General features: G+C 71.8%; 56 protein-coding genes (2 of these 56 only partly in view). 33 read left to right on the plus strand and 23 right to left on the minus strand.

The window, feature by feature from the left end; all coding sequences use genetic code 11:
- The 5 genes from T9R20_RS15240 to T9R20_RS15260 form a co-directional block, all read left to right on the plus strand.
- A protein-coding gene (locus tag T9R20_RS15240; protein WP_322410163.1) for an ABC transporter ATP-binding protein crosses the window boundary here: on the plus strand, positions 1-725 show its 3' portion. 115 nt of this gene lie to the left of the window's left edge; only the last 725 of its 840 coding nucleotides appear in the window; the start codon falls outside the window, past its left edge; its stop codon occupies positions 723-725.
- Positions 722-1,501, plus strand: a complete 780-nt coding sequence (locus T9R20_RS15245) for an ABC transporter permease (protein WP_322410164.1) — start codon at positions 722-724, stop codon at positions 1,499-1,501. Before T9R20_RS15240 ends, T9R20_RS15245 begins: the two co-directional genes overlap by 4 nt.
- A 96-nt stretch (positions 1,502-1,597) precedes the next feature.
- Positions 1,598-2,761: an ABC transporter substrate-binding protein gene (locus T9R20_RS15250; RefSeq protein WP_322410165.1), complete on the plus strand. Its 1,164-nt coding sequence runs from the start codon at positions 1,598-1,600 to the stop codon at positions 2,759-2,761.
- 81 nt (positions 2,762-2,842) lie between these two features.
- Complete coding sequence (locus tag T9R20_RS15255) at positions 2,843-4,180, plus strand: aspartate aminotransferase family protein (protein ID WP_322410166.1); 1,338 nt, start codon at positions 2,843-2,845, stop codon at positions 4,178-4,180.
- 52 nt (positions 4,181-4,232) lie between these two features.
- Entirely contained in the window at positions 4,233-5,765 is a 1,533-nt protein-coding gene (locus T9R20_RS15260; RefSeq protein WP_322410167.1) for a CoA-acylating methylmalonate-semialdehyde dehydrogenase, read from the plus strand.
- 122 nt (positions 5,766-5,887) lie between these two features.
- On the opposite strand, the gene T9R20_RS15265 is transcribed toward T9R20_RS15260, so the two are convergent.
- Positions 5,888-6,832 carry a diacylglycerol/lipid kinase family protein gene (locus tag T9R20_RS15265; RefSeq protein ID WP_322410169.1) on the minus strand — a complete coding sequence of 315 codons (945 nt, stop codon included), beginning with the start codon at positions 6,830-6,832 and terminating at the stop codon, positions 5,888-5,890.
- Positions 6,829-7,329: an Lrp/AsnC family transcriptional regulator gene (locus T9R20_RS15270; protein ID WP_322410171.1), complete on the minus strand. Its 501-nt coding sequence runs from the start codon at positions 7,327-7,329 to the stop codon at positions 6,829-6,831. Before T9R20_RS15270 ends, T9R20_RS15265 begins: the two co-directional genes overlap by 4 nt.
- Before the next feature lie 88 nt (positions 7,330-7,417).
- Between T9R20_RS15270 and T9R20_RS15275 the strand changes: the two genes are divergently transcribed.
- Genes T9R20_RS15275 through T9R20_RS15285 form a run of 3 tightly spaced genes read left to right on the plus strand, consistent with a single transcriptional unit; the run spans position 7,418 to position 10,586 of the window.
- Positions 7,418-8,824, plus strand: coding sequence for a DUF6421 family protein (locus T9R20_RS15275; protein ID WP_322410173.1), 1,407 nt, complete (start codon positions 7,418-7,420; stop codon positions 8,822-8,824).
- Positions 8,817-9,491 carry an SDR family oxidoreductase gene (locus T9R20_RS15280; protein ID WP_322410174.1) on the plus strand — a complete coding sequence of 225 codons (675 nt, stop codon included), beginning with the start codon at positions 8,817-8,819 and terminating at the stop codon, positions 9,489-9,491. Before T9R20_RS15275 ends, T9R20_RS15280 begins: the two co-directional genes overlap by 8 nt.
- Before the next feature lie 24 nt (positions 9,492-9,515).
- Positions 9,516-10,586 (plus strand): low specificity L-threonine aldolase, encoded by a 1,071-nt coding sequence (locus tag T9R20_RS15285; RefSeq protein ID WP_322410175.1) that lies wholly within the window; start codon positions 9,516-9,518, stop codon positions 10,584-10,586.
- A gap of 71 nt (positions 10,587-10,657) precedes the next feature.
- Here the strand turns inward: T9R20_RS15285 and T9R20_RS15290 are convergent, their stop codons facing one another.
- The 3 genes from T9R20_RS15290 to T9R20_RS15300 are packed head-to-tail and all read right to left on the minus strand — an operon-like array spanning position 10,658 to position 13,109.
- Complete coding sequence (locus tag T9R20_RS15290) at positions 10,658-11,176, minus strand: hypothetical protein (protein WP_322410176.1); 519 nt, start codon at positions 11,174-11,176, stop codon at positions 10,658-10,660.
- Positions 11,173-12,042, minus strand: a complete 870-nt coding sequence (locus T9R20_RS15295) for an LssY C-terminal domain-containing protein (protein ID WP_416182918.1) — start codon at positions 12,040-12,042, stop codon at positions 11,173-11,175. The genes T9R20_RS15290 and T9R20_RS15295 overlap by 4 nt, the downstream gene beginning before the upstream one ends.
- A gap of 5 nt (positions 12,043-12,047) precedes the next feature.
- The gene (locus tag T9R20_RS15300) at positions 12,048-13,109 is read right to left on the minus strand and encodes an enoyl-CoA hydratase/isomerase family protein (RefSeq protein ID WP_322410179.1); all 1,062 of its coding nucleotides are present in this window, start codon (positions 13,107-13,109) and stop codon (positions 12,048-12,050) included.
- A 94-nt stretch (positions 13,110-13,203) separates the two neighbouring features.
- Here T9R20_RS15300 and T9R20_RS15305 point away from each other — a divergent pair, with 94 nt between their 5' ends.
- Positions 13,204-14,397 (plus strand): ATP-binding cassette domain-containing protein, encoded by a 1,194-nt coding sequence (locus T9R20_RS15305; RefSeq protein ID WP_322410180.1) that lies wholly within the window; start codon positions 13,204-13,206, stop codon positions 14,395-14,397.
- Positions 14,394-15,215: an ABC transporter permease gene (locus tag T9R20_RS15310; protein ID WP_322410181.1), complete on the plus strand. Its 822-nt coding sequence runs from the start codon at positions 14,394-14,396 to the stop codon at positions 15,213-15,215. The genes T9R20_RS15305 and T9R20_RS15310 overlap by 4 nt, the downstream gene beginning before the upstream one ends.
- A 36-nt stretch (positions 15,216-15,251) precedes the next feature.
- Here the strand turns inward: T9R20_RS15310 and T9R20_RS15315 are convergent, their stop codons facing one another.
- Positions 15,252-15,731, minus strand: a complete 480-nt coding sequence (locus T9R20_RS15315; protein ID WP_322410183.1) for a hypothetical protein — start codon at positions 15,729-15,731, stop codon at positions 15,252-15,254.
- Between the two features lie 105 nt (positions 15,732-15,836).
- Between T9R20_RS15315 and cofG the strand changes: the two genes are divergently transcribed.
- The 6 genes from cofG to T9R20_RS15345 all read left to right on the plus strand — a co-directional run bounded on the left by cofG (position 15,837) and on the right by T9R20_RS15345 (position 23,695).
- The gene (gene cofG, locus T9R20_RS15320) at positions 15,837-18,236 is read left to right on the plus strand and encodes a 7,8-didemethyl-8-hydroxy-5-deazariboflavin synthase CofG (RefSeq protein ID WP_322410185.1); all 2,400 of its coding nucleotides are present in this window, start codon (positions 15,837-15,839) and stop codon (positions 18,234-18,236) included.
- A complete protein-coding gene (locus T9R20_RS15325) occupies positions 18,233-19,750 on the plus strand; it encodes an NAD(P)/FAD-dependent oxidoreductase (RefSeq protein WP_322410187.1) in 1,518 nt (505 codons plus the stop codon). Before cofG ends, T9R20_RS15325 begins: the two co-directional genes overlap by 4 nt.
- Positions 19,747-20,763 (plus strand): glucose-6-phosphate dehydrogenase (coenzyme-F420), encoded by a 1,017-nt coding sequence (gene fgd / locus T9R20_RS15330; RefSeq protein ID WP_322410188.1) that lies wholly within the window; start codon positions 19,747-19,749, stop codon positions 20,761-20,763. The genes T9R20_RS15325 and fgd overlap by 4 nt, the downstream gene beginning before the upstream one ends.
- Before the next feature lie 11 nt (positions 20,764-20,774).
- Positions 20,775-21,395, plus strand: coding sequence for a 2-phospho-L-lactate guanylyltransferase (cofC, locus tag T9R20_RS15335; RefSeq protein WP_322410189.1), 621 nt, complete (start codon positions 20,775-20,777; stop codon positions 21,393-21,395).
- Complete coding sequence (locus T9R20_RS15340) at positions 21,392-22,186, plus strand: DNA/RNA non-specific endonuclease (RefSeq protein ID WP_322410190.1); 795 nt, start codon at positions 21,392-21,394, stop codon at positions 22,184-22,186. Before cofC ends, T9R20_RS15340 begins: the two co-directional genes overlap by 4 nt.
- 99 nt (positions 22,187-22,285) lie before the next feature.
- Positions 22,286-23,695 (plus strand): HNH endonuclease signature motif containing protein, encoded by a 1,410-nt coding sequence (locus T9R20_RS15345; RefSeq protein WP_322410192.1) that lies wholly within the window; start codon positions 22,286-22,288, stop codon positions 23,693-23,695.
- Positions 23,696-23,721: 26 nt separating this feature from the next.
- Here the strand turns inward: T9R20_RS15345 and T9R20_RS15350 are convergent, their stop codons facing one another.
- The gene (locus T9R20_RS15350) at positions 23,722-24,648 is read right to left on the minus strand and encodes an alpha/beta hydrolase (RefSeq protein ID WP_322410194.1); all 927 of its coding nucleotides are present in this window, start codon (positions 24,646-24,648) and stop codon (positions 23,722-23,724) included.
- A 67-nt stretch (positions 24,649-24,715) separates the two neighbouring features.
- Here T9R20_RS15350 and T9R20_RS15355 point away from each other — a divergent pair, with 67 nt between their 5' ends.
- Positions 24,716-25,999, plus strand: a complete 1,284-nt coding sequence (locus T9R20_RS15355) for an FAD-dependent oxidoreductase (RefSeq protein WP_322410196.1) — start codon at positions 24,716-24,718, stop codon at positions 25,997-25,999.
- Here the strand turns inward: T9R20_RS15355 and T9R20_RS15360 are convergent.
- From T9R20_RS15360 to T9R20_RS15415, 12 genes are all read right to left on the minus strand, one after another.
- Positions 25,980-26,378, minus strand: a complete 399-nt coding sequence (locus T9R20_RS15360; protein ID WP_322410198.1) for an ester cyclase — start codon at positions 26,376-26,378, stop codon at positions 25,980-25,982. The genes T9R20_RS15355 and T9R20_RS15360 overlap by 20 nt on opposite strands.
- A 53-nt stretch (positions 26,379-26,431) precedes the next feature.
- A complete protein-coding gene (locus T9R20_RS15365; protein ID WP_322410199.1) occupies positions 26,432-26,968 on the minus strand; it encodes a GNAT family protein in 537 nt (178 codons plus the stop codon).
- A gap of 40 nt (positions 26,969-27,008) precedes the next feature.
- Positions 27,009-27,749 carry a sulfite exporter TauE/SafE family protein gene (locus T9R20_RS15370; protein WP_322410200.1) on the minus strand — a complete coding sequence of 247 codons (741 nt, stop codon included), beginning with the start codon at positions 27,747-27,749 and terminating at the stop codon, positions 27,009-27,011.
- Positions 27,750-27,752: 3 nt separating this feature from the next.
- Positions 27,753-28,595, minus strand: a complete 843-nt coding sequence (locus T9R20_RS15375; RefSeq protein WP_322410202.1) for a uroporphyrinogen-III synthase — start codon at positions 28,593-28,595, stop codon at positions 27,753-27,755.
- Between the two features lie 158 nt (positions 28,596-28,753).
- Positions 28,754-29,056, minus strand: a complete 303-nt coding sequence (locus T9R20_RS15380; RefSeq protein WP_322410204.1) for a hypothetical protein — start codon at positions 29,054-29,056, stop codon at positions 28,754-28,756.
- Positions 29,046-29,447 carry a phage holin family protein gene (locus T9R20_RS15385; protein WP_322410205.1) on the minus strand — a complete coding sequence of 134 codons (402 nt, stop codon included), beginning with the start codon at positions 29,445-29,447 and terminating at the stop codon, positions 29,046-29,048. Before T9R20_RS15385 ends, T9R20_RS15380 begins: the two co-directional genes overlap by 11 nt.
- Before the next feature lies 1 nt (position 29,448).
- The gene (locus tag T9R20_RS15390; protein ID WP_322410206.1) at positions 29,449-29,829 is read right to left on the minus strand and encodes a hypothetical protein; all 381 of its coding nucleotides are present in this window, start codon (positions 29,827-29,829) and stop codon (positions 29,449-29,451) included.
- A gap of 99 nt (positions 29,830-29,928) precedes the next feature.
- Positions 29,929-31,404: a protoporphyrinogen/coproporphyrinogen oxidase gene (locus T9R20_RS15395; protein WP_322410207.1), complete on the minus strand. Its 1,476-nt coding sequence runs from the start codon at positions 31,402-31,404 to the stop codon at positions 29,929-29,931.
- Entirely contained in the window at positions 31,388-32,191 is an 804-nt protein-coding gene (locus tag T9R20_RS15400; protein WP_322410209.1) for an ABC transporter ATP-binding protein, read from the minus strand. Before T9R20_RS15400 ends, T9R20_RS15395 begins: the two co-directional genes overlap by 17 nt.
- Positions 32,188-33,150, minus strand: a complete 963-nt coding sequence (locus T9R20_RS15405) for an ABC transporter ATP-binding protein (RefSeq protein WP_322410211.1) — start codon at positions 33,148-33,150, stop codon at positions 32,188-32,190. Before T9R20_RS15405 ends, T9R20_RS15400 begins: the two co-directional genes overlap by 4 nt.
- 4 nt (positions 33,151-33,154) lie before the next feature.
- Positions 33,155-35,884, minus strand: a complete 2,730-nt coding sequence (locus tag T9R20_RS15410) for an ABC transporter permease (protein ID WP_322410212.1) — start codon at positions 35,882-35,884, stop codon at positions 33,155-33,157.
- Positions 35,881-38,274: an FtsX-like permease family protein gene (locus T9R20_RS15415; RefSeq protein ID WP_322410213.1), complete on the minus strand. Its 2,394-nt coding sequence runs from the start codon at positions 38,272-38,274 to the stop codon at positions 35,881-35,883. The genes T9R20_RS15410 and T9R20_RS15415 overlap by 4 nt, the downstream gene beginning before the upstream one ends.
- Positions 38,275-38,353: 79 nt before the next feature.
- On the opposite strand from T9R20_RS15415, the gene T9R20_RS15420 reads away from it, so the two are divergent.
- Entirely contained in the window at positions 38,354-38,926 is a 573-nt protein-coding gene (locus T9R20_RS15420; protein WP_322410214.1) for an HhH-GPD-type base excision DNA repair protein, read from the plus strand.
- On the plus strand, positions 38,923-39,345 hold the full coding sequence (locus T9R20_RS15425; protein ID WP_322410215.1) for a DUF1801 domain-containing protein: 423 nt from the start codon (positions 38,923-38,925) through the stop codon (positions 39,343-39,345). The genes T9R20_RS15420 and T9R20_RS15425 overlap by 4 nt, the downstream gene beginning before the upstream one ends.
- A 1-nt stretch (position 39,346) precedes the next feature.
- Here T9R20_RS15425 and T9R20_RS15430 read toward each other — a convergent pair whose 3' ends face one another.
- Genes T9R20_RS15430 through T9R20_RS15440 form a run of 3 tightly spaced genes read right to left on the minus strand, consistent with a single transcriptional unit; the run spans position 39,347 to position 42,943 of the window.
- Positions 39,347-40,732: a glycine--tRNA ligase gene (locus T9R20_RS15430; protein WP_322410217.1), complete on the minus strand. Its 1,386-nt coding sequence runs from the start codon at positions 40,730-40,732 to the stop codon at positions 39,347-39,349.
- Positions 40,733-40,751: 19 nt separating this feature from the next.
- On the minus strand, positions 40,752-41,114 hold the full coding sequence (locus T9R20_RS15435; protein WP_322410219.1) for a DUF4870 domain-containing protein: 363 nt from the start codon (positions 41,112-41,114) through the stop codon (positions 40,752-40,754).
- Positions 41,111-42,943, minus strand: coding sequence for a glycoside hydrolase family 15 protein (locus tag T9R20_RS15440; protein WP_322410220.1), 1,833 nt, complete (start codon positions 42,941-42,943; stop codon positions 41,111-41,113). The genes T9R20_RS15435 and T9R20_RS15440 overlap by 4 nt, the downstream gene beginning before the upstream one ends.
- Before the next feature lie 162 nt (positions 42,944-43,105).
- Here T9R20_RS15440 and T9R20_RS15445 point away from each other — a divergent pair, with 162 nt between their 5' ends.
- From T9R20_RS15445 to T9R20_RS15475, 7 genes are all read left to right on the plus strand, one after another.
- A complete protein-coding gene (locus T9R20_RS15445; protein WP_322410222.1) occupies positions 43,106-43,426 on the plus strand; it encodes a hypothetical protein in 321 nt (106 codons plus the stop codon).
- A 14-nt stretch (positions 43,427-43,440) separates the two neighbouring features.
- Complete coding sequence (locus T9R20_RS15450) at positions 43,441-43,752, plus strand: pore-forming ESAT-6 family protein (RefSeq protein ID WP_124291785.1); 312 nt, start codon at positions 43,441-43,443, stop codon at positions 43,750-43,752.
- Between the two features lie 12 nt (positions 43,753-43,764).
- The gene (locus T9R20_RS15455) at positions 43,765-44,109 is read left to right on the plus strand and encodes a DUF6507 family protein (RefSeq protein WP_322410225.1); all 345 of its coding nucleotides are present in this window, start codon (positions 43,765-43,767) and stop codon (positions 44,107-44,109) included.
- Positions 44,110-44,112: 3 nt separating this feature from the next.
- Positions 44,113-47,091 carry a glycohydrolase toxin TNT-related protein gene (locus T9R20_RS15460; protein WP_322410226.1) on the plus strand — a complete coding sequence of 993 codons (2,979 nt, stop codon included), beginning with the start codon at positions 44,113-44,115 and terminating at the stop codon, positions 47,089-47,091.
- Positions 47,084-47,374, plus strand: a complete 291-nt coding sequence (locus T9R20_RS15465) for a YrhB domain-containing protein (protein WP_289261746.1) — start codon at positions 47,084-47,086, stop codon at positions 47,372-47,374. Before T9R20_RS15460 ends, T9R20_RS15465 begins: the two co-directional genes overlap by 8 nt.
- Before the next feature lie 90 nt (positions 47,375-47,464).
- Positions 47,465-47,767 (plus strand): YrhB domain-containing protein, encoded by a 303-nt coding sequence (locus T9R20_RS15470; protein ID WP_322410227.1) that lies wholly within the window; start codon positions 47,465-47,467, stop codon positions 47,765-47,767.
- Positions 47,764-48,075, plus strand: coding sequence for a YrhB domain-containing protein (locus T9R20_RS15475; protein WP_322410228.1), 312 nt, complete (start codon positions 47,764-47,766; stop codon positions 48,073-48,075). Before T9R20_RS15470 ends, T9R20_RS15475 begins: the two co-directional genes overlap by 4 nt.
- On the opposite strand, the gene T9R20_RS15480 is transcribed toward T9R20_RS15475, so the two are convergent.
- Entirely contained in the window at positions 48,065-48,496 is a 432-nt protein-coding gene (locus tag T9R20_RS15480; protein WP_322410229.1) for a hypothetical protein, read from the minus strand. The genes T9R20_RS15475 and T9R20_RS15480 overlap by 11 nt on opposite strands.
- An 80-nt stretch (positions 48,497-48,576) precedes the next feature.
- On the opposite strand from T9R20_RS15480, the gene T9R20_RS15485 reads away from it, so the two are divergent.
- The 7 genes from T9R20_RS15485 to eccCa form a co-directional block, all read left to right on the plus strand.
- Positions 48,577-49,206, plus strand: coding sequence for a TNT domain-containing protein (locus tag T9R20_RS15485; protein ID WP_322410230.1), 630 nt, complete (start codon positions 48,577-48,579; stop codon positions 49,204-49,206).
- Between the two features lie 132 nt (positions 49,207-49,338).
- Entirely contained in the window at positions 49,339-50,112 is a 774-nt protein-coding gene (locus T9R20_RS15490; RefSeq protein ID WP_322410231.1) for an FHA domain-containing protein, read from the plus strand.
- Entirely contained in the window at positions 50,109-51,194 is a 1,086-nt protein-coding gene (locus tag T9R20_RS15495; protein WP_322410232.1) for a DUF6177 family protein, read from the plus strand. Before T9R20_RS15490 ends, T9R20_RS15495 begins: the two co-directional genes overlap by 4 nt.
- Positions 51,187-51,465, plus strand: a complete 279-nt coding sequence (locus T9R20_RS15500; RefSeq protein WP_322410233.1) for a hypothetical protein — start codon at positions 51,187-51,189, stop codon at positions 51,463-51,465. The genes T9R20_RS15495 and T9R20_RS15500 overlap by 8 nt, the downstream gene beginning before the upstream one ends.
- The gene (locus T9R20_RS15505) at positions 51,462-52,781 is read left to right on the plus strand and encodes an EsaB/YukD family protein (protein ID WP_322410234.1); all 1,320 of its coding nucleotides are present in this window, start codon (positions 51,462-51,464) and stop codon (positions 52,779-52,781) included. The genes T9R20_RS15500 and T9R20_RS15505 overlap by 4 nt, the downstream gene beginning before the upstream one ends.
- The gene (locus T9R20_RS15510) at positions 52,778-53,539 is read left to right on the plus strand and encodes a hypothetical protein (protein WP_322410235.1); all 762 of its coding nucleotides are present in this window, start codon (positions 52,778-52,780) and stop codon (positions 53,537-53,539) included. Before T9R20_RS15505 ends, T9R20_RS15510 begins: the two co-directional genes overlap by 4 nt.
- Positions 53,536-56,752: the 5' portion of a type VII secretion protein EccCa gene (gene eccCa / locus T9R20_RS15515; protein ID WP_322410236.1), read on the plus strand. It continues 1,211 nt past the right edge of the window; 3,217 of the gene's 4,428 nt are visible here — the first part of the coding sequence; it begins with the start codon at positions 53,536-53,538; its stop codon lies off the right edge, out of view. The genes T9R20_RS15510 and eccCa overlap by 4 nt, the downstream gene beginning before the upstream one ends.

Here is a 56,752-nt window from a genome sequence, read left to right on the forward strand (position 1 = left end):
TCGACCTCACGGTCGCGCCCGGTGAGTTCGTGTCGCTCATCGGTCCGTCCGGCTGCGGAAAGTCGACGCTGCTGCGTCTCATCGCCGACCTCGACACCGCGTCATCGGGGCGCATCGAGGTGTTCGGCAAGGATCCGTCCCGCGCCCGGCGCGACCAGGACTACGGCATCGCCTTCCAGCAGGCGGGCCTCCTCCCCTGGCGGACGGTCGCGGCGAACATCGCCCTCCCGCTCGAGATCCACGGCGTTGGCGCTGCGGAGCGGCGCACCCGCGTGGCCGAGCTCACCGAGATGGTGGGGCTGACCGACTTCGCCGACAGATATCCGGATCAGCTGTCAGGAGGGATGCAGCAGCGTGTCGCCATCGCCCGGGCCCTCGCCGAGCAGCCCCGGCTGCTGCTGATGGACGAGCCCTTCGGGGCGCTCGACGAGATGACCCGCGAGCGCATGCAGACCGAACTCGCCCGCATCGCGACCGAGACCGGCGCGGCGGTGGTCTTCGTCACCCACTCCATCCCCGAGGCGGTGTTCCTCTCCGACCGGGTGGTCGTCATGTCTCCCCGCCCGGGCCGGATCACCGCCGTCGTCGACGTGAGCTTCGGGGCCACCCGACGCGACGAGGCCCTCCGCGAGGCATCCGTCTTCTTCGACAGCGTCACCGCGGTGCGCGCGGCCCTCCACGGCGAGACCGACGGCGATCGCGCCGCCACGCGGGAGATGCGATGACGACCGCCACCGCCGAGCGCCTTCGGATCATCGCCCCGATCGTCGTCGGGCTGGTGTTCCTCGGCGTCTGGCAGCTGCTGGTCGGGGTCGTCGGGGTGTCGGACTACCTGCTCCCGAGCCCGGCGGCGATCGCGGAGGAGTTCGTCGCCTTCGCCCCGGCGATCGCCGATGCGACCCTCGTCACCGGCACGAACGCCCTCATCGGCCTGGTGGTGGGCACGATCCTCGCGGTGGTGCTCGCCGCTCTCGCGTCGCGCTGGCAGGCCGTCGACGGCATGTCGGCCCCGATCGTCGCCGCTCTCGCCGTCGTGCCGATCGTGGCACTCGCCCCCGTGCTGAACTCGATGTTCGGCGCCGACAGCCAGTTCGGGCGGCAGGCGATCGCGGCCCTGGCCTCGTTCGTCCCCGTCTTCGTCAACACCCTCCGCGGCCTCCGTCAGACCCGCCCGGTGCACCGCGACCTCATGCGCAGCTACGCGGCGAGCTCGTCGCAGGCCTTCCGGATCGTCACGCTGCCGACGGCTGCGCCGTTCCTCCTCACCGGCATCCGGATCGCCAGCTCGCTCGCCGTCATCTCCGCACTCGTGGCGGAGTACTTCGGCGGACCCCGCGGGGGCCTCGGAAGCTTCATCTCCACCTCGGCCGCCACGAGCGCGTACGCGCGCGCCTGGGCCTACGTCGCTGCGGCGATCGCCCTGGGCCTGCTGTTCTTCCTCGCCACCGCGGCCCTGGAGCGCCTGGTGCTCCGCCGCATCTCTCCGGGAGGCGCGCGATGACGCCCGCCACCGACAGCGTCCCCGCACCCGGCGGGGCCGGCACCGCACCATCCCATCGCACGATCTGATCCCGGGAGGGATTCGAAGGGAACCACCATGAGACACAGCACACGCCGCACCCTCGCGGCCGGAGCCGCCGCGCTGACCGCGGCGCTCGTCCTCACCGCCTGCTCGGGCGGCGGCTCGGACTCGGGTTCGGGCGACGCCTCGGGCGGCGCCTCCGACGGCGAACTGACCCCCGTCACGCTGCAGCTCCAGTGGCTGCCGCAGGCGCAGTTCGCCGGCTACTTCGCCGCCGTCGACCAGGGCTTCTTCGAGGAGGAGGGTCTGGAGGTGGAGATCATCCCCTCCGGCGGCGACATCGTGCCGCAGGACGCTCTCGCCGCCGGCGACGTCGACTTCGCCATCGCCTGGGTGCCGAAGGTCCTCGGCTCGATCGAGGCGGGCGCCAACCTCACCAACATCGCCCAGATCTTCCAGCGCTCGGGCACCCTCCAGGTCTCGTGGGCCGACGCCGGCATCGAGTCGGTCGCCGATTTCGAGGGCCAGCGGATCGGCTCGTGGGGCTTCGGCAACGAATGGGAGATCTTCGCGGCGATGGCCGCCGAGGGCCTGGACTCCACCACCGTCGAGATCATCACGCAGGACTTCAACATGAACGCCTTCCTGCAGGGCGACATCGACGCGGCCCAGGCGATGACGTACAACGAGTACGCCCAGCTGCTCGAGACCGTCGATCCCGACACCGGTGAGCTGTACCAGCCCGAGGACTTCTCGGTCATCAGCTACCAGGACACGGTCGGCGCCATGCTGCAGGACGCGATCTGGGCCGACACCGAGCGCCTGGAGTCCGACGAGGCGTACGCCGAGACCGCCGTGGCGTTCCTGAAGGCCGTCATCAAGGGCTGGGCGTTCGCACGCGACAACCCGGAGGAGGCGGCCGACATCACGCTGGCTTCCGGTTCGGGCTGGGGCCCGAGCCATGAGCTGTGGATGATGAACGAGACCAACAAGCTCATCTGGCCCGCGGCCGACGGCATCGGCATCATCGACGAGGCGGCCTGGACGCAGACCGTCGAGGGTGCCCTCGCCGCGGTCAACGAGACCGGGGCGCGACTCATCACCGAAGAGCCGCCGGCGACCGCGTACGACAACCAGTACATCCAGCAGGCGCTCGACGAGCTCGAGGCCGACGGCGTCGACGTGTTCGGCGAGTCGTTCGAGCCCATCGAGGTCGAACTGCAGGAGGGCGGCAACTAGCCCCCCTCCCCAACCGGCCCCTCATCCGCGAGACTTGCCTGTGCGGCCTCGCGGATGAGGGGCCTGCCGCGAAGGAGTGACATGACCACCGACATCCAGACCGATCTCGACGCCCGAGCCAAGGAGCTCGACCGCGCGCACGTCTTCCACTCGTGGTCGGCGCAGGCCGGGCTCGACCTTCCCGTCATCGCCGGCGGGTCGGGGACGACGGTCTGGGATCACGCCGGCAATCGGATGCTGGACTTCTCGAGCCAGCTCGTCAACGTCAACATCGGCCACCAGCACCCCGCGGTGATCGCGGCCATCCAGGAGCAGGCCGCCCGCCTCGCCACGATCGGCCCGGCGACGGCGAACCTGCAGCGCGGCGAGGCAGCCGCCCGCATCGTCGCGCGCGCGCCCGAGGGGATGAACCGCGTGTTCTTCACCAACGGCGGGGCGGATGCGATCGAGAACGCCATCCGGATGGCGCGCGTCCACGCCGCCGCGAAGGGCGAGGTCGGCCGCGAGAAGGTGCTGTCGACCTACCGCTCGTACCACGGCAACACCGGAGCGGCGATCGTCGCGACCGGCGACTGGCGCCGCATGCCGAACGAGTACGCACGCGGCCACGTGCACTTCTTCGGGCCCTACCTCTACCGCTCGGAGTTCTGGGCGACGACGCCGGAGGAGGAGTCCGCGCGCGCTCTGCACCACCTCGAACGCGTGATCCAGGCCGAGGGCCCCGCGACCATCGCCGCTCTGCTTCTGGAGTCGGTGCCCGGTACCGCCGGAGTGCTGCTGCCGCCGCCCGGCTACCTCTCCGGGGTGCGGGCGCTCGCCGATCGCTACGGCATCGTCCTGATCCTCGACGAGGTGATGGCGGGCTTCGGGCGCACCGGCCGCTGGTTCGCGTTCGACGGCTACGACGTCACGCCCGACCTCATCGCCTTCGCGAAGGGCGTGAACTCGGGATACGTGCCGGTCGGCGGGGTAATCATCTCCGACGAGATCGCCGCCACCTTCGACGAGCGGGTCTTCCCCGGAGGGCTCACCTACAGCGGGCACCCCCTCGCCGCGGCATCCATCGTCGCGGCGCTGGATGCGATGGAGGCCGAGGGCATCGTCGACAACGCCCGGCGCATGGGTGCGGAGGCCATCGGCCCGGGGCTGGTTGCGCTCGCCGAGAAGCACGAGGTCATCGGGGAGGTGCGGGGCGAGGGCGTGTTCTGGGCGCTCGAGCTGGTCAGCGACCGCGAGACCCGCGAGCCGCTGCCCGCGGCGGCGATGGGCGCACTGAAGAAAGACCTGATGTCGCGGGGGCTCTTGCCCTTCACCGCCGACAACCGCATCCACGTCGTACCGCCGTGCGTCGTCACCGCCGACGAGGTCGCCGAGGCGCTGGAGATCTACGACGCCGCGCTCGCGACCGTGCGGCTCTGACGACACACTGGAACCACGCGTCCCTCACGAGGGGACCCACCGGAAGGAAGAGATGACCGACACCACGACCCTGGAGCAGCCGACGCCGTCTGCGACCGCGATCCTCGACCACTGGGTGGGAGGCGCCCCCTGGGCGGGAACGGGCGACCGCACCGGCCCCGTGTACGACCCCGCCCGCGGCGTGGTGCAGAAGGAGGTGCGCTTCGCGACCACCGAGGACGTCGACCACGTCGTCTCGGTCTCCTCGGCCGCCGCAGCGGAGTGGAAGAACGCCAGCATCGCCAAGCGTCAGCAGGTGATGTTCGCGTTCCGCGAGCTGGTGAACCAGCGGAAGGACGAACTCGCCGCGATCCTCACCTCCGAGCACGGGAAGGTGATCTCCGATGCGCACGGCGAGATCGCGCGGGGCCTGGAGGTCGTGGAGTTCGCGTGCGGCCTGGGCCACCTGACCAAGGGCGCGTACTCCGAGAACGTCTCGACAGGGATCGACGTCTACACCCTGCGGCAGCCGCTCGGCGTGGTCGGGATCATCAGCCCGTTCAACTTCCCCGCGATGGTGCCGATGTGGTTCTTCGCGATCGCGCTCGCCGCCGGCAACGCGGTGGTGCTCAAGCCCAGCGAGAAGGACCCGACGGCGGCGAACTGGATGGCCGAGCGCCTCACCGAGGCGGGCCTGCCCGACGGTGTGCTCAACGTCGTGCACGGCGACAAGGTCGCCGTCGACGCGCTGCTCGAGCACCCCGAGGTGCGCGCGATCTCGTTCGTGGGCTCGACCCCGATCGCCCGGTACGTCTACGAGACCGGCACCCGTCACGGCAAGCGCGTCCAGGCGCTCGGCGGGGCGAAGAACCACATGCTCGTCCTCCCCGACGCCGACCTCGACCTCGCCGCCGACGCGGCGGTGAACGCCGGCTTCGGCTCGGCGGGCGAGCGGTGCATGGCGATCTCGGTCGTCCTCGCCGTCGACGCGGTCGCCGACGCGCTGGTGGAGAAGATCTCGGCGCGCATGGCGACCCTCCGCACCGGCGACGGCACGCGCGGCACCGACATGGGCCCGGTGATCACCGCGGCGCACCGCGACAAGGTCTCGTCGTACGTCGACGTGGCCGCCGGCGACGGCGCGGACGTCGTCGTCGACGGGCGCGGCATCGAGGTCGACGGCGACCCGAACGGGTTCTGGGTCGGGCCGACCCTCATCGACAAAGTGCCGACCTCGTCGGCGGCCTACCGCGACGAGATCTTCGGTCCTGTGCTCTCGGTCGTCCGGGTGGACGGGTACGAGGAGGGGCTGGAGCTGATCAACTCCGGCGCCTTCGGCAACGGCACCGCCATCTTCACCAACGACGGCGGGGCCGCTCGGCGCTTCCAGCACGAAGTGCAGGTCGGGATGATCGGCGTCAACGTGCCCATTCCCGTGCCGGTGGCCTACCACTCGTTCGGTGGGTGGAAGGCGTCGCTCTTCGGCGACGCGAAGGCGTACGGGCCGCACGGGTTCGACTTCTTCACACAGGAGAAGGCCGTGACGAGCCGCTGGCTCGACCCGTCGCACGGCGGCATCAACCTCGGCTTCCCCCAGCACAGCTGACGCGAGGTCGCTCTCCACTGCGAGAGTGCAACGGCGCGCCGAGAATCCGGGGTTCACCCGTGTCCTCGGCGCCCCGTTGCACTCTCGCGAATGGGGGAGGTGAGAGGGGGTGGCGGGGGGGGTCAGTGCGGGGGCGGGGCGAACACCGTCAGCGCGCCGGGGATCACGGTGAAGCGCAGCGTGAACTCCTCACCGCGCGGCTCTTCGAGCTCGCCGTCGTGCACCCAGACCTCGGGGCGACCCGGTCCCGGTCGCACGGTCATCGTGAAGTCGGTCTCCAGGAGGCGCTCGACGTCGCGCTTCTCGGGCATCAGTCTCACGGCGCGGAGCACGGCCGCCGTCCGCTTGCCGAAGGCGAGCGAGGTGATCGCACGCAGCCGCGTGCCCCGGGCGTGGTGGATGCGGATGTCCAGGACGGGATCCTCGAGATTCTCGCGCTGCATCGTCGCGACGCGCTTCGGGTCGTTCGTGCCCACGCCGACGAAGACCGACCACACCCGCGCACGACGTCCGTCGCGCAGGATCACGAGCGGCTCGGCGGTGCGCATCGTCCGCCACGCGGCGACGATGCCGCCGAGCCACTTCCCGAGCCGCCGGCGCCGTCTGTCGCGCTCCTCGATCAGCTCGGGGTATGCGCCCACCGACGCGGCATTGAGCGCGAAGACCGCCGCGCCGTCGCCCTCTCGCACCTCCATCGCGCTGACCTCGATGGTCTCGCCGGCGAGGTAGGCCGCCACCGCGGTCTCGACGTCCTCGAGCCCCGCCGACCGGGCGAAGTGGTTGAAGGTGCCGCCGGGCATCGCCAGCAGCGGCACGCCGTGCCGACGCGCCAGACCCGCCATGCGCGACACCGACCCGTCGCCGCCGTAGACGCCCAGCACGCGGGGCGGGTCGCCTTCCGAAAAGGCCGCGTCGACGACATCCGCGAGATCTTCCCCCTCGCTCAGTTCGTGCACCCGCGCACCCGGAAGGCGCGCGGCGAACAGTTCTGCGGGGTCGGTGCGGATCACCGCTGTCCCCGACCGGCTGTTGCGGAGGATGAGCAGGCCCGAACCGTCGGTCGTCATTGGTCGACCGTACCCCGTGGCACTCGGATCGGCCGGTTCTCGTAGAAGGTCTGCAGCACGACCGTGGTGCGGGTGTTCACCTGGGCGGCAGCGCGGATGTCGCGGATCAGCGCCTCGAGATGGCGTGGGCTCGCGACGCGGACGAAGAGGATGTAGCTGGCGTCACCCGCGATGGAGTGGCACGCCTCGATCTCGGCGAGATGCTCCAGTCGCTCGGGGGCATCGTCGGGCTGGCCGGGATCGAGCGGGGTGATCTCGACGAACGCCGAGAGGGGCTTGCCGACGGCCTCGGCGTCGACCTGCGCCCGGTACCCGGTGATGACACCGCGAGCCTCGAGTCGCCGCAGGCGCGTCTGCACGGCCGAGACCGAGAGCCCGACCGCCGCCGAGAGTTCCGCGAGCGTCGCACGCGCGTTCACGCTGACCACCTGGACGATACCGGCGTCGATGTCGTCGTCGAGGTGGGGGCCACGGCCGTTCTCGTCGCCACCGGTCATGGGCCGAGCGTAGCAGTGCGGTCTCGTTCCACAGGAATTCCTCCGGTTGAAGTGACAGATGACCGGAAGTTTTCCTATACTTGAGGACATGAGCACCGTCATCCCTGCGCCCGCGGCATCCGAGACCGCGTCCGGAGTCGAGACCTCTGCCGAGTGGCTGGCCCTCAAGGAGGCCGCCGTCGAGATCCAGAGCCTCCAGGTGAAGGACGGCTCGATCCCCGATCCGCAGGCGCACGCGCGGGCGCGCGCACTCGTGACCACCGTCATCGAGGCGATCACTGCGCTCGCGCCGCGCTTCCCGCACGACGAGGCGTACCTCGCCACATCCGTCGTCGACCTTCGCCGCTGGGCGGACGGCGGCTTCGCCGAGCCCGACTTCCTCGACTCGCTCGTGGCCTTCCAGCCGCAGGAGCACCGCATCGACGGCCTTCGCCACCTCGTCGTCTTCCCGATGTACACCCAGAACGGCTCGCCGAACCGGCACCTCGAGGCCGTGCTCGTCGAGGTCATCTGGCCCGAGTTCATCGCTCAGCTCGAGACCGAGTACACCAACCGTCTCTTCCTGTCGCTGCGGCTGCTGGATTTCACCCCGGGCTACGACACCAACAGCGCTGTGCTCTTCCCCGAGACCGTCGCGATGCGGGAGCTCCCGACCTTCACCTGGGGTGCGATCTTCCAGGACCGCGAGGCCGCGCGCTACCGACGGGTCACCCGCGCCGCCGCGGAGATCACCAAGCTCGACCTGCCCGCCGATGCCGCACGCATGCTCGACGACCAGCGGCTGACCGAGAAGACCTTCGTCATGTGGGACCTCATCCACGACCGCACCCACATGCGCGGCGACCTGCCGTTCGACCCCTTCATGATCAAGCAGCGCATGCCGTACTTCCTCTACTCGCTCGAAGAGCTGCGGTGCGACCTCACCGCGTTCCGCGAGTGCGTCGGGCTCACCGCGCGCCTCCGGGCGCGGATCGAGGCCGGAGAGACCCTCGACGACACCGATGCCGAGACCCTCGACCACGCGATTCTCGTGCAGTACGCAGTCATCTTCGACCGCATCTTCCGCTTCGCGATCACCGGCTCGCGGGTACGCAACTACGACGGGCTCGGCGGCCAGCTGCTCTTCGCGTGGCTCCACCAGCGCGGCGTGCTGCACTGGACCGACACCTCGCTCGCGTTCGACTGGGAGGGCGTGCCGGCCGCGGTCGTCGCCCTCGGCGACGCGATCGACGAGCTGTACTGGCGCTCGATCGACCGGCCGAAGACCGCCCACTGGCTCGCCGCCTACGACCTCGTGCGACAGACCCTCACCCCGCACCCCGCGTCGCGCTGGGCGCGCGGCCTCCCCGACGACATCCTCGCGGGCGCCCCGAAGGGCTACACCGACGCGGTTCTGGACGACGAGTTCCCGCTGTCGATGTTCTTCGAGGCCCTCGAGAAGAAGATGCGCTCGGTGATCGAGTCCACGGCCGGCATCCGGGGCACGGATGTCTGACCCCGTCGCCGGCCGGCTCGTCCTGCTGGCGGGCGGCACGAGCACCGTGGGCCGTCGAGCGGCCGAGGCACTGACCGTCGCGGGCGCCCGCGTCGTCGTCGCGGGCCGCGATCCCGAGAAGCTCGCGGCGCTGGCCGCCGAGGTGCCCGGGATCGCGACCGAGACCGTCGACCTCACCGACGAGGCGGCGGTGACCGCGCTCGCAGAGAAGGTGCACACCGCGCACGGCCGCGTCGACGGCATCCTGCACCTCGTCGGCGGATGGCGCGGGGGCGGCGGGCTCGCCGGCCAGAGCGACCCTGACTACCGCGTGCTCGAGACGTCTCTCACCGCGCTCCGTCACACCACGCGCGCGTTCTACGACGACCTGGTGGCCTCGCCCGCGGGGCGGCTGGCGATGATCTCCTCGACGGCGGTCGCTCGCCCCCTGGCCGGCGGCGCGAACTACGCCGCGGTGAAGGCGGCGAGCGAGGCATGGACCCGCGCCGTCGCGCAGGGGTTCGCGAAGGCCGCGAGGGATGCCGGTGAGCCGGCGTCGAGCGCCGCGGTGATCTTCCGCGTGAAGAGCCTCGAGGGCCTCGAGGAGCAGGTCGCCGCCGCCTTCGTCGCGCTGTTCGCGGCCGATGCGTCGTCGGCGAACGACGAGGTCGTCACGCTCGACGCCTGAGCGGTACACCTAGGCTTGATCGACGTGACGACCATCCACGACACCGCCGTGCGCGGCTTCGCCTCGGACAACTACTCCGGCATCCACCCCGAGGTGCTCGCGGCCATCGCCGCCGCCAACGAGGGCCACCAGATCTCCTACGGCGAGGACGTGTACACCGAACGCCTCCAGGAGGTGTTCACCGCGCACTTCGGCGAGGGCGTCGAGGCGTTCCCGGTGTTCAACGGCACGGGTGCCAACGTCGTTGGGCTGCAGTCGATGCTTCCGCGCTGGGGCGCGGTGATCGCGGCATCCAGCGCCCACATCAATGTCGACGAGGGCGGGGCTCCCGAGCGCGTGGCGGGCATCAAGCTCCTCACCGTCCCCACCGAGGACGGCAAGCTCACGCCCGCGCTGATCGACCGCGAGGCGTGGGGCTGGGGCGACGAGCACCGTGCGCAGCCGCTCGTCGTCTCGATCACGCAGTCCACCGAGCTCGGCACCCTGTACACCCCCGACGAGATCCGGGCGATCGCCGATCACATCCACCCCCTCGGGATGCGGCTGCACCTCGATGGGGCGCGCATCGCCAACGCTGCGGCCGCCCTAGACCTGCCGGTGCGCGCGTTCACCCGCGACGTCGGCGTCGATGTGGTGAGCTTCGGCGGCACCAAGAACGGCGCGATGCTCGGCGAGGCGATCGTCGTCCTGGACCCCGAGGCATCGGCGGGGCTCACGTACCTCCGCAAGCTCAACATGCAGCTGGCGAGCAAGATGCGCTTCGTCTCGGCGCAGCTGGTAGCCCTCCTCGAGGGCGACCTGTGGCTGCGGAACGCCCGCCACGCCAACGCCATGGCCCAGCGCCTGCGCGCCGGCGTCGAGGCGGGCCTGGCCGACGGGTCCATCGCCGGGGTGGAGTTCACCCAGCCCACCCAGGCCAACGGCGTGTTCGCGATCCTCCCCGAGGGGGTCGCCGACCGGCTGCGCGAGAGGTTCCGCTTCTACGACTGGGACGCCGCGCGCCGCGAGGTGCGGTGGATGTGCTCGTTCGACACCACGGAGGACGACGTCGACGCCTTCGTCGCGGAGCTGTCGCGGCTCACCGGCGGAGCGTGATCACCCGCGCCCGAGCGCGACGACGATCACGAGGCTGAGGAGCCCGGCCGGGTCCGGCGCGAGCAGTTCACTCACCGCTCCCTGCGCCGCGCATAGGCCGCCGCGCTCCGGCTCGACAGGGCGAGGAGGATCAGGATGTCGATCCCCAGCGAGATGAAGGTCGTGGTGATCTCGATCTCCTGGTCTTCGACCCACCACCGCACGAACGCCGCCGAGATCGTCAGCGCCGCGAAGACCATGACGAGCACCCGCGCCCAGTTCACCCCGAGGAAGACCAGCAGCGCCAGCGTCGCCTCGACGGCGAGGAACAGACCGCTGAGGACCGCGAAGAGAAGGTAGGTGCTCTGCTCCACCCGGTCGGGCACGTCGTCGCCGCCGATGATCGCGGCGACCTCCCCCACCCATTCCGGCCACACCCCCGACGACGCGATGACCCACGCCACCCCGGCGAGAACGCCGAGGACGACGAGAAGCGCGCCCGCGACGATCGACGGTGGGCGCTTCATGCCCGGGTCGTATCCGGTCGGCTGGAGCAGACGCTCGGCGGGCTCGAACGCCACGCGCTTCTTGGGGTGATCGGTGCTCTTCACGCGCTCACCTCACCCGCGGCCCGCGCGGACGGGGCCTCCGGTACGCGCACGGCACGCACGTCGACGACGGGCAGGTCGCCATCGGTCCGGATGCTGTCGCCGCCGCCATTTCGCGAGTGGTAGCCGGTGGAGAAGTCGGCGATGACGTTCACGGTGATCTCCCGCGCCCCCTCCCGCAGCGACCGGACGATGTGGTCGCGCTCGATGTCGGTGTCGGCATCGATCCGGTGCGTGATCTGCAGGGTGAACAGCGACAGCCCCACGGCGGTGTCGAAGGTGCCCGCCGCCAGCCAGTCGACCCGGTACCCGCCGGGCAGGAGCCAGTCGTCGGGGCACCGCCAGAACCGCACGTGGTGGCGCTTGGCGGGGTTGCCGTCGACCTCCTGCTGGAAGGCGAAGTCCTGCTGCCGCCCGAAGAGGAAGAGCGGACTCACCGGCGCCTCGCCGTAGCTGCGACGCGAGAGGGTCGAGGTGACGATGCGCCACGACGAGGCGAGGGTGACGGGGTCGGCCTCGGTCCAGCGCGCCACGCGCAGCGCGGCCTTGATCTGCTCGGCCTCACCGAGGAAGGCCAGGTTGACCGGGTCGCCCAGCAGCCCGTCGCTCGTGCGGGTGCGGCCGATGAAGTAGTCGGGCACGTAGATCGTGGTGAGGATCCGGTGCAGGCGCGGCAGCACGAGGTAGGCCAGGAGCACCCAGAAGGCGATGGCGACGAGGAGGCCCCACCAGCCCACGCGGAACGACTCGGTCAGGCTGAGGTAGGCCAGCCAGATCGCGGCGAGTCCGGCGAAGACGAAGAAGAACCAGTCGACCGCCGCCCCCCGCGAGATGCGGCGACGCCGCGCGCGCTCCGACCTCGGCGACACCGACATCAGCCCCAGAGCGGCCGAGACGGCTCGAAGGCGAACGCGTCGGCGACGATGCCGGGGGAGACGTCCTTTAGCCGTGCGGGGCTCCACCGCGGCGAGCGGTCCTTGTCGACGAGCTGCGCGCGGATGCCCTCGACGAGGTCGGGCTGCGTCGCGGCGAACCACAGCACCAGGCCGTACTCCTGCGCGAGCGCGGCGCGGAGGCCGGGGAGGCTGCGGGCCCGGCGGACGGCCTCGAGCGTCACGGTCAGCGCGGTGGGCGAGAGCTCGCCCAGGGTGTCGGCGGTCGCCGCCGCCTCCGGCTCGGGTCGGGCGCGCAGGCGCTCGATGATCTCGGCCACGGTGTCGGCGGCGAAGGCGTCGTCGATCCACGGCCGGGACGCCGCGAGCGACGGTGCCCCGGCGGTGTCGTCGAAGAGGAGCACGATCTCGGTGGGGCTGGCCGGGTCCGCGCGATTCTGCAGAGCCTCCCGCAGGGGTTCCAGGGTGTCGGCGGCCACGAGGTGGTCGGCGAAGCCGGCGTACAGGGCGTCGGCGGCGTCCATCGTGCGACCGGTGAGGGCGAGGTACTCGCCGACGCGGCCGGGTGCGCGCGCGAGCAGCCAGGAGCCCCCGACGTCCGGGGTGAACCCGATCCGGGTCTCGGGCATCGCCAGCTGCGAGCGCTCGGTGACCACGCGCACCGCCGCGTGCCCGGCCAGGCCGATCCCGCCTCCCATCGTGGCGCCGTCGGCGAGCGCGACGATCGGCTTGGGGTACTCGGCGATCCGCGCGTTCAGCGCGTACTCGGCGCGGAAGAAGACGCCCGCGGCATCCGGATCTCCGCTGAGGATCTGCTCCCGCAGCCCCCGCACGTCTCCCCCGGCGCAGAATCCGCGGTCGCCTTCGCCGTCGAGGACGACCAGATCCACCCCCGGATGACGCTCCCAGGCGTCGAGCGCCGCGTGCAGGTCGTGGATCATGCCGAGATCCAGCGCGTTGATCGCCCGCGGACGATTGAGCGTGAGGCGACCGAGGCCGTTCGCGACGCGGGTCAGCACGTGAGAACGGTCGGTGTCGATCACACGTCCACGTTACCCGCCGCGGGCCTTTTCGCCCGGAAAGGGGTGATCGACCAAGATGGGAGGGAACGGCTTTCCACGACGAGGGGACTTCGGCATGCCCGACGGACACGTGCTGGACTTCTCCGGGGTGACCAAGCGGTTCGGCGCCGTCGCGGCGGTCGACGGGTTCACGGCGCGGGTCGAGCCCGGCGTCGTCACCGGATTCCTCGGTCCGAACGGGGCCGGCAAGACCACGACGCTTCGGATGCTGCTCGGTCTCGTACGTCCCGATGCCGGGGCCGCCCTCATCGGCGGCGAGCGCTACGCGCAGCTGCGACACCCGCTGCAGACCGTCGGCGCGGTGCTCGAAGCCTCCAGCTATCACCCGGGCCGCAGCGCTGCGAACCACCTGAAGGTGTATGCGCAGGCGGCGTCGCTCCCGGAGTCGCGGGTGGACGAGGTGCTGGGTCTGGTGGGACTGGCGGATGTCGCGGGCCGGCGCATCGGCGGATTCTCCCTCGGCATGCGCCAGCGCCTGGGGCTCGCGTACGCCCTTCTCGGCGATCCGGGGGTGCTCGTTCTCGACGAGCCCTCGAACGGGCTCGATCCCGAGGGCATCAAGTGGATGCGCGGGTTCCTGCGCCAGCTCGCCGGCGAGGGCCGGACCGTGTTCGTCTCGTCGCACCTGCTCGCCGAAGTGGCGCAGACCGTCGACGCGCTGCTGATCATCTCCCGCGGCCGCCTGGTGTTCCAGGGCGAGATCGCCGACCTCGCCGACCCGTCCGAGTTCGCCACGGTCGTCGACGCCCCCGACCGCGCCGCGCTCGTCGCCGCGATGGCCGCGGCGGGGATCGAGGGCGAGGTGCTGCGCACCGGTCTCACCGTCCGTGGGCATTCGACCGAGGAGATCGGCCGCGTCGCCGCCGAGGCAGGCGTCGCCCTGTCGTCGCTGCAGCGCAAGGGGCCGGCGTTCGAAGAGGTCTTCCTCGAACTGGTCAACGGCGTGCGCACCCACCCGAGCGCCTCGGGAGCGCCGCCGGCGCCGGACGCGGCACCTCCGGCCGAGCAGGAACCCGGGCCGGAACCCACGCTGGATCGCGAACCCGAGCCGGCGCCTCGGCCGGGGAACGCGGTGGAGCGCGCCCCTGCGTCCGACCCCCGATCCGCCCCCGAGTCCGAACCGTCCGCCGCCTCCCCCGAGGCCGATCGTTCCTTCTCGGTCGCCAGCACCGGCGTGATCGACGTGATCCGTCCCGAGGATGACCGTGTGAACGGCGACCGCCCGAGCGATGAGGGAGACCCGCGATGAGCCTGCTCGCCGCCAGCCGCTCCGAAAGCACGAAGCTGTTCACCACGTCGATCTGGTGGGTGCTCGCCATCGTTCTCGTGGGCTACGTCGGGTTCAACGCCGCCGCCCTCGCCTTCGTCTTCTCCGCCGCCTCGACCGGGGCGCTCGGCGGGGAGGGTGCGCCGCCGACGCCGGCCGACGGCATCCCGTCGCTCCTCTACAGCACCGCCACCGCCGTGGGCTACGTCTTCCCGCTCCTCATCGGCACCTTGATGGTGACGAGTGAGTTCCGTCACAAGACGCTCACCTCCACCTTCCTGGCCACCCCCCGCCGTGGACTCGTGCTCGGCGCGAAGCTCGTCGTCGGCCTCGCCGTCGGGCTCCTGTTCGGCGTGCTCGGCGTCATTGCGGCCGTCGGCCCGTCGGCGGCCTTCCTCGCGGGCTACGGCCTCGACACCGACCTCACCTCGGGCGACACCTGGGCCCTCATCGGACGGATGCTCGTGGCGTTCGTGGTGTGGGTGTGGGTCGGCATCGGGGTCGGCGCGCTTGTACGCAACCAGGTCGGAGCCATCGTCGGGGTGCTCGTCTTCACGCTGTTCCTCGAGCCGATCGCGCGCTTGGCGGCATCCTTCGTCGACGGGCTCGGCGACGCCTTGCGGTTCCTGCCCGGCGCGGCCGGCGACGCCCTGGTCGGGGAGAGCATCCTGACCGCGGCCTCGGGAGCCGGTGGCGCCGAGCCCCTGGCGTGGTGGGCGGGCGGCCTCGTGCTCGTCGGCTACGCCGCGGTGCTCGTCGTGCTCGGGCACTTCGTGAGCTGGCGCCGCGACGTCACGTGACCCGCGCGCTCAACGCGGTCTGGGTGCGGGCGGCGGTCAGGGGGCGGGTGCAGGTGCCGGGGAGGGTGACGGCCGCCGACGCGGCTTCTTCCGCACCGGGGGCGCCACGGTCTCGATCGGTCCCGTGGCGGCGATGATGTCGACCACGTCGGTGGGGGTCGCATCGGTGTCCAGGCGCAGTGCCTGCGCGAGCGCGACACCGTGGCGCGTCGTGAGGATCACCCGCGCGTACTCGGGATGCCCTTCGAGGTCGATGACCACGCCTGCGCGACGGCGCCGGACGATGACGAAGTCGGCGCCCTCGGCGAGCTTGAAGGTGCCCATTGCGACCATGCCGGGGACGAACGTGCCCGGGCTCGCCGCTCCGCGCAGCCACGTCCACGGATCATCCGTCAGCTGCACCTTCGTGATCGCCGACCGCTCGATGAGCACATTCCCCTTGCGGAATGACAACGCGCGCTCGGTGACCGACAGCGCGACTTCGAGCCGCGTCGAGTCGAGCAGCAGGGTCACCATGCGACTAGTCTGCCAGCGCCCGCCGGGCACCCGAGAACGCTTTTGCTCACAGAGCCGCAACGATCCCCGCGCCCGGCTGTCGGGCGACGGTGCAAGACTGGGATGGTGACCCTGCTCGATCCGGTCCGCACCTCCCGACTCTCCGCCCGCGACGTCCTCGCGCGAGCGGAGTCCGGTGCGCGACTCGGCGTCGACGAGGCCGAGACCCTGCTGCAGGCCGAGGGCGCCGATTTCGAGCGGATGCTGGAGCTCGCCGCATCGATCCGCACGGCGGGTCTGGATGCCGCCGGGCGCGGGCGCGTCCTGACCTACTCGCGGAAGGTGTTCGTCCCGCTCACCACCCTCTGCCGCGATCGCTGCCACTACTGCGTGTTCGTCGACACCCCGTCGCAGCTGCGGAAGAAGCACAAGCCGGCCTTCATGTCTGCCGAACAGGTGCTCGCCGTGGTGCGCCAGGGACAGGCGATGGGGTGCAAGGAGGCGCTCCTGACCCTGGGCGACCGTCCCGAGGAACGCTGGCCCGAGGCACGCGAGTGGCTCGACGAGCATGGCTTCGCCTCGACGCTGGAGTACGTGGGTCACATCGCGCGGCTCATCACCGCCGAGACGGGCATGCTCGCGCACCTCAACCCCGGCGTGATGTCGTTCGAGGAGCTCGAGGTGCTCCGCCCCACCGCGCCGTCGATGGGCATGATGCTCGAGACGACCTCGCGGCGCCTGTTCGCCGAACCCGGGCAGGTGCACTACGGCTCGCCCGACAAGGACCCCGCGTTACGCCTGGCCGTGCTGGAGGACGCCGGGCGCGCCCGGGTGCCGTTCACCACCGGCATCCTCGTGGGGATCGGCGAGACGATCCGCGACCGCGCCGAATCGCTCGTGGCCATCCGCGCCGCCGACGAGGCCCACCACGTCGACGGGATCGGGCACATCCAGGAGGTGATCGTGCAGAACTTCCGGGCCAAGCCCCGGACGGCGATGCAGGGCGCCCCCGACGCCACGATGCGCGAGTACGTCGCGGCCGTCGCCACCGCGCGGCTCGTGCTGGGGCCTGACGCGCGGGTGCAGGTGCCCCCGAACCTCTCCGACGTCCGCGAACTCGAGCTCCTCGTCCGCGCCGGCGCCGACGACTGGGGCGGGGTCTCGCCGCTCACCGCCGATCACGTCAACCCCGAGCGGCCGTGGCCGCAGATCGACGAGCTCGCCGCGCGCACGGCCGAGTTGGGCTTCACCCTCGCCGAGCGCCTGACCGCCCAGCCCGAGTACGTCACCGCGGCGACGCAGTGGATCGACCCGGGCCTGCACGAGGCCGTCGCACGCCTCGCCGACCCGGCAACGGGCCTGGCGAAGCCCGACACGTCGCCGCAGGCGGTATCCGGTCAGCCGCTCCGCACCGTGCTGCACCTCTCCCCCGTCGGCGGCGCGGGCGACCTCGGCCGGCTGCTCGAGCGGGCCGCCACCGATCCGCTCGCGGTCGACGACGCCGAATGGGAGCGTCTGCTGACGACGACCGGAACCGAGCTCGACGCACTCACGGCGACCGCCGACGACGTGCGCCGGTACACCGTGGGCGAGGCGGTGAGCCTCGTAGTGAACCGCAACCTCACCTCGACCGGCTTCCGCGCCGCCGGCGGCACAGGCCCCGAGACGTTCGACCTCGACGACGTCGCCGAGATCGCCGCCGACGCCCGGGAGCTCGGCGCCACCGAGCTGTGCATCCAGGGGCGACTGCCCGACGAGGAGCGCGCGGAGTCGTATCTCGAGATCGTGCGGGCCGCTCGCGCAGCGGCGCCAGCGCTGCACGTCCACGCCTATCGTCCACAGGACGTGTGGGATCTCGCCGATCGTGGCGGACTGGGGCTCGCCGGCGCGCTCGCCGGCCTCCGGGCGGCCGGAGTCGACACCGTGCCCGGCACCGGCGTGAAGGTGCTGAGCGAGCGGGTGCGCGCCGAGATCGCGCCCGGTGACCTGGAGATCGACCGGTGGGAGGAGGGCATCACCGCTGCCCATCGCGCCGGATTCCGTTCCACGTCGGTGCTCTTCTACGGTCACGTCGAGACCGCCGCCGACCGCATCGCGCACCTGCGCCGACTTCGGGAGCTGCAGATCGCCGGGGGCGGCGGGTTCACCGAATTCGTTCCCATCCCCCTCCCCGGCCCCGCCGGAGGAGTGCCGCTCGTGACCGGGCGCGCCGAGATCGACGAGCACCGCGCGATGGTCGCGGTGTCGCGGCTGCTGCTGTCGGGGAGCATCCCGCACATCCAGATCCCGTGGACCCGGGTCGGACGTGCCGACGCCGCGGTGCTCCTCGGGGCGGGCGGTGACGACCTCGGCGGAACGCTCCTGGACGGACGGGTCAAGCCCGCGGCGGGCATCGAGCACGGCCAGGAGTTGCCGGTCGAAGTCGCCGCGGCGATCGCCGCACGCCTGTTCCGGCCGTTCCGGCTGCGCACGACCGATTACGGCACGCCGCGGCATCCCCTCTCCGGCGTCGGGGCGGTCGAGTGAGTCCCTCCCCCGCATCGCCGCTCCCGCTGCCGCGGACCGCCGAGGTCGTCATCGTCGGCGCCGGATTCGCCGGCATCGGCATGGCGATGGCCCTTCGCCGCGCCGGGCACGACGACCTCGTGATCCTCGAACGCGGCGACGCGGTCGGGGGCACGTGGCGCGACAACACCTATCCGGGCGTCGCGTGCGACGTGCCCAGCCACCTGTACGGCTTCGCCGCGCACCCGAACCCCGACTGGTCGGGCGTCTTCGCCCGGGGCGACGAGATCCGCCGCTACCTCGACGACGTCGCCGACCGCGAGCGGCTCCGTTCCCGGATGCACCTGCGCACGCCGATGCTCGGCGCGGAGTGGGACGATCGCGTCGCGCGGTGGCGCGTGCGCACGCCGGCCGGCGACATCGTCGCCGAAGCGCTCGTCCTGGCCTGCGGACGGCTCACCGAACCGCTCATCCCCGAGGTCCCCGGGCTCGAGACCTTTCCCGGACCCCTGTTCCACTCGGCACGATGGGACCACACGGCCGACCTGACCGGCCGCCGCGTCGCTGTGGTCGGCACCGGCGCGAGCGCGGTGCAGCTCGTCCCCGAGCTCGCCCGGACAGCGGCACACGTGACGCTCTTCCAGCGGACACCCGCATGGATCGTGCCGCGGGAGGCGCGGGAGTACACCGGCGCCGAGCGCGCCCGCTTCGCCGCGCACCCCGAGGAGCTCGCGCGCCTGCGCGACGAGCTGTACCGCGAGGGCGAGCGACGCTTCGCCTCGCGGTCGGGCGACGCCGCGGCATCCGACGCAGCCCGCGAGATCGCGCTGGCCCATCTCGACCGGCAGGTCGCCGATGCGGCACTTCGCCGCGCCCTCACCCCCGACTACGCGTTCGGCTGCAAGCGCGTTCTGCTCTCGGATGACTTCTACCCCGCCGTCGCCTCCGACGCGGTCACGCTCGAGCCCTCGGCGCTCGCGTCGGCCGACGGCACGACGCTGGTCGCAGCGAGCGGTCGGCGGGTCGAGGTCGATGCGGTCGTGCTCGCCACCGGATTCGCCTCGACACGCCAGCCGTACGCCGAGCTCGTCCGCGGAGAGGGCGGCACCACCCTCGCTGCCCACTGGTCGGCGGGGATGAGCGCCTTCGCATCGACCGTGGTGAGCGGGTTCCCGAACCTCTTCGTGCTGAACGGGCCCAACGCGTCGCTCGGACACAACTCGTCGGTGCTGATGATCGAAGAGCAGGCGGCCTACGCCGTCTCGGCGCTCGAGCGCCGCGCGGTCGCACCCGCCGGCGTGCTGCGGGTGGACCCCGCCGCCGAAGAGGCCTACATCGGCGAGATCGCCGCCGCCGCGGCATCCACCCCCTGGCTCTCGGGCGGATGCCGCAACTGGTACGTGGACGAGCGGTCGGGGCGGCTGACGCTGCTGTGGCCCGGGACGGTCGAGGCCTTCCGGCGGCGGCTGGCGCAAGCGGATGGATCGGAATTCACCGGCACACCGGTGGGAGCACGAGGAAAGGAATCGACATGACGGTACCGCTGAGGTTCGGATACAAAGCATCGGCGGAGCAGTTCGGCCCGACCGAGCTCGCCGACTTCGCCGTGCTCGCCGAGGAGATGGGGTTCGACTCGGTCTTCGTCTCCGACCACTTCCAGCCCTGGATGCACGAGGGCGGGCACGCCCCGGCCGCCATTCCGCTGCTCGGAGCCGTGGGCGCACGGACCTCGACCATCATCATGGGCACCTCGGTGCTCACCCCCACCTTCCGCTACCACCCGGCGGTCGTCGCGCAGGCGTTCGCGACCCTCGGGGTGATGTTCCCGGGCCGCGTGGTGCTCGGCGTCGGCACGGGTGAGGCCCTCAACGAGGTGACTCTCGGGCTCGAGTGGCCCGACCCGCCCGAGCGGTTCCAGCGCCTGAAGGAGTCGATCCAGCTCATCGAGAAGCTGTGGGAGGCCGAGCGGGTGACCTTCGAGGGCACCTATTACTCCGTGGACGGGGCGACGGTGTACGACCGGCCCGATCAGAAGGTGCCGATCTACGTCGGCGCCTCGGGCCCCGCCGCCACGCGTCTCGCAGGCCGGATCGCGGACGGGTACATCACCACGAGCGGCAAGGACCCCTCGCTGTATACCGACACCCTGCTGCCGGCCCTGCGCGAGGGGCTGGAGAAGGCCGGTCGTCCGGAGGACGCGATCGACACCCTCATGGAGGTGAAGGTCTCGTACCACCCCGACCGCGCCACCGCCATGGAGAAGACCCGCTTCTGGGCGCCGCTGGCGCTCTCGCCCGAAGAGAAGCGCGACATCCACGACCCGATCGAGATGCAGCGCCGGGCTGCCGAGCTGCCGATCGAACGGGCCGCGTCGCGGTTCATCGTCTCCACGGATCCCGAGGAGCACGTCGAGCGGATCGCCCGCTACGTCGACCTCGGGTTCCGTCACCTCGTCTTCCACGACCCCGGCCACGATCAGGCCGAGTTCCTGCGGACCTACGGCGAGGAGATCCTGCCGCGACTGCGCGACCGCTTCGGCGACGCGTGACGTCGTCGCGTGTGCCGGACGCGCCATCCGGCTGGGTGGTCGTCGTCCCGGTGAAGGGCACCACGCGGGGGAAGTCGCGCCTCAGCGTCGACGGGGTCGATCGCGTCGCCCTCGCGCGGGCGATCGCCCTCGATACCGTCGCCGCCGCAGCATCCTGTCCTCAGGTCGAGAAGGTGATCGTCGTGACCGATGAGGCGACGCTGCCCCTGCACGCCGCCGACATTCCCGGACTGAGGTTCATCCCCGAGGGCGACGCGCGGGGGTTGAACGCCGCGATCGCCGCCGGCATGGCTGCCGCCGGAGAGGGGATGCCGCGGGCCGCGCTCCTCGGCGACGTGCCGGCGCTGCGCGGTGAAGACCTCGGCGTCGCGCTGCGGGCGGCCGCATCGGTGGACCGCGGAGTCGTCGCCGACGCCGAGGGCACCGGTTCGACTCTCGTGACCGCGCGGGCGGGTGTCCCCTGGGAGTCGGCGTTCGGCGACGGGTCGTTCGCGGCACATCGCGCGCTCGGGTGCGCAGTGCTGGAGGTGCCGGATGACTCGACGCTCCGGCGTGACGTCGACACCGCCGACCAGCTGCGCGATGCGGCGGCGATCGGCCTCGGGGAGCGGACGTCGGCGGTGCTCGGATGAGCGGGTACGAGCCGGGGTTCCTCGGGGTGGAGGTGCCGTTGCCGACGCGTGCGGGAGGGGGCGGTCGGCGGCTGGACTACCCGAGGTTCAGCGTGGTGCTGGACGCGCAGCGGCGGCTCGCCGCCGTGACGGCGGTGAACATCGACGGCGCGCGGCTGCTCGATCTGCCCCGCACCGGCGAGTGGCGACTCGACCCGCGCGCGCCGGCGGACGAGCAGACCGGACCGGAGGTGTACGCGCGCAACGACCTCGACCGCGGGCACCTGGTGCGGCGGCGGGACCCGGGGTGGGGGACGGCCGCCGAGGCCCGCGAGGCCACGGAGGCGACCTTCTTCTACACCAACGCTGCGCCGCAGGCCGCGGACTTCAATCAGTCGAAAGAGCTGTGGCTCGGGCTCGAGGATCACGTGCTCGCGTTCGCCGAGGCGTCGGACCAGCGGATCAGCGTCTTCACGGCTCCGATCTTCGGTGACGACGACCCGCCGTACCGCGGCATCCAGGTGCCGCTGCGGTTCTACAAGATCGCGGCGTGGGTCGGGGCCGAGGCGCTCGAGGCGGCGGGTTTCGTGCTGGACCAGTCGGAGCTCGTCGACACTCGTCAAGGGGTGGTGGCGGTCGATCGGCTGGGCGGCTTCCGGACCTTCCAGGTGCCGATCTCCGACATCGCGGCGGCGACGGGGCTGGATTTCGGACCGCTGGTGGATGCGGATGTGCTCGAGATCGCGGGCGCGCGGGCGGAGGGATGGCGCGAACTCGGCGGGGCGTCGGACATCCGGTGGGGGCGCGGTTGAGTTTTTCTTCGTAACTCTCTTCGGTTACGTGCGGGCTGATGTGAACTCAGTGTCGGAACCCTCTGCGATGATGTCGGTAAGTCAGAGACGGGGATTGCAGTGGACGCGGACGAGAAGCGGCGGCGGGCGGAGGACAAGCGCGCCGGGGTGTTCGCGGATGAGCTGGCTCGGTTGCAGCGGGCTGAGGCGAAGCTCGCGGCGAAGAAGACCCGGCTGCTCGCGGACGCGTATGCGTTGACGTTGGAGCAGCGGTCTCGGGTGGGGTCGGCGTCGTCGAGGGAGCGGGATATCCCGCTGCGGTCGATGGCGTTGGAGTTGGGGATGGCGGTGCGGGTGAATGACCGGTCGATGCAGTCGCAGATGCATGACGCGTACGAGCTGATCGAGTTGTTCCCGGCAACGATGGAAGCTCTTTCGGAGGGGCGGGTGACCAGGGCGCATGCGCAGGTGATCCAGGACGCCGGGCGGGTGATCGAGGACCCCGTGGATCGAGCGGACTTCGAACGGATCGTGCTCGTGGAGGCGGAGCGGCAGAGCGTGCCGCGGACGAAGAAGTACGCCCTCCAACGCGCCGCGGTGTTGGATCCGAGGCCGTTGCAGGAACGTCACGACACCGCAATCCGGGAACGGCGGGTGTGGGTCACCGACCTCGACGACACAATGTCGACCCTCACGATCCTGGGCAGCAACGTGTACATCCACGGGGTGTACAACCGGCTCACCGGGCAAGGCACCACCATCAAAGACGTCGACCGCGCGAAGCGGCGCGAGTATGCCGTTGCGCAGGGTGAGGCGGCGAAGACGGAGGGGAGCGGGGCAGGGTTCGGCCTCGGCGGCGACGGTGGGGGCCAGGAGAACGTCGATGCCGGCGACGCGGAGCCGTGGTTCGATGACCGGTCGTTGGATGAGATCCGCGCTGACCTGGCCCTGGACATGCTCCTCACCGGGTCCCCCACGATCGACCCCACCGATGGGGCGAAGGGCGGGCTCGGGGCCATCACCGCCGAAGTGCAGATCACCATCCCGATCACCACATTGACCGGAGTCACCAACTCCGGCGCCGAATTGAACGGGATCACCCCAGTGGACCCCGAGACCGCGAGGCGGATGGCGGGGACGGCGAGGGTCTGGGATCGGGTGATGACCGACCCCATCACCGGCGTGGTCACCGCGGTGGACCGGTACGTGCTTCATCCGTCGCAGACGAGGTTCCTCAACGCCCGGGACGTCACCTGCCGCACGCCGGGATGCCGGAGACCCGCGAAACTCTGCGACAAAGACCACTCGAAGGACTTCGCGTTAGGCGGTCCAACGTCCAACGACAACCTCTGCAACGAATGCGCCAGGCACCACACGCTCAAACACGCGACGAACTGGCATGTCGAGCAACTCCCCGGCGGGGTGCTGACGTTCACCAGTCCCGGCGGGAAGACATACGAGAGTCATCCACCCTCACGCGTCGCATTCGTCCCCACCGACGACGGCGGCTACGGCGTCGCACCCTTCTGACCCGGTTCCGGCGCGTCGGCAAAGGATCACGCGGGCGTCGCGACGACATCCCTCAGCCAGCCGTGGGCGCGGGAAAGGAGCGCCCGAGCCGGTTCGGTGTCACGAGCCCAGCTTTCAAAACCGTGCGGACCGCCTGGCACGACGTCGAGGGTCGTCGGCACGCCGGCGGCGGAGAGCCGCCGGGCGAATTCGCGCACCTCCGGGAAGAACAGTTCGATGTCACCGACCGCGAGGTAGGTCGGTGGGAGCCCCGCCACATCCACCGCTCGGGCCGGCGCGGCGTACCGGGGTACGTTCGCTCCGCCCGCGCGATCACCGAGGTAGGCCGTCCATCCGGCGCGGTTGAAGCGGTTGTTCCACACCGGATGATCGATCTCATCGAGCGTCCGATCGGCGGCAGTCCCATCATCGATCATCGGCGCGAAGAGCCACTGCCCGATCGGCTGCACTCCGGCCTCGTCCCGGATCCGCTGCACCAGACCTGCGGCGAGGCCGCCGCCCGCGCTCTCTCCGCCGATGACGATCCTCGCGCGCTCGACACCCAGATCGACGGCGTGCGACTGCACCCAGCGCCAGCCGGCATGGACGTCCTCATGGGCGGCGGGGAACGGATGCTCGGGTGCGAGGCGGTAGTTCAGCGAGACGACGACGATGCCGAGATCGCGCGCTGTCTCGGCGCACAGCCTCTCGTCCTGGCGGGCATCGCCGATGAGCAGACCCCCGCCGTGGACCCAGAGGAGCGCTGCATCGCCCACACGCGCCCGGGGCCGGTACACGCGAGCACGCTGCCCGGCAATCCGGATCGGCACCACCTCGACGCCGTCGCGCCGCGGGACGGGCAGCACCCGAATGCCCGCCCGCAGCAGGGAGCGGATCCAAGGCCGCGAGACGTCCGGAAGACGCGTCCGGCGCGTCGCCGCCCGCAGCGCCGGGTCCACCCGATCAAGGTCCATCGTCACCTCTCGGCCCGGCCCTCCGGTCCGCTCGCCGAAGCGCCTCCCTCACGAGTATCTTCATCGCGTGACCGAAGGCAACAGCGCCGCCCCCGACCATACGACCTGCGCGATCGTGGGGGGCGGCCCCGCGGGCATCGTGCTCGGGCTGCTGCTCGCCCGCGCCGGAATCGAGGTGACGGTTCTCGAGAAGCACGCCGACTTCCTCCGCGACTTCCGCGGCGATACGGTGCACCCCGCCACGCTCGGACTCCTCGACGACCTCGGCCTGTTCGAACAGTTCGACGCCCTTCCCCACTCGAAGCTCCGTCGCGCCTACTTCCCGGGACGCGACGGCTCCGACGTCTTCGCCGATTTCGACAGGCTGCCGGTGCGCCATCCCTACATCGCCATGGTGCCGCAGTGGGACCTGCTCGACCTCCTCGCCGACACCGCCGCCGCCGAACCCACCTTCACACTCCGGCGGGAACACACCGTGACGGCGGTGACACGGCGGGGCGGCCGGGTGACCGGTGTGGCCTACACCTCACCGGACGGCGAGGGCCGGCTCTCCGCGGACCTGGTGGTGGGCTGCGACGGCCGGTGGTCGACCGTGCGCCGAAGCGTCGGGCTTCCGGTGCGCGAGATCCCCGTCAGGTTCGACGTCTGGTGGTACCGGCTGCCGACCGACCGACCCCTGCCCGAAAGCCTCCTCCCCCGCGTGCGGGATGGCAGGGTCGCGATCGGCATCCCGCGCCGCGGTTATGTGCAGGTGGCCGCTCTCGGCCCGAAAGGCACCGACGCCGAGGTGCGCTCTCGCGGCATCGGCGCCTTCCGCCGCGACGCTGCCATCCTCTTCCCCGAACTCGACGACGGTGTCGACGCGCTCTCGAGCATGGACGATGTGAAACACCTCGATGTGCGTCTCGAGCGTCTCCGCCGCTGGCACGCGAACAACGTGCTCTGCATCGGCGATGCCGCTCACGCCATGTCGCCCGTCGGCGGCGTGGGCATCAACCTGGCGATTCAGGACGCCGTCGTCACCGCCCGCCTCCTCGCCGGCCCCCTCGCCCGCGGGGAGCTCGACCGTCCAGGCGGCAGCCGGGTGCTCGCCCGGGTGCGCCGGCGTCGCCTGCCGGCGGTGGCCGTCATCCAGACACTCCAGCGGATCCTCCATGCACGCCTCATCATGCCGGCGCTCGGCGGTGATCCGCTCGATCCGCCCGCCTGGCTTCTGCGCCTCGTCCGCGTCGTCCCGGCCGTGACCGCCCTCCCCGCCTTCCTGATCGGAGTGGGTGTCAGGCCCGAGCGGGCACCGAGCTGGGCGCGGCGTCCCGACGGCAGCCCGCGCGTCAGACGCGCGACTCGGTGAGCTGCGCGCGCAGCTCGAAGGGCTCCGACCCCGAGAACGCGGTGACCAGGCCCGCGGTCAGCGTGTAGACAGCGAACTCGGCGACGTTCACATGGCGCCGCGTCGGCGCGATGCCCTCCCAGACCCCCGCATGAGTGCCGCTCCCCCGCACGAGTGCGGCGATGCGATCGTCCTCGGCAACCACCTGGATGATCCGCCACCGCCAATCGGGGAACGCGTGGAAGAGATCGTCGAGGTCGGCGATCCAGGCCTCGACACCCGCCGGCCGGTGGGCGCGGCGCACCTCGGCGTGCACGAGGCCGCGGATCGCGTTCAGGTCGTGGCGATTGGCCGCATCGATGTAATCCGCGAACCACTCGTGCAGCTGCCAGGGTTCCACCGGTCCATTATCGTCGGGCGCCCGGGCCCGTCAGGGCTCCCGGCGCAGACCCCTCACCGTTCGCGGGACAGAAGCGCCCACGAGTCGAGGGTCGTCCATTCGCCCTTGAACCAGTCCGCCTCCACGGCTCGCCCCTCGTGCCGGAAACCCAGTCGGGTGAGGAGCCGCGCGACGGCGGCGTTCCGGGCATCTGAGGTCGCCGTCACCCGGTGCGCGCTGTGGTCGTCAAAGAGCGCGACGACAACGGCACCGAGGGCCTCTCGCGCGACGCCGCGCCCGTGATGCTCGGCGGCGACCGTGACACCCACCTCGTACGAGTCGGGCTGGTCGGCCGACGTGTGCACGGCGACATCGCCGAGGAGGGCGCCGGACGCGGCGTCCCGCACCGCGATCTGCAGCCACTCGCCGGCCGGCGGCGGGAAATCGGCCGGCTGCCCCTCCAGCAGGCGGCCCGCGTCTTCGGCATTGAACTCGGGTGTCCACGACTGCCAGCGCGCGACGTCGGGGTCGCGGCGGTAGGCCACGAACGCGTTGAGGTCGCCGGCACCGAGAGGTGCGAGAACCAGACGGTCCGTCTGCAACGGGATCACGACCGCAGAATACCGCCGGCGAGCGGGGTCGTCACGAGCCTCAGATCAGCAGGTACACCGCGCCGACGATCGTGAGGACGATGACGAGGCGCTCGAACAGCCGCTGATCGATCCGGTCGGCGATCCAGCGACCCCCGAGGGCCCCCGCCACCACGAGCGGGGCGAGGATCGCGTCGAGCACGAGGCCCGGGACGGTGATCAGGCCGAGGCCGATCGAGAAGGGCAGCTTGCTGATGTTCACGATCGCGAAGAGCCAGGCCGCCGTGCCGAGGAACTCCTTGACCGGGAATCGTGCGGCCAGGAAGTACATCGACATCACCGGTCCGGCGGCGTTCGCGACCATCGTCGTGAAGCCCCCCAGGGTGCCGTAGACCGCGGCGGCGCCGCGGCGAGGCGGTCCCTCGACCAGAGCGGAGGCCATGCGGCGCCGCACCAGCGTCACCACGATCACCCCGAGAAGGAGCACCCCGATCGTGCGCTTGACCCAGGCGTCATCGGCGACGGCGAGGAAGAGCACCCCGACCAGCAGCCCGGCCACGATCGCCGGCGCCAGCCGCAGCAGGGCACGCCAGTTGACATGCCGCACGTACATCGTGATGGCGAACATGTCGGCGAGGATCAGCAGCAGGAGGATCGTGCCGGTCGACTCGCGGGCGGGCAGCACCGCGGCGAACGACGCCACAGCGACGGTGCCCGCACCCGGCACCGCGGTCTTCGACAGCCCGATGACCAGCGCCGCGAAGGCCAGGAGCGCCCACGCGAACGGGCTGAGGTCGAGCACCCCTCAGTCTTCGCGGCTGATGCCCGGTAACCGGATCACTCCGGTCTGCGGCGCGAACTCGTCCGCAGCGTGGGGCAGCGAGAACGTCGCGACCGCGGCGATGAGAGCGTCGACCGTCTGGGTCTCGGCGACGACGTCGACCTCGAGACCCGCGCGCCGGGCGTCACGCGCCGTCCGCGGACCGATCGCGGCGATCACCGTCGAGTCGGGGATGCGGGGGAACTGGGCGTGCACCTGCTCGGCCACCGACCCACTGGTAACGAGGATGGCGTTGATGCGGCCGCTCTCGACATCCCGGGCGACGCGGTCGGCGACCGGGACCCCGACGGTGCGATAGGCGACGACGCTGCGCACCCGATGACCGGCGTCGCTGAGGCTCCGCGTGAGGACAGGTTTGGCGATCTCGCTGCGGAGCGTGAGGATGTCGACCGGCTCGGGCTCGAGGGCGATCAGCTGCTCGGCCATCCCCGCCGCGGAGTTGTCGCGCTCGGGCACCAGATCCACCTTGTAACCGACGGCCTGCAGCGCCGCCGACGTGGTCTCACCCACCGCGGCGACCTTCGTCGATGCGGGGATCGTGGCGCGATAGGCGTAGAGCACGTCGACGGTCGTCGCACTCGTCACCGTCAGCCAGCGGAACGCCCCGGCGGCGAGGTCGGTCAGCGCCCTCTCGAGCGTCTCGTGATCCCGGGTGGGAGCGAAGTTGATCAGCGGCGCGATGATCGGGGTCGCCCCCTGCCGACGCAGGGACGCCGCCACCCCGTCGCCCCACGGTCCCCCGCGGGGCACGAGGACGCGCCACCCCACGAGGGGCTTGGCGTGCGGGTCCTGAGCTGCGTGGTTCATTCAGTCGACTCTCGTGGGGCGTTTTCGGCCGCCCGCGCTTCGAGCAACCGACGCGCGCGGGTGCACACGCGCGATCGGCAGCATCCGCTCCATTGCACTGCCTGCTTCCCGAGCATACCCCGGGCCACGCGAGACCGCCTCGCGACCGATATTTCAGTTCACCGCGTGTACGAGCGCACGAACAGCCAGACGAGGCCCCCCACCGTCGCGGCCGCAGCCACCACGGCGGCGGCGGCGGCACCAGGATTGCGCCGCGCGAAATCGCGGGCCCGCCCGACCTCGCGATCGGTCACCTCAGCCACCCGCCGGGGCACGTTCGCCTTCACTTCGATGGCGGCGAGGGCGGCCTTCAGCTCTGCGCGCGCCTGCTCGACCGGGTCGGCGATGCCGATCGGCACAGCGGTGCGGGGAACGGGGACGGGGGCCGCGGCGCTCTTGCGCGGCGAGACCTCAGAGCTCATCGCGCACCTCCTTCACGTCGAGGGCGATCGACTGGACCGGATTCTCGCGGTTCGACAGCCGCCGGAAGCGGAAGTACCCGAACAGGGCCAGGATCACGGCGACGAGGATCATCACGCCGAACACGACGATGGCCGACAGCCACACCGGCCACCACGACGACAGACCCGCGATGACGAAGGTGCCGAGCACGGGCACCGACCAGAACAGGACGAACAGGGCGGCGACGAACCAGCCCGCGCCGATACCGGCGTCCTTCGCGGTCTTGGCGAGCCACTTCTTCGCCGAGTCGATCTCGGCGACGATGAGGTTCTTGACGAGCTCCGGAATCTCGCCGACGAGGGTCAGCAGGCTGTCGTCGGCCCGGTCGCGGAATCCCCGCGGGGTCGTCATATCAGGCTCCGGAGCGGGACGCGGCCGACGAGGCCTCTGCTGCAGCCGACGCGTCCGAAGCGGCGTCGGCGGCGGCATCCTTGACCTTCTCCGCCGACGACTTCGCCGCGCGCTTGACCTCGGCGACCTTCTGGTCACCGGAGGTGTCCTTCGACGTCGCCGCCTTCGTCACCTTGACCGCGCCGTCCCACAGCGTGCTCGGAATCGAGGCGGCGCTGGACTTGGCGAACTGCTTCGCCTTCTCGACCTGCTTCTGCACGGGGGGCTGGTTCCACAGCTTCTCGGCCTGGGTCTTGATCTGCTCGTAGCGCTCACGCCCCGCACGGGATCCCAGGACGTAGCCGGCGGCCAGTCCGATGACCAGCCCGATCTTGCCTCGCATGACGTCTCCTCACGTTCGTCGGGTGAAATCCCTTACACAGTAGCGGCGTATTCCTCTCACGGCATCCGCACTTGACGCGCACCGTCGCGCGGGGCACAATCAACCGGCCACGCCGCCGAAGAGCAGTCCTCGCCGAAGGGCGTCGGCCTCGGCGACCGCGTCCTCGACGACCTGTGCGAGTCCCGTCCCCGCGAGCCACGCTCCGACGATCGCGATTCCCGGCGCCTGGGCCGTGACGGCGCGGACACGCCTCGTGCGCTCGGCTCGGCCGCGCGCCGACTCCGGTGGCGGCTGGTCGTAGCGGTCGCGACGGGTGCCGCGCAGACGCACGCCGTCGAGGGGAAGGGCAAGGAGAGCGGATGCCTCGGCGAGCGCCATCGCCGTCGCCGCAGCGTCGTCGAGGTCCGTCGTGGCGGGTGGGTCGCCCGGGCCGCCGAAGGTCACCCGGACGACGAGCCCCTGCGAGCCGACCTCGGCGCGGAGCCCTTCCCACCGGCCGGTCTGATGCAGCAGGGTCGACGCGCGCCGCGCACCCGGCACGGTGTGGACCACGGGCCCCGGCCGCCCGGCGGCGCCGTCCGGCGCGTCGAAGACGAGCGTCACACACTCCAGCGGCACCGTCGGGGCGATGTCGACCGCCGACGAGGCGACCGCCGGAAGAGCCTCGGCGAGCAGGCCGCGGGCGGCGGGCTCGTCCACCGCGATGACGACGGCGTCGGCGCCCGTCCCCTCCCCGCCTGCCTCGACCAGCCACGGCGCGCCCGCGCCGACGCCCGTGCGCCGGATGCCGGTGACCGTCGCCCCGGTGCGGACCTCGACGCCGAAGTCGGCGAGGCGGGCGGTGAGTCCGTCGATGATCCGCGACATCCCTCCCGAGAGTCCGGCGGGGCCGGCCCTGTCACGGTCGCCCTCACCCTCGCGCTCGGCCCGCAGCGCGGCGACGGCGCCGGCGAGCGATCCGGTGCGGGTCAGAGCGGCGTTGAGCCCGGGCGCAGCGACGTCGACCAGCACGTCGTCGGGATCGACCGCGTAGCCGCCGACGCTCAGGGGAGCGACCAGCCGATCGCGGACCCGGTCGCCCATGCGGGTGCGGACGAGACGACCGAGGCTCTGCTCCTGGCCGATCGTCAGCGGGGGGCGGAGGCGATCGAGGTAGGCGCGCCAGGCGCCCGACCACCCGATGTGACGGCGGACGTCGTCGGCCCATGCGTTGGCGGGGATGCCGAGCACGGTCTCGGCGGGAAGGGGCGCGACACCCGATGGTCCCGCGATCCATCGCCCCTCGTGATCGGGACGGATCACCTCGGCGCCGAGCCCGACCTCGTCGAGGACGGCCGCGACGGCGCCGCCCCGCGTGGCGAATCCGTCGGCGGCGAGATCGACCTCGACCCCACCGACCTCCTCCCGGCGGACGACACCGCCGAGTCGAGCGTCCCGCTCGAGGACGGTGACCTGCATCCCGACCTTCGCGCACTCCAGCGCCGCGACGAGCCCCGCCATCCCGCCGCCGACGACGATCACCGTCCGATCCGCGGGATCGACGGGGACGGGTGCGGCCTCAGCGCCGCCGGTCACGGCGCAGCCTCCCTTCGGCAGCGGGTTCGGCGGGTTGGGTGGGTGCAGCGGGTTCGGCGGGTTGGGCGGCGGCGGCGTCGGAGGCGGGTTCGGCGGCGTCGGCGGCGATGAGCCGGCCGTCGTGCAGCTCGGCGACACGGTCGGCGCGCGCGCGCAGGATCGGATCGTGGGTGGCCACCACCGCGGCGATGCCCCGGGTGTGGACGAGGTCGACGATGAGGTCCATCACCGCGGCCGCGGTGCGGGAGTCCAGCTGCGCGGTCGGCTCGTCGGCGATGAGCACCCGCGGCTCGGCGACGATCGCCCGAGCGATTCCGACCCGCTGCTGTTGACCGCCCGACAGCTCTGCGGGGCGCTGTGCGGCATGGTCGGCGAGGCCCACGAGCCGCAGTGCCTCGGCGACCCGCGCATCGCGCTCGGCCGGATCGGTGCGCGCGATCCGCAGCGGCAGCTCGACGTTCTCGGCAGCCGAGAGCACCGGGATGAGCCCGAAGGACTGGAAGACGAAGCCGAGATCGCGCCGCCGGATCTCGGCGAGCGCGTCCTCGTCGAGGGCGGTGACCTCGGTCTCACCCACCCAGACCCGCCCGGCGTCGGGGCGGTCGAGGGTGCCGAGGAGGTTCAGAAGGGTCGTCTTGCCTGCGCCCGACGGCCCGGTGACGACCACGAGCTCGCCAGGACGTGCGTCGAGATCGACCTCGACGCAGGCATGCACCTCGCCGGCGGCACTGCGGAACGTGCGCGTGAGACCCTCCCCGCGGAGGGCGGTCGCGCCCGCCCTGCTCACGACCGGTCCTCCGCGGAAGCGTCCGCCGCGGCATCCGCTGTCTCCCCCGGCCGCACCTGCACGTGATCGGGCTCGAGCGCCAGCCGCACCCGGTCGCGGAGGTCGAGCGCGGCGACGAACTCATCCGGGAGCTGCAGTCGCCCCACACGGTCGAGCACGGCGTACTCCTCGGCGATGTGCTCCTCGGCGCCGTGCTCGTCGACGCGAGTGGAGCGGAGCACCTCGGTGGAGGTGCGCCCGTCGCGGATCTGCACTGTGCGGGCGACGTGGTCTGACACCCCGGGGTCGTGCGTGACGATGAGGGTCGTGATGCCGCGCTCGCGATTGACCGTCCGCATGGCCTCGAGCACCTGGGCGCTCGTGGTGTCGTCGAGCTCACCCGTCGGCTCGTCGGCGAGGAGCACCCGGGGGTCGTTGGCGATGCCGACGGCGATCGCGACGCGCTGCTGCTCGCCGCCCGACATCTCCGCCGGCCGGCGGTCGGCGCAGTGCCCCACCTGGACGAGATCGAGGAGCTCCGACACCCGCGCCTGCCGGGCCGCGGGCCCGCGGGGCGTGCCCGTCACGGCCAGGCTCGCCGCGACGTTCTCGGCGGCGGTGAGGTAGGGGAAGAGGTTCCGCGAGGTCTGCTGCCAGACGAACCCGACGCTGCGTCGGCGGAAGCCCACCCGCTCCTTCTCCTTCATCGTCAGCAGGTCGTGGCCGGCGACCATCGCCACCCCGGCGGTCGGGCGGTCGAGGCTGGAGAGGATCGACAGCAGCGTCGATTTGCCTGAGCCCGACGCGCCGACGACGGCGACGAGCTCGCCGGCGTCGACGCGGAGGTTGAGCCCCTGGAGGGCCTGCACCTCGATTCCCGGCCCCGAGGACGTGGGCACCTGGAAGATGCGCACGAGGTCGGCGCACCAGATGTCGGCGTCGGGAGCGGCCCCCGGGCGGGGACGGGTCGTGGGGTCCATGGTCCTATCCTTCCTCGACCGTGCGCAGGAGGCGCGAGGCACGGGCGCGGCGCGAGACGGCGAGAGCGACGACGGTGGCGAAGAGAACGAGCGCGGCGAAGGCGCCGAGGGTGAGGCCGAGGATCAGCGGGTCGACGGCGTAGCCGGGTGGCGCCGTCGACCCCGTGAAGGATCTGAGATCCACCCCGGCGAGGACGACGAGGGGCACGAGAGCGCCGAAGAGCGTCCCCGCGACGAGGGCGGCCAGGCCCGCCGGCGCGACCTCCCACGCCGCCAGGGCGCGACCGATCCCGGCGGGGGCGCCGAGGGTGCGCAGGAGCGCCAGCAGCCGGGTCCGCGGTGCGGCGGCGAGCGTGAGCGTCATCACCACCGCGACCGCGCCGAGGAGCGCGGCGAGCGCCGTCGCGGCCAGCAGCGCGGCGCGCAGGCCCCCGACGGCGGGACTCGCCTGGATGTCGTCGGTGATCTCGCGCGCCGTGTCGATGCGGAGCGCGGGGCTCACCACCGTCCGCACCTCGTCGACCACCGCGGCGGGGTCGGCGTCGGGCGCCAACCGGAGCAGGGCGGTGCGGTCGCTCGGGTCGCGGCCGAGCACCTCCTCGGCGGCCGAGGCGTCGAAGGCAAGCCACGCCGCGCGCGCCCCGATCGGCGCCGGCCCGTCGAGCACTCCCACCACCTCGGCGGGAGTGGAGCCGACCCGGAGTCCGCCGCGACCGTCGATCTCGTCGGCGAGTGCCGCGGAGACCACGATGGGGAGCGACCCCTCGGTCGGGGTGAGCGAGACGCCCGGCGGCAGCATCCCGGGCCCCTCGCCCTGGACCGCCCGGAGGTCTTGGGCGTCGACGACGAACGCCGACGTGCCGACCCGTTCGCCGTCGATGTCGAGGGTGACGGGATCGGCACCCGAGATGCCGGTCGCTCCGGCGACCCCGTCGAGAGCGCTCAGCTGCGCGAGCTGATCGCGGGTGATGATCCCGCCCGCCACGCGGATGTCGGCCCCGATCTGCGCGCCCGCCGAGCGGTCGATGCCCGCCTGGACGGTGGAGAGGAGGATGCCGGAAGACACCGCCACCGACACTCCGACCACGAGCGCGAGCACCGGGGTGAGTCCGATCGCCGGTTCGCGCAGCGCCCGGACCGCGCCGAGGTAGCCGCCGACATCGCGCGCCGCGCGCGAGCGCCGGAGGATCGCCGCCAGGGGCAGCGGATAGAGCCGGAGCGTTACGACGCACGCGACGAGGGCGAGAAGGAGCGGTGTCGCGGCGGTGAGCAGATCGGCCCCGTCGCCCGCTCCCCGCACGAGCAGCAGGGTGAGCGCGAGCGCCGCCAGGACGAGCACCGCACCCTCGAGGACGATTCGCAGGCGCGAGCTTCGCCCCCCGAGGTCGGCGCGGGGCCGGCGTTCCGCCGCCGACGGGGCGAGCGCGGCGAGGACGGCGGCCGGGACGAGGCCTACGGCGAGGGCGACGCCGACCCCGGTGGCTTCGGGCACGCCACCGAGAGTCCCCCACGCGAGCGCGACGCCGATCCCGACACCCAGAAGTGCAGGGAGGATGCCGCAGGCGACGCCGTCGAGCGCGAGCAGAGCGCGGAGCTGCCCGTGGTCGGCGCCGCGCGCGGACAGGAGGCGGAGGGCGGGCCGGCGACGCTCGAGCACGAGTCGGCAGCCGAGGATCAGCACCGCGGCGGCCACGCCGATGGGGCCGGAGGCGATCATGGCGACCACCCCCGCGGTCGCCCGCTCCTGGGCGAGCGCCGCGTCGATCGCGCCGATCACGTCGGCGGTGAAGCGCAGGCTCAGGATGCCGCCGGTGCCGGCGGAGGTCTCGGCGACGGTGTGCCCCACGGCGGTCAGGAGCCGGAGGCCCGCCGCCACCGCCTCGGCATCGCGCGCGTCGACCGCGGTCGCGTCGAAGGGGTACCAGACGGTCGTGGTGACGCTCGCCCCCTGCGGGGAGGTCGCGCGAAGGGACGCCGGGTGGGCGAACCCCGTGCCGGTGACGACGCGCGGCAGGTTGCCGTCGTCGAAGATGTTCGGCTCGAGCACCGAGGGAACGTGCTGCCAGTACGGGCTGCCCGCATCGGCGGGGCCGAACACACCGACGAGCACGACGTCGACCACGCCGGCGAAACCAGTGATCTGACGCGTGACACCGACGTCCCAGCCGAGCTCGTCGGCCGTGTCGGTCGAGAGGACGATCTCGATCCTGCCGAAGGCCTGCCCCTCCGGGACCTCGGTGCCAGGCGGGACGAAAACGGCGGGGTCGGGGAGTCGACCCTCGACGATCTCGATCTGGTCGGCGTACCGGGGGTCGACGGCGATGGCGATCTCGGCGGTTCCCGGTTCATCGGCGAGGGCGGAGGCCGAGCCGACGGCGACCGTCCGCGCCGGCTGCAGGATGTCGGGGAGCGGCGGAGCCGCCTCGGCGCGGATGCTCTCGACCTCGGCGGTGAAGTCGGCCCAGACGTCGTCGACCACGGTCGGATTCGAGAAGAGCACCTCCGGAGCTACCTGCGGGATGCCGTTCTCGTCGGCCACGACGTCGCGCTCCACTGCGCTCAGCCCGGCGAGGCGGTACTGCACGGTCGCATCGCCGAGGCGCGCGAGGGCGACGGGTGCGGCGGTGGCGAGTACGGTCAGCACCACGACGAGCGCAGCCACCACGAGCCCGCCGCCCGAGGCGAAGCCGAGGTGGTGGCGCAGGAGCGCCGCCCGGGTGACCCGGCCCGTCATCGCGCCTCCTCCCCTACGACCGCAGCGCGCGCGGCCCGCCGGACGCCGAGGCTCGCGCCGACGACGAGGAGGGCGAGCCCGGCGACGAGCGCCGCCACGACGCCGGCGATCGGCAGCCACGCCGGCTGGAGCGCGAGCGCCGCGGGAAGGATGCCGGGGGTCGTCGCGCGGACGAGGGGCGCCGCGAGGACGAGGGCGACCGCCGCACCCGCGACGGCCCCGAGGAGGACCGCCCCGCCGAGGATCGCTGCGAGCTCGCCCGCGCGGAGGCGCGCCTGCCGCCCGGCGGTGACCCCGAGCGCGCGGAGCACGGCCAGCTCGGGGCCTCGGGCCAGCGCGAGGGACTGGACGATCGCGAGCGTGGCGATGAGCGCGAGCACGGCGGCCCCGCCTGCGGCCACCCCCCACCCCGGAACCAGCACCCCGACCATCCGATCCGCCACGCCGGGAGCGGCGATCCGGACGGCCCGGTCGCCCAGAGCCGCGCTCAGCGCGGCATCGGAATCCGGGCGACCCGCGGCCCAGACGCTCCCGGGCGAGGCGAACGACGTCCCGCGCTGGAGCGACGCGACCAGCAGATCGTCGGTCACGGCGAACACGGCGTCGGCACGGGCTGCGCCCGGGATGGCACCGACGACCGAGGCGACGAGCACCTCGCCCCGTCGACCCGTGCCGGCGACCCGGTAGTCCAGACGGTCGCCCTCCGCGACGCCGAACCGCGCCGCGAACGCCTCGGAGACCGCGACCCGCAGGGCCTGGACCTGCGGGTCGGCGGCTCCGCGTTCCTGACCGTCGGCGAGCCAGACGACCTGCTCGCGCTCCCCGTCGCCGAAGGTCGCGGAACCGGCGAGATCGAGGACGTCGCCGCCGATCGCCTCGACCTCCGCGACCGTCACCGTCCCCGTGGGCGCGCCGGGGGTGGGGCCGACCCGCATGACGAGGGCGGCCAGCGACCACGGCGCGGTTCCTTCGGGGAGCTCCGCCTCGGCGACCACCCGGTCGGGGGCGATCGCCGACAGCGTGAGCGGCTGTGCCACGGGCGTTCCGCGCGCGTCGAGCAGCACTGCGAGCGGCTGCAGCGAGCCGCTCACGTCGGCCCCCGTCCATTCGGCGGTGAGGGCGAGCGAGAGTCCGGTGGCGGTGCCGCCGAGCGGCACGGGCGCGGCGCGCACGACGCCGTCGGCATCCCCGCCGGTCACGGCGGCGACGAGGGCCGACGGGTCGGCCGCGCCGCCGGCGTCGGTCATGACCTCCGCAGCCAATGTCGCGGGCAGGGCGACGAGGTCGACCTCGTCGTCGCCCAGCTCGAGGACGTCGGTCACCGCCCCGGCCGCCTCGTCGACGCCGTCGAGCCCGGCGGTGGCGACCAGATCCGCCGGCGAGGCGCTCTGGGGAGCGAGGTCGACGCGCAGGTCGGCGCCCACTCGCAGCGCCGCGGAGTTCGTCGCGGCAGCGGTCCAGGTACCGGCGAACGCACCGGCGAGGATCGCCTGGGCGACCGTCAGCGCCACCAGCAGCACCGCCACGGCCGAGTGCGGGAGCCGACGCGCGACCTGACGGCGGCCGAGCGCGGACTGCCATCCCCGGGCGCGGAGCGCCGGCAGGGCGGCGAGGCGGGCGAAGGCACCGAACACCGCGAGGACCGCGAGCGCGGCGGCGAGCAGCACGACCGGCGGCGTGAGCGCGACGACGGGATCGAACCCTCCGGCCCGGGCGAACCCGAGCTGCCAGAGGCCGATCACCGCGGCGACGACGACGAGCGCGACGGCGACGATGGTCGTCGCCCGCGCACCTCGGCGGCTCGAGACCGAGCGCCGTGCGAGCGCCACGACGAGGACGACCCCGAGCACGACGGCGACGAGCGCCCCCGCCCCGACCAGCACGGCGACCGCCGCCGGCGACAGGGCCGCCGCCGCGGCATCCGTCCCTGCGATCGGAAGCGCGAGCCCGGCGGCCAACGCGGCACCCCCGATCGTGCCGGCGGCCGTGACCGCCAGCCCTTCGCCGACGTGCAGGGCAAGAGCCTGACCGCGTGAGAGCCCCCGGGCGCGGGCGGTGTCGGTCTCGTGCTCGCGCGAGGCCGCGAGGAGCCGACCGAGCTGCGCCACCGCGGCTCCCGCCACGACGGCGACCGTGAGGATCAGGGCCGGAAGCGCCGAGGCGAGCGAGGCCGCGCCGAGGGCGACGGCGGTCTCGACCTCGTCCTCGGGCGTGCCGGCGGGCGCGGCGGCACGAGCGAGCGGCGCGGCGTCACCGGTGACGACGAGGATGAGGAGCAGGGTGGCCACCGCGACGGCGACGGTCGCCGAGAGGGCGAGGAGGTACCCGGCGCGGGCACGGGTTCTGCGCAGGACCAGACGGGTCGTGACGAGAGCGTGCCGATCCGCCAACCTTCCGCACCCCCGTCCCGTTCGATGGCCTGTTCCGATCGATGGCTCCTGACAACCTAACGGGTGGGAGACTGGCGGCATGACGCTGCACATCACCGGTGATGAAAAGGCCGACCGCCTGCTCAGTGACGACCCGCTCGCACTGCTGATCGGGATGCTGCTGGATCAGCAGGTGGCGATGGAGACCGCGTTCGCCGGTCCGCTGAAGATCTCCGAACGCGCGAGCACCTTCGACGCGGCCGCGCTCGCGGGCTTCGACCCCGACGCCTTCGCCGAGCTGTTCTCGGAGACGCCGGCTGTCCACCGCTTCCCCGGCTCGATGGCCTCGCGGGTGCAGTCCCTGTGCACCGCGGTCGTGGACGAGTGGGACGGCGACGCTTCGGCGATCTGGACGCGCGGCGAGCCGGACGGCGCCGAGGTGCTCACGCGCCTGAAGAAGCTCCCCGGCTTCGGGGAGCAGAAGGCGAAGATCTTCCTCGCCCTCCTCGGCAAGCAGTACGGCTTCGCCGGCGAGGGCTGGCGCGAGGCGTCGGCGCCCTACGGCGAGGAGGGGTCGTTCCGCAGCGTCGCCGACATCGTCTCGCCCGAATCGCTGACGAAGGTGCGCGAGTACAAGCGGGCGTTGAAGGCCAAAGCGAAGGAGTCGTCGTGAGATCCACTGGAGGGAGCGTCGACGAGTACATTGCGGCCGTGACGCCGGAGCGCCGGAGGCGCGACGCCGAGACGCTCGTGGCGATGATGCGCGAGATCTCCGGCCGCGAGCCGGAGCTCTGGGGCACGATCATCGGCTTCGGCAGCTGCCACTACCGCTACCCCACCGGCACCGAGGGTGACATGCCCCTGTTGTCGTTCGCGCCGCGGAAGGCGTCGACGACGGTCTACGTGGATGCGGTCGCCGCGCACACGGACGACCTGGCGAGACTCGGTCCGCACACCTCGAGCGTGTCATGCATCTACGTGAAGGACCTCGACAAGGTCGATCTCGACGTGCTCCGGCACATCCTCGTGCAGAGCTTCGCCTCGGTCACCAGCGGCGGCGGTGAATACGCCGCCATCACGGTCACCGGCTGAGTCAGGCGCCCTTCAGACGCTCCGCGAGGTAGGCGTGCAGGCCCTCGAGGGGCACGCGCTGCTGACCCATCGTGTCGCGGTCGCGGACGGTGACCGCCCGATCCTCGAGCGAGTCGAAATCGATCGTGACGCAGAACGGAGTGCCGATCTCGTCCTGGCGGCGGTAGCGACGACCGATCGCGCCGGCGTCGTCGAAGTCGACGTTCCACTGCCCGCGCAGGTCGTCGGCCACCTCGCGGGCGATCGGCGAGAGCTGCTCGTTGCGCGAGAGCGGCAGCACGGCCGCCTTCACCGGAGCCAGGCGCGGATCCAGGCGGAGCACGGTGCGCTTGTCGGTGCCGCCCTTGGCGTTCGGTGCCTCCTCCTCGTGGTAGGAGTCGACGAGGAACGCCATCATCGACCGGGTCAGGCCGAACGAGGGCTCGATGACGTAGGGCGTGTACTTCTCGCCCGACGCCTGATCGAAGAAGGTGAGCGACTGCCCCGACGCCTCGCTGTGGCTCTTGAGGTCGTAGTCGGTGCGGTTCGCGACGCCCATGAGCTCGCCCCACTCCTTGCCGGGGAAGCCGAAGCGGTACTCGAGGTCGATGGTGCCGGCGGAGTAGTGCGCGCGGTCTTCGGCGGGCACGTCGAAGCGGCGCATGTTCGCCTCGTCGATGCCGAGGTCGACGAACCAGTTCCAGCACGCCTCGACCCAGTCGTGGAACCACGTCTCGGCCTCGGCAGGCGGAGTGAAGAACTCGATCTCCATCTGCTCGAACTCGCGGGTGCGGAAGATGAAGTTGCCCGGCGTGATCTCGTTGCGGAACGCCTTCCCCACCTGGCCGACGCCGAACGGCGGCTTCTTGCGGCTCGCGGTGAGCACGTTGGAGAAGTTGACGAAGATGCCCTGCGCGGTCTCGGGGCGGAGGTAGTGCAGGCCCGACTCGTCGTCGACGACACCGAGATAGGTCTTCATCAGACCCGAGAACGCCTTCGGCTCGGTGTACTGCCCCTTCGTGCCGCAGTTCGGGCAGGGCACGTCGGCCAGGCCGTTCTCGGCAGCGCGGCCCTTGCGGGCCTCGAAGTCCTCGATGAGAGTGTCGGCGCGGAAGCGCCGGTGGCACTGCAGGCACTCCACGAGGGGGTCGGTGAAGGTGGCGACATGGCCCGAGGCCTCCCACACGCGCTTGGGGAGGATGATCGAGGAGTCCAGACCCACCATGTCGCCGCGCCCGCGGACGAACGTCTGCCACCACTGGCGGCGGATGTTCTCCTTCAGCTCCGTGCCGAGCGGGCCGTAGTCCCACGCGGAGCGCGATCCGCCGTAGATCTCGCCCGCTTGGAAGACGAACCCGCGATGGCGAGCGAGGGCGATGACTTTGTCGAGACGGGACTGGTCGGGCACCCGTCGATTCTAGTGAGGGCTATCGGACCATCGGGATCGACATCGGGTAGGTGTACCACTCGCCGCGGTTCGCCTTCACCGCCGCGATGATGCAGAACACGATGTTGAGCACGTACGCCGCGAGGATGACGAGCAGCCCGATGAAGAAGAACGTCAGGATGATGCCGGCGAAGTAGGCGATGATCAGCGTCAGCTGGAAGTTCAGCGCGGTCGCGGTGTGCGCGCGGATGAACGGCCCTCGGTCCTTCAGGACGAGGTATCCGATGAGCGGGGCCAGGAACCCGAAGAAGAGCCCCCCGAGGTGGATGAGGGTGGCCCAGAGCTTCTCGTCGGAGGGGCTCATCGGTGTGGCGGCGGGCGGAACGGGCGGTGGAGTGGTCATTTTCCCAGCATCCTGTCGAGGTTGACGGCGGCGTTGATGAGGGCGAGGTGGCTGAAGGCCTGGGGGAAGTTGCCGAGCTGTTCGCCCGTGAGGCCGATCTCCTCGGCGTAGAGGCCGAGGTGGTTGGCGTAGGTGAGCATCTTCTCGAACGTCAGCCGCGCGTCCTCCAGTCGTCCGGAGCGGGCGAGAGCGTCGACGTACCAGAACGAGCAGAGGGTGAAGGTGCCCTCCGACCCGCGGAGGCCGTCGGGAGATGCGGCGGGGTTGTAGCGGTAGACGAGGCTGTCGGAGACGAGCTCGTCGTCCATCGCGCGGAGGGTGGACAGCCACATCGGGTCGCGTGGCGAGATGAAGCCGGTCCGCGGCATGACCAGGAGCGAGGCATCGAGCACGTCCGTCCCCTCGTGCTGGACGAAGGCATGACGGCGGTCGTCCCACCCGGCGGTCATGATCTCGCGATAGAGAGCGTCGCGCTCGGCACGCCATCGGACGATGTCGGCGGGCTTGCCCCCCGACTCGGCGAGGCGGATACCGCGGTCCAGCGCCACCCAGCACATCAGGCGGCCGAAAGTGAAGCGCTGCCGGCCGCCGCGGGTCTCCCAGACGCCCTCCTCGTCGCGCTGCCAGTTGTCGCAGACCCAGTCGAGCATCCGGCTCACCTGCGACCATCCCCGATGCGGCAGACGGAGACCGTGCGCGTCGGCCTCGGCGATGGAGTCCATCGCCTCGCCGTAGATGTCCAGCTGCAGCTGGTCTTCGGCGCCGTTGCCGATGCGGACGGGCCGCGAGTCCCGGTAGCCCGAGAGGCCCGTGAGCGTCGTCTCGTCGAGGTCGTGCGTGCCGTCGACCCGGTACATGATCTTCAGCGGTCCGGAATCGTCGCCGACGCTCTCCTGGACGCGGTCGGTCAGCCAGCCGACGAACGCCTCGGCCTCGTCGACGTAGCCGAGGCCGAGGAGCGCCGACACCGAGAATGAGGCGTCGCGGATCCACGTGTACCGGTAGTCCCAGTTGCGCTCACCGCCCACCTGCTCCGGAAGAGCGGTCGTGGGGGCGGCGACCATCGCGCCGCTGGGCGCATACGTGAGGAGCTTCAGAGTGATGGCCGAGCGGCTGACCATCTCGCGCCAGCGGCCCCGGTAGGTGGAGCGGTCGACCCACTCGCGCCAGAAGCGCTGGGTGCGACGGAACATGCGGTCGAGCTCTGAGGTCTCGACCCGGGATGCCGCGGCTCCCCCGGTCTCCAGCAGCAGCCCGGTGCTCTCGCCGGCGCGGAGCTCTCCGCGCACGCGCAGGGCGCCGTCGACCATCTCCAGGTGGCCCGCCGGTGCGCCGTCGCGCTGGATGACGTCGCCGACGCGGTGGACGGTGAGGGTCTGACCGGCACCGGCGAACACGACGCCGTGCTCGGGTGAGGCCTCGATACTCTCGGGGTGCTGACCGTATCCGAAGCGGGGGCGGACCTCGGCCTCGAACTCCATCGCGCCGCGCACGACGCGGATGAGGCGTGCGATGCGATGCCGCTGCGTGTGGCTTTTCCCCGCGATCGGCATGAAGTCGACGACCTCGCCGACGCCGTCCTCGGTCATGAACCGGGTGACGAGGATGGCGGTATCGGGGAGGTAGAGCTGCCGGGTCACGACGTCGTCGGCGATCGGGCGGATGCTGCAGAAACCGCCCTTGCCGGCATCCAGGAGCGACCCGAAGATGCTGGGGGAATCGAATCTCGGCGCGCAGAACCAGTCGATGGTGCCGTCCGTCGACACGAGCGCCGCGGTCTGCAGATCTCCGATCACACCGTGGTCGGCGATGTTGGGGTATTCCGCCATGAGCGCCTTCCCGTCCGACCCGTGGTGGCCATCGGTCCCATCGTGGCAGGTGAGGCGTGCGAAAAGGAGAGTTCTCTCATCTGGTTGGACCGATGTATCGGCCCTGTTTAGGCTGTGGAAGTCGTTGTCCACGATTCGGGGAGGTACGCGATGAAGTTCGCGATGGGGGCTGACACGCTGGGCGTGCTGGGGAAGGCGACCTCGGGGTCGAGCGACGAGCTGGCGCTGCTCGTGCGCCAGCTGCTCGAGGCGGCGGAGCCGCTGGAGGGCCAGTTCCAGGGAGCGGGGCGCGTGGCGTTCGACCGCTTCAAGACCCGCACGGACGCGATCTCGGGCGAGCTGAAGCTCGCCCTGGACGGCGTGCTCGGCGGCATCGCCGGAATGGACCGCTCGTTCCAGGAGGGTGAGGCGTCGATGGTCGACTCCACCACCAGCCTCGAGTCGGGTTCATCGTTCGACGCGGCGCGCTTCGGCGCTCGATGACGGAGGGGATCATCATGGCCAATCAGGGTGACCGCCGAGATTACAGCATTCCGGCATCGCAGAACGCGCAGGACAACTTCAACCGCGTGGCCGCTCAGCTCGAGACGCTGATCGACGCGCACGACCGCGACGTGAACGCGGCGATGGCCGACTACGCCGCCGACGGCGTGTCGGAGGACTACCGCGCCAAGGAGCTGCGCTGGAAGAACGCCGCCGGCGAGGTGCGTTCGATCATCCAGACGCTCCGTTCGTCGCTGGAGCGCAACGACGAGTCGGCGCAGACCGCTCTGAGCAAGGCCCGCACTGCGGTCGAGTCCATCGGCTGAGGGGGCTGACCTGTGACGGGCTGGAGAATCCAACCGTCGGGGGTCGTCGCCGTACTGCAGGACGTCAACGTCGATGCCGAGGCTCTCGGCACGGCGCTGAACAACCTCAGTCCCGCCCTCGAGGGGGCGGTGACCGCCACGCAGTCGGCCGCGATCGCCGAGGCGGTGCAGTCGTACTTCCAGATTCAGGAGGGTCCCCGCATCCAGGGGATGAGCACCCGGATCGGCGCCGCCGCGACCGGTGTGGTGAGCGCGACGGAAGCGTACGTGCAGGGTGACATGGAGATGGCCGCCAATGCGCAGTCCGCGGCGCACGCGACGGTCTATCCGCCCGTACTGCCACCGGGGGTGATGTGAGAGATGCCGAGTGCCATCGATCCGGACGCGATTCCGGGTAAAGACATCGATCCGGACACCATCGAGCTCCACGCCGGCACGGTGAACACCATCTCCGGACAGGTGCGCGATCACGGCGCCGCCGTGCACACGAAGTGGCAGGGCATGGCCGCGGTGTACGAGGCGCCCGAGTCGGGCATCGTGCTCGACCTCATGCAGCCGGTGAACACGCAGTCCACGCAGGTCGGCGACAACCTGTCGGTCGTCTCGCAGGCGTTGAGCGGGTTCGCCGAGGCCGTGCGCCCGATCAAGGCGGCACTGGATCAGCTGCGGCTGGACGCCCAGGCGTTCCGTGCCGAGATCGCCGGCGGCGTGCAGGTGCAGGAGCTGAACCCCGCCTACACGGCGTACGGGTCGTACGGCACGACCGCGGCGTCGTACCAGGGCTCGTGGAACGCCTACGGAGCGACCGCGTCGACGAGCGCGGCCGAGCCGGTGGAGCAGTACCGGACCGTCACGAAGGAGTGGCACGAGGTCCAGGAGTACGTCGATCGCAACAACGACCTCATCGCGCAGGTGAACGCCCAGCAGGTGCTGCTCTGGGAGGCCGAGCGCGACTGCGCCAACGCGATCCGCGCCCTCTACGGCGCCGATCCGCTCCGGGCCGCGCAGTCGGAGGACGACGCGCTCGGCTACGGCATCGAGGAGATCCCCGAAGGCACCGAGATGCCCTGGGGCGCCGAGGTCGAGCGCACCGAGGGCTGCGGCGAGGCGACGGCGAACTTCGTCTTCAAGGACTTCCTCTGGGAGGGCATCGCCGTCGGCGGCATCTGGGGCACCGTGCAGGGCCTCGGCACCCTCGTGCTCGGGTACAACCCCGAGACCGGGGAGTTCTTCTCCGGTGATGCGTACGGCGCCGCCTGGGGGAACCTCGGCAACCTGCTGTTCGCCGGGATGGCCAACACCGGCGTGCTCGCGCCGATCTTCCACGCCGATTCGCTCATGCAGCAGTTCGGCGGCGACGGGTTCCTCCCGCAGGAGGTCCGCGACTTCAAGGCGCAGGCGGACGAGGCCGCGATCAACACCGGCAAGGCGCTCATCGCCTGGGACAAGTGGGCCGATGACCCGGGCACCGCGCTCGGCGAGTCGGTGTTCAACGTCGGCACCGCGCTCATCCCGGTGGGCGGCGCAGCGGTCGCCGGTGTGAAGACGGCCTCGACAGCGGCATCCGTCCTCTCCCGGATGGCGCGGGTCGCCGATTTCGTCGACCCGGCCGCGTGGGCTGTGAACGGCACGATGCGCCTGGGAAGCGCCGGGCTCGGGAGCCTGGACAACCTCATCGGGCGCCTGGACACCACGCCCGTCGACGTCAACCTCGGCCCCGTCGAGGTGTACACCGCGACCGACCCGACGTCGGCGATGCGCCTGCTGGACGAGGTCGGTGTCGACCCGCAGAACGTCTTCGCCCGCGTCGACGAGACCGGCGCGCCGGTGCTGGAGTTCCCCGGCGGCGTGATCGAGATGCCGGCGGGGTCGTTCGACAACGTCGCAGGCGGTGGCGTGCGCGGCGGAGACGGCGGTGCGGAGGCATCCGTTCCCGCGCCCGTGCGCGAGCCGGAACTGGTGAATGCGGGTGGCGTGCGAGGCGAGACCGGCCCCGCGCCGGTGAACGCTGTCGTCGACGAGGCGCCCGTGCGCACCGAGACCGGCGGGTCGGGCGGGTCCGGCGCCGACGCGAATACCCCCCGCGGAGGAGGTGCAGGATCGGGCGACGGTTCAGGGCCGGGCGACGGTTCGGCTCCAGTCGATCGTGGCAGCGAGGGTGACGGCTGGACGCAGGGCCCGGAGCACCGCGGGGGAGACATCGATCCCGAGTACGGCGAGCCTCGCGCCGATCACGGCACACTGGCCGACCAGTACGCGCCGCCGGCAGAGGTGCCGGCGGACATCCGGCACCTCGTCTCAGACCCCGAGGCGCCTTACGGTCGCGGCTCCGACGGCGAGCCCTACACGCGCGCCGAGTGGGAAGAGCGGTACATGGGTCCGGACAACCGGCCCCTCTACCCCGGCAACGACGGGGCGGTTCCTGGCTCGCGCGTGTCGTACACCGACATGGAGGCGTTCCGCCGCGACTACGGCGACACGATCGACCGCTTCGGCGGAAGCGGGGGCGCCTACCTCTCGCCCGAGGGTGTGCTGTTCGAGCAGCGGGCGTTGCCGGGCGGCAACCTGAACGCCGGGTATCACGTGTTCCGCCTCACCGACGAGCTGCCTCCAGGGGTCCACATCGAGGTCTCCGAGGTCGCTCCGGCGTTCGGTCAGCCCGGCGGCGGCATCCAGCTGCAGTTCGTCGACGACGTCGACGGTGTTCTGAGCGTCGAGCAGCTGCTCTCGAACGACTACCGGATCATCGAGTCGACGTCTCCGACGGTGCCGAGTGGTCTCGATGCGGGCGCGAACGCGCTCAGCGACTTCTCGTCGCCGGTCCCCGGGTCCGTCAATGTGACGGCACTTCACTTCGACAGCATCCCCGCCGACCTGCAGCGGTCGATCATCCGACACGAGTACCCGGGGCTCCTCGGTGTGAATGCGACACGCTTCGACGGTCTTCAGGCCGGCACACTCGACCCGGGATTCGCGACTCGGGGATGGGATCAGAACTGCACGCGATGCGTGATCGCGTTCGATCGCGTCATGGAGGGGACACCGGCATCGGCGATGCCCTCCGCTGTGCCCCGTGACGTGGGAGATATCTTCACTGGACTCGGCATCACACCGAACTTTCAGTGGATGGGTGGATATCAGGACGTCGTCGCGCGAATGACCGCCATGCCCGAGGGCAGCCGCGGGGTCGTCTACATCGCGAGGCCGAATGGGTCGGCTCACGTGTTCAACGTCATTCACGATCGCAACGGCGTGGTGTTCTTGGATGCGCAGACCGGCTCTTTCGCCCGTCTCGAAGATGTGTCGAGAATCGGACTCATGGTGACGAAGAATGGCTGACGTCGTCGACGCCGTCGAGGCGCAGCGCATCGCCGTGGAGCTCCTCGCCGAAGGAGAGCGGAACGGAGGTGTCCCCTGCGTGCTCGTCGGTGAACCAGAGGATCACGGTCGCTGGTGGGTGCAGGGCTACCAGAGCCGCGCCTTCATGGAGGAGGGCGACATCATGCAGGCGCTTGCAGGCAACGGACCCTTCGCCATACCCAAGGATGGTTCGCCGCCGTTCCGCCTGGGGAGCGCGGAGCCGGCCGACATCCAGCTCGCCCGCATCCGCGAGCGTGAGTGATTCCGCCGTACGCGCGCGGTTGGTGAGGGCTTCGGCGTCCTGAAGAAGATCACACTGTGAACAAGTCAGGTTTCGACGAGGTCGGAGGAGATGGATGCCGCCAAGGCGCAGCGCATCGCGCGCCGATTGCTGACCGACGCAGAGGAGCACGGCGGGGTTTCGTGCGTCCTCGTCGGGGATCCGGAGGACTACGGGCGCTGGTGGGTGCAGCGATATCAGAGCCAGGCCCTCGTCGAAGATGGGGACGAGGATGCAGCTCTGGCCGGAAACGGTCTGATCGTCATTCCCAAGGATGGATCGGCGCCCTTCCGGCTGTCGAGCGCAGAGCCCGCGCACGAGCAGATGAAACGGCTGAGCGCCGCAGGCGGGGAGGTGTGGGGTGGCGCCTCGTGAGCGCGCGGACGGTGGCGGAAGCTCGCCGAGTCGTCAACGCCTCGCTGCAGGAGTCGACGGCCGAGGACGGGATAGAGCGGGTCGTCCTCGGTGACCCGGTCGAGTCGGGTCGGTACTGGGTGTTCTTCTACCAGGGGCGAGAGTACGTCGAGAGCGGCGATCTTGATTCGCTGCTGGTCGGAAACACGCCCATCGTCGTGCCGAAGGACGGTGGGGCGTCGTTCGCGCTTCCTTCGGTTCGCGACGTGGACGCACAGATTCGAGCGCTGGCCTCGGAGGATTCTCCGACCGGCCCAGCTACTGCATGAGGAAGTCGTTCACCTGTGGGAGTCCGCGGCCGGCGACGTAGGTGTAGCGCTTGGCGTCCGTTCGCTGACGGAAGGATGCTCGGTGTCCCCCGGCCTCGACGTCGTAGCCCTCATCGGTCCGGGTGACGATGGTGTCCGGTGCGGGTTCGGCGGGGAAGACATCTCCGAGCCCACGATCGGCGCGCCAGATCGATGCCAGGCAGACCGCGAGGAACGCCTCCGCCTCCGATCGTGCCGAAAAGCGCCCGAGCGTTGCCCACTGACCCCGACTCTGCTTGTCGACGGTGTACCCCTCACTGTCCTCTCGGATGGCGAATGCCGTCTCCAGGTCGCCCCACCCGACCAGGAACGTCCCGTCGTCCGTCATCGGGAGGTAACCCAGGCGGTCGGCCCACAGCGCGAGAATTCCATCGTCATCCACACTTCTATTCTGACGGCGAACGACATTCCGGCCGTGTGCATAGGCTTGTCGGCGATGTCGTGCGACGAAAGAGGAGACCGATGACGCCCGAGACCTCCTGGGCGAACGTTCGCACCACCCTGCGCGAGAACGGTGTCCCCGACCGTGCTGTCCTCCTCCCCGGGGATGATGGGGTGCCGTGGGAAGGGGCACTGGCCGTCGCCGGCGCCGGCGACCGGTGGACCCTCTCCACCGTCGACTACGGAACGGCGCGCGTGCTGCTACGGCGCCCCTCGGCGGCGGAGATCGTCACCGCGCTGTTCCAGTACGCGCTGTCGCCGCTTCCCGAGCCGCAGGACCTGCCCGATGACGAGCGCGAACGGCTTCTCACGTGGGCGGCCCCTCACGTAATGGATCTCGCCGCTCGCGGCGTGAAGGACACCGTGATCGACCTGCCCGCCGGACTCCTCGTCGACCGGATCGGAGCCCTGGACGGGTTCCTCCTCTACCCGACCGGCACGTCCTTCGAGGCTCGTTCGCTTCCGGTGACCGCCCTGGATCAGCCCCTCCAGTCCTTCCTCACGACGGCCCCGATCCGTGTCGCCGCCACCGTCACACCTCCGTGGTTCGGCCGCGAAGGGGGCGGCATCCGATTCGCGGTCCAAGATCCTTCGATGGGCATCCGCGACCTCGTGCGAGAAGGACCGCTGCGGCGGATCGCCACGCCGTGAACGGGCCGGGATGACGGGCGCTCCCCCACGACGTCGATGCCGTCCTGACCGTTCCCCGCCCGAGATCCTGATCAGAATCACCCCCGACTAAGATCGGAGGGTTCGCCGGAACGGGAAGAACGCAAGAACAGGATGACCACACAGGATTCGCTGCGCTTGGCCGACGTCGACCCCCTCGTGCTCACCGCCCGCGCTCGCGCCGGCCAGCTCGCCGGGGCCGTCTTCATCGACCTCGCCGCCCCCCTGGTGGCCGCGATCGGCGGCATCCTGGCCCTGACGACCGGCGCACCGGGCCTCGGCACCGCGCTTGTCGTCGGGGCGGCACTCCTCGTCGTGGTCACCGCCGGGCAGTTCGCCCGCACGGGCCGCGCCCTCGGCGGTCTCGCCGTGGGGCTCCGTACCGTGAAGGCGTCCACGGGCGCGGCCGCCGGCCGCTCGTTCCTGCCGGCGCTGCTGCGCGGACGACTCGAGACCTTCGACCTCCGCCGGGGCCGCGATCCGTTCGCGCCCGCCCTGGCTCCGGTGACCTTCCCCGAGGCGCAGGCACCGGCGCCCCGACCCCGATCCGGCGCGCGCGGCGGCGTGCCGCTCGTCCGCCTCGATTCCGGCGAGCGCCTGTCGCTCGAGTCGGCGCTCATCCTGGGGCGCACGCCCATCGCACCCGCCGACGCCCCTGCCGAGGCGTTCCAGTGGCCCGACCTCTCGCGCTCGCTGTCGAAGTCGCACGCGCGCCTGGAATGGGACGGTGCCCGCCTCTGGGTCACCGACCTCGGCTCCACCAACGGCACCTTCGTGCGCACCGCCGGCACCCGGCATCCGCTCATCGCCCACCAGCGAACCCCGCTCGCGATCCCCGCCGAGATCGACCTCGGCGACCGGAGCCTGTCGGTGACGGAGGCGCGATGACCCTCACCATCGATCATCCCCTCGCCGATGCGACCGGCGAGGGCTGGGTGCTCACCGAGATCCACAGCGAGGTGCTGAGCCTTTCGCAGGGACTCAGCGACCTCATCGGGCGCACCGCGGCCGGTGGCCGCCGGCCCCTCGTCGTCTCGGGCGAGCACGCCCGGATGACCGAACCCCTCGCCGAGGCTCTCTCGGCGACGCAGGGGCACTGGGTCGTCCGCACCCGCAGCGACGGGTTCTACGACGCCCGGTCGGGCGCCCGCCTCGACACCCCCGACGCCGTCCTCTCGCTGGGCGGTCCGCTCGACCCCGCCCGCGTGCACCCCGCGTTCGTCCGCGCCTCGATCCGAAGCCGCCTCCAGCTCGTCGTCACCGTGTCCACCCGCCACCGGGTGAGCAGGCCCGTGCGTCTCGGCGGCGTCCTCGACGCGGTGTCCGAGGTCGTCACCGGGGCGCCGCCGACGCACTGGGGCGCGCTCGAGCCGCTCCTCGCCGCGTGGGACCGCGACGACCTCACCGAGCGCAGCCGCCGGCGCATGCCGAGCGACAGCCGCTGGATCGCCGTCTCGGACTCCCCCCGTCCTCTCATCGCCACCCTGCAGGTCGGCCGCACGGGCCAGGGTCTGGAGGAGACGACGCGGGTCGTCGCCGAACTGGCAGGAGCGGATGACGCGGCGTCGGCCGATCTCGCCGGGGTCGCCCGACGGTCGCTCGCGGCTGCGGCGACCGTGGGTATGCCGCTGATCGGAATGGCGCTCGGCGCCCTCGGCGCGCCCGACCTCGCGCGCCGCGCCACCGCGTCGCCGGCGCCCGAACCCCTCGCCCTCCTCGTCGGCCCGCCGGGCGTCCGCGCCCTCGGCGTCGACGCCGCGGCATGGACGGCGCAGGTCGGCGGGACGACGGTCGGCAGCCCGCGTCTTCCCGGCGTCCTGATTCCGCTGGGCTCGATCGAGGGCGGCGGGTGGCAGCGCCTCGACGAGGTCGTCGCCCCCCTCGATCGCGAACGGCTATGGCGCTTGCTGGGTCTCGCGCCGGCCGTCGCCCGCACCTTCTTCGATCGCAGAGGGGGCATCAATGCCTGACCAGAAGGACGCCGTGCTCATCGAGCAGGCGAAGATCCAGCGGATGCGACTGGGCTCGGCCCTCCTCTACGGACACATCGACGAGCGCCGCACCGTCAACGACCACGCGAAGCGGCTCATCGGATCGATCATCGTCGCGGCGATCGCCTGCGCCGTGTGCGCCGGCATCTCGTTCGTCAGCCAGCTCCTGGCCGATCAGGCCGCCGCCCGCGAGCAGACGAACGCGAGCGCAGCCGTCCTCGTCCTGCCCCACGCACCGGAGGCCCTGTGAGCATCTACACCCGCGTCACCGTCGCCGGCGCCCACGCGCGCGCCGAGGTCGTCGTCCCGAGCGACGAATCGCTCGGCTCGGCGCTTCCGCGCCTGCTCGACCTGCTCGGAGAGACCGAGGGCACCGTCGCCCGACCGCTCACCCTCGTCGCCCCCGACGGCGAGCAGCTCGACATCGCCCGCACCCCGACGCAGCTGGACCTCCTCGACGGCACCCTGCTGCGCCTGGAGCGCCTCGAAGCCGCGCCGCCCTCGCCCGTCGTCATCGACGTGACCGACGCCGCAGCCGACGCCCACGACAGCCGGCCCGACCGGTGGGATGCCCGCGCCCGCGCTCTCGCGGCCGGCACCGGGATCGCGCTGGCCGCCGGCGGCGGCGCGCTGCTCCTCCCGCTCCCCGGCGAAGCGGCCGCGGCGGTTCAGATCGCCGCGTTCGTGGTCTTCCTCGCCGTGTCCGCCGGGCTCGGGCTCGGCGGGATCCGGCGCGTCGCGGCAGCCGTCGGCGCCGCCGCGGCGGGTGTCGCCGTCGTCCTGGCCATCCTTGCCTTCAGCCTCACCTCCGACCTGCTCCTGGGTGCCGCCGTCGCGCTCGCCACCTCGTCGACCACCGTCCTCGTCGCGATCGGGGTCGCCCGCCGTTCCCCCGGCGCTCTCGCGGGCGGCGCACTCGGCGCGGCGCTCGGCACGCTTCTGCTCGTCCTGCTCCTCGCGGGGGTCGACGACGCGGCCGCCGCCGCGATCACGGGCGTGGTCGCCGCGTTCGCCACCGGCCCGCTGCCCTGGATCGCCCTCGCGGCCGCAGGCCTCACGACCCTCGACACCCAGGCCGCCACCGGCGACCGCATCGGCCGCGGACGCGCCTTCTCGGCGATCGACAACGCCTACGCCGCGCTCACCTGGAGCGTTCTCGCCGTCGCCGCCGCCCTCGGCATCGCCGGGGTGGCGCTGGTCCTCGCCGACGCGCTCTGGCCCGGCCTCCTCGCCCTCGCCATCGCGGTCATCGCCGCCCTCCGCTTCCGCGCGTTCCCGCTCCGCACGCAGGGCTGGGCGCTTTGGGGCGCCGTCGGCGCGATCGCGCTCACCGCCTTCCTCACCCAGCTCGCGAGCCTCGGCTGGGTCGCCCCGGCCGTCGGGATCGTCGTCGCCGCCGTCATCGCCGCCGCGAGCATCGTCGCACCCAAGCCCGCCGCCCGCGCACGCCTGCGCGGGCTCGGCAACATCCTCGAGACCCTCGCCGTCGTCTCCCTCCTGCCCCTGCTCCTGGGCGCCCTCGGCGTCTACGACGAACTTCTCGGCATGTTCGGCGGCGGCTCATGAGCCAGGGTCTCGCCTCGCTCCCCCGGGTGGTCTTCGGCAGCGCCACCGCCGCCCAGTCGGTGCTGGCGACGCAGGATGCCGCGATCCGCGCGCCTCTGTCCACCACGCGTCGCATCGGGTTCCTCGCGCTGGCCCCGCACGACGCCGTGACATCCCTCGCCCTGCAGGTCACCCGCGCGATCACCGCACGCCGCCCGGAATCCGTCCTCGCCGTGGACGTCACTCCCGACGGCGACCTCGCCCGCGCCCTCGAAGTGGCCGAGACGGCGCCGAACGAGACGCGCGCCGGCGCGCGGACGACGACCGAGGCGCTGACCGGCCTCGAGGACCGCCGCGGCATCGTCGGCCTCCGCCCGCCGGCCACCGACGACCCGGTGGGGGCGTGGCTGGCCGAGGCGGCACCGATCGCCCGGTTCTTCGAGGTGGCCGTCACCGATTACGGCGCACACCACCCCCTCGGGAGCCTCGGATCCTGCGCCTCGCTCAGCGACGTGGTGTGCATCGTCGCCGATGCGACCCGCACCGCGGCCGAGAACGCGCGGGCCGTCGTCCCAGCGATTGGCGACCTGCCCGAGCAGCCCACGGTGGTCCTGGCCCTCATCGAGACCGATCCCGACTCGGCAGCCGTCGCGCGGGCGATCGCGGCGACCTCGTCGCATCCGGTGGTCTTCCTCCCGCGCGCTCCGCGCGCGGCGAGGCGCGCCGTGCTGAGTCTCGCCGCCATCCTCGTGGCCGGCGGACGGGAGGTGACGGCATGACCCTCCGCGTCGTCCACCGCCCCGCGCGCATCACCACCCCTGTCCAGCCGCTCGCCGACGTCACGCTCGCCCCGCCGCCGCCCCTCGGCGAAGGCGCCGCGGGGTTCCCGATCCAGTCGCTCCTCCCGGTGGTGGGGAGCCTGTCATCGATCACGATGATCGTGCTGCTGCGCAACAACCCGATCATGGTCGTCGTCGGGGCGGTGATCCTCGTCGTCGCGCTCGTCGGCGGCGTCGGCATGGCGTTCAGCTCGCGCGGCAACGCCGCCCGCCAGCGCCGGCTGCAGCGCGAGCGCTACCTCGACTACCTCGAACGCACCCGCGGCGAGGTGCGCGAGCTCGCCGACGCCCACCGCGACGCGTCCCTCGCCCTGCATCCGGCTCCCACCACCCTCGTCGAAGTCGCCCTCAACCCCGCGCGCCGCTGGGAGCGGCGCCCCGGCGACCCCGACTTCCTGCGGGTGAGGATCGGCACCGCCGACCTGCGTGCCGTGGAGGTGGCGCTGCCGCCGGAGCAGAATCCGGTGCAGCCCTTCGACCCGGTCATGCGCGAATCCGCCGAGCGCATGGTGCGCCTCGCCGGACTGTCGCAGGGGATGCCGGCCCTGGTCGACCTCGAACGGGGCGGCCAGGTGTCGATCGTCGGCGACCGCGAGGAGGCCCTCCGGGTCTGCCGCGGAATCGCCGCGCAGATCGGCGCACTGCACTCGCCCGATGACGTCCATCTCGCCGCTGTCCTCCCCGCGCGCGTCCGCGACGAGTGGCGCGGGTTCGACCTGCTGCCGCACGTCGCCGCCGGCGACATCCCCGCCGGAGCCCTCGCTGCGCGCCGCATCGCCCCGACCCTGCCGGAGCTCCTGACCCTGCTCCGCGACGAGCTGCGCGACCGCGCCGCCGCCACCGCCGCCGCCCGTCGCGCCGGGCGCCGCACGAAGCCCGGGCGTCTGGTGCTCTTCATCGATGAGGACGGCGGGGCCGCCACGGCGCTCCCCCGCATCGACGCCGCCTTCGACCTCGCCGACCTCGGCGTCACCGTCATCCACCTCGTCGACGACCGGCTGAAGGAGCCGTCGTCCGTGGTGTCGCGCATCACCCTCACCGACGGGACCGCGACCGTCGAGACGCCGGGAAGCGGCGAGCCGGCCGTCACCGATATCGCTCCCGACCCCGTCGACATCGCCCTGCTCGAGGTGATCGGGCGCCCGCTCTCAGGGCTCCGCCTCACCCGGACGAGCTCCTCCGACAGCGGCACCGTGCTCGCCCCCGACGTCACCGAGCTGCTCGGCGTCGCCGACGTCGACGCGATCGACGTCGCGTCGACGTGGCGCCCGCGCAGCGCCGCGGACTTCCTTCGTGTGCCGATCGGCATCGACGACCGCGGCGCCCCCGTCCTGCTCGACCTCAAGGAATCCGCCCAGCTCGGCATGGGCCCCCACGGCATCTGCATCGGGGCGACGGGGTCGGGCAAGAGCGAGCTACTGCGCACGCTCATCCTCGGACTCGCCCTCACCCACGCGCCCGACGACCTGTCGATGATCCTCGTCGACTACAAGGGCGGCGCCGCCTTTGCGCCGTTCGCGCCGCTCCCGCACGTGGCCGGCATCATCGACAACCTCGCCGACGACCCGCAGTTGACCGAGCGGGCCCGCGCGAGCATCCAGGGCGAGGTGGTGCGCCGCCAGCGTCTGCTGAAAGAGGCCGGCAACGCGGCATCCATCGGCCATTACCGTCAGCTGCGCCGGGACCGCGACGATCTGCCGCCGCTCCCCCATCTCTTCCTCGTCATCGACGAGTTCGGCGAACTCCTCACCGCCGAGCCCGACTTCGTCGAACTGCTCCTCACGATCGGGCGGATCGGTCGATCGATCGGCGTGCACCTGCTGCTCTCGAGCCAGCGCATCGAGGCGGGGCGGCTGCGGGGCCTGGACACCTACCTGTCGTACCGCATCGGCCTGCGCACCTTCAGCGAGGCCGAGTCGGCCGTCGTGCTCGACAGCCCCGACGCCTTCCATCTGCCCGCGATCCCCGGTTTCGGCTACCTCAAGGTCGACACCTCGGTGTACACACGTTTCCGGGCGGGATACGTCTCGGGTCCGGTGCCCGAGCGGGTCGAGCGCGGTCCCGAGCGTGAGGCGGCACCGCCCGTGCTGCCCCTCCCGCCCTACGACGTCCGTGTCGCAGACGTCGACCCCGGCGAGGCCGACGGACTGGACAGCTCGCAGCCCGAGACCCCCGTCACCGGGCGCACCCTTGTACAGGCCGCGACCGAGCGCGTCGCCCGGGGCGTCGTGCGCACTCGGCCGGTGTGGCTGCCACCCCTCCCTCCGGTGCTCACCCTCGGCGGCGTGCTCCCCAGCAGCGAGGGAGACGCCGTCGCCGGTGCCCTGCGGGCGCCGATCGGGCTGCTCGACGACCCGAGCCGGCAACGGCAGGAGCCCTGGCTGCTCGACCTCACCCGCTCCGGCGGTCACGTCTCGATCATGGGCGCGCCGCAGTCGGGGCGCTCGACCTTCCTGCGGACCCTCGCGACCTCGCTGGCGTTCACCCACTCGCCGCGCGAGGTGAGCGTCTACGGCATGGATCTCACCGGCGGCGGTCTCGCGCGGATCGAGCCGTTCCCCCACGTCGGTGGCGTCGCCACCCGTGGGCACCGCGAGCGCCTCGGACGACTGCTCGAAGAGCTCACCGGCATGCTGGCGGTGCGCGAGCGGGTCTTCCGCGAGCAGAGCCTCGACTCCCTCGCCGACATGCGCCGCCAGCACGCCGCCGGCCGACTTCCGGAGCTCCCGAGCGCCGACGTGGTGCTGCTCGTCGACGGCCTCGGCGCCGTCCGCACGGAGTTCGAAGACCTCGAAGCACCGATCGCGCAACTCCTCGAGCGCGGCGGGAGCTTCGGCATCCACGTCGTGGTGACACTCTCGCGGTGGAACGAACTGCGGATGAACCTGCAGAACCTCGTCGGGACGCGGCTCGAGCTGAAGCTCAACGACCCCGCCGATTCGCAGATCGCGCGCAAGCTCTCCACGACCCTCCGCGCCGACGAGCCGGGAAGGGTGCTCACCGACGAGAAGCTCTTCGCCCAGGTCGCGCTGCCGCTCCTGGAGGAGGCCGAGGACGACGACATCGGCGCCGCCCTCGAACGCATCGCACGCGAGAGCGCGGCACGGTGGGAGGGCCCCGAGGCCGCGCCCATCCGGCTGCTGCCCGAGGTGC

The organism is Microbacterium invictum, from assembly GCF_034421375.1.
GTDB lineage: Bacteria > Actinomycetota > Actinomycetes > Actinomycetales > Microbacteriaceae > Microbacterium > Microbacterium invictum_A.

Excerpts from the sequence above, each read along its gene's own strand:
- T9R20_RS15245 (WP_322410164.1), top strand. The coding sequence starts at position 722 with ATGACGACCGCCACCGCCGAGCGCCTTCGGATCATCGCCCCGATCGTC.
- T9R20_RS15250 (WP_322410165.1), top strand. The coding sequence starts at position 1,598 with ATGAGACACAGCACACGCCGCACCCTCGCGGCCGGAGCCGCCGCGCTG.
- T9R20_RS15255 (WP_322410166.1), top strand. The coding sequence starts at position 2,843 with ATGACCACCGACATCCAGACCGATCTCGACGCCCGAGCCAAGGAGCTC.
- T9R20_RS15260 (WP_322410167.1), top strand. The coding sequence starts at position 4,233 with ATGACCGACACCACGACCCTGGAGCAGCCGACGCCGTCTGCGACCGCG.
- T9R20_RS15265 (WP_322410169.1), bottom strand. The coding sequence starts at position 6,832 with ATGACGACCGACGGTTCGGGCCTGCTCATCCTCCGCAACAGCCGGTCG.
- T9R20_RS15270 (WP_322410171.1), bottom strand. The coding sequence starts at position 7,329 with ATGACCGGTGGCGACGAGAACGGCCGTGGCCCCCACCTCGACGACGAC.
- T9R20_RS15275 (WP_322410173.1), top strand. The coding sequence starts at position 7,418 with ATGAGCACCGTCATCCCTGCGCCCGCGGCATCCGAGACCGCGTCCGGA.
- T9R20_RS15280 (WP_322410174.1), top strand. The coding sequence starts at position 8,817 with ATGTCTGACCCCGTCGCCGGCCGGCTCGTCCTGCTGGCGGGCGGCACG.
- T9R20_RS15305 (WP_322410180.1), top strand. The coding sequence starts at position 13,204 with ATGCCCGACGGACACGTGCTGGACTTCTCCGGGGTGACCAAGCGGTTC.
- T9R20_RS15310 (WP_322410181.1), top strand. The coding sequence starts at position 14,394 with ATGAGCCTGCTCGCCGCCAGCCGCTCCGAAAGCACGAAGCTGTTCACC.
- T9R20_RS15315 (WP_322410183.1), bottom strand. The coding sequence starts at position 15,731 with ATGGTGACCCTGCTGCTCGACTCGACGCGGCTCGAAGTCGCGCTGTCG.
- fgd (WP_322410188.1), top strand. The coding sequence starts at position 19,747 with ATGACGGTACCGCTGAGGTTCGGATACAAAGCATCGGCGGAGCAGTTC.
- T9R20_RS15340 (WP_322410190.1), top strand. The coding sequence starts at position 21,392 with ATGAGCGGGTACGAGCCGGGGTTCCTCGGGGTGGAGGTGCCGTTGCCG.
- T9R20_RS15350 (WP_322410194.1), bottom strand. The coding sequence starts at position 24,648 with ATGGACCTTGATCGGGTGGACCCGGCGCTGCGGGCGGCGACGCGCCGG.
- T9R20_RS15375 (WP_322410202.1), bottom strand. The coding sequence starts at position 28,595 with ATGAACCACGCAGCTCAGGACCCGCACGCCAAGCCCCTCGTGGGGTGG.
- T9R20_RS15380 (WP_322410204.1), bottom strand. The coding sequence starts at position 29,056 with ATGAGCTCTGAGGTCTCGCCGCGCAAGAGCGCCGCGGCCCCCGTCCCC.
- T9R20_RS15385 (WP_322410205.1), bottom strand. The coding sequence starts at position 29,447 with ATGACGACCCCGCGGGGATTCCGCGACCGGGCCGACGACAGCCTGCTG.
- T9R20_RS15390 (WP_322410206.1), bottom strand. The coding sequence starts at position 29,829 with ATGCGAGGCAAGATCGGGCTGGTCATCGGACTGGCCGCCGGCTACGTC.
- T9R20_RS15405 (WP_322410211.1), bottom strand. The coding sequence starts at position 33,150 with ATGGACCCCACGACCCGTCCCCGCCCGGGGGCCGCTCCCGACGCCGAC.
- T9R20_RS15410 (WP_322410212.1), bottom strand. The coding sequence starts at position 35,884 with ATGACGGGCCGGGTCACCCGGGCGGCGCTCCTGCGCCACCACCTCGGC.
- T9R20_RS15420 (WP_322410214.1), top strand. The coding sequence starts at position 38,354 with ATGACGCTGCACATCACCGGTGATGAAAAGGCCGACCGCCTGCTCAGT.
- T9R20_RS15435 (WP_322410219.1), bottom strand. The coding sequence starts at position 41,114 with ATGACCACTCCACCGCCCGTTCCGCCCGCCGCCACACCGATGAGCCCC.
- T9R20_RS15440 (WP_322410220.1), bottom strand. The coding sequence starts at position 42,943 with ATGGCGGAATACCCCAACATCGCCGACCACGGTGTGATCGGAGATCTG.
- T9R20_RS15445 (WP_322410222.1), top strand. The coding sequence starts at position 43,106 with ATGGGGGCTGACACGCTGGGCGTGCTGGGGAAGGCGACCTCGGGGTCG.
- T9R20_RS15450 (WP_124291785.1), top strand. The coding sequence starts at position 43,441 with ATGGCCAATCAGGGTGACCGCCGAGATTACAGCATTCCGGCATCGCAG.
- T9R20_RS15460 (WP_322410226.1), top strand. The coding sequence starts at position 44,113 with ATGCCGAGTGCCATCGATCCGGACGCGATTCCGGGTAAAGACATCGAT.
- T9R20_RS15465 (WP_289261746.1), top strand. The coding sequence starts at position 47,084 with ATGGCTGACGTCGTCGACGCCGTCGAGGCGCAGCGCATCGCCGTGGAG.
- T9R20_RS15470 (WP_322410227.1), top strand. The coding sequence starts at position 47,465 with ATGGATGCCGCCAAGGCGCAGCGCATCGCGCGCCGATTGCTGACCGAC.
- T9R20_RS15485 (WP_322410230.1), top strand. The coding sequence starts at position 48,577 with ATGACGCCCGAGACCTCCTGGGCGAACGTTCGCACCACCCTGCGCGAG.
- T9R20_RS15490 (WP_322410231.1), top strand. The coding sequence starts at position 49,339 with ATGACCACACAGGATTCGCTGCGCTTGGCCGACGTCGACCCCCTCGTG.
- T9R20_RS15495 (WP_322410232.1), top strand. The coding sequence starts at position 50,109 with ATGACCCTCACCATCGATCATCCCCTCGCCGATGCGACCGGCGAGGGC.
- T9R20_RS15500 (WP_322410233.1), top strand. The coding sequence starts at position 51,187 with ATGCCTGACCAGAAGGACGCCGTGCTCATCGAGCAGGCGAAGATCCAG.
- T9R20_RS15510 (WP_322410235.1), top strand. The coding sequence starts at position 52,778 with ATGAGCCAGGGTCTCGCCTCGCTCCCCCGGGTGGTCTTCGGCAGCGCC.